Raw genomic sequence first — 55,551 nt, forward strand, 5'->3', positions numbered from 1 at the left:
GCCGCCGATCGCGACCTGGTGCTCCGGTTCGTCCAGGAACGCAATGTGATGCTCAACCTGCGTCACCCCAACATCGCCACCGTGCGCGACTTCGTCGTCGAGGGCGACCGGCTGGCGCTGGTGATGGACTTCGTCGAAGGCGGCGACCTGCGCACGCTCCTTCATGAGCGCGGCACGCTGTCGGCCGCCGAGGCCGCCCGCATGGTGGCCCGGATCGCCGGAGCGCTCGCCGCCGCGCACGACATGGGCGTGATCCACCGCGACGTCAAACCCGGCAACATCCTGATCGACGCCGCCACCGGGCAGCCCAGGCTCACCGACTTCGGCGTCGCCCGCATCGTCCACGGGCCCGGCCTCACCCAGACCTCGTCGATCATCGGCACCCCCACGTACCTGTCGCCCGAGGTGGCCGACGGCACCACGCCCACCCCCGCCGTGGACGTGTACGCGGCCGGACTGATCCTGTACGAGCTGCTCGCCGGACGGCCTCCGTTCGTCGGCGAGCATCCGATGGCGCTGCTCAGGCAGCACGCCACCGCCGCGCCCCGGCGGCTGCCCGGCATGCCCGACGTCCTGTGGACGCTCATCACCGCAGCCACGGCCAAGGACCCCGCAGCCCGCCCCACGGCGGCCGGCCTGGCCGAGGCGCTCACCTCTGCCGCACCGTCGCTGGCCGGCCTGCCCGCCCTGCCCCCGGTCGGCATGGAACACCCGCCGCCGGCCACCTCCCAGCCTCTGCCCGGCCCGTACGAGCCGCCCGTGGCAGCCGAGCCGCAGGACGCGCGCACCCGCCCGCCCGCGCCCACCGGAACGCCGGGCACAGGCGGGACGCCGGGCACAGGCGGAACACCGGGCACAGGCGGAACACCGGGCACAGGCGGAACGCCGGGCACAGGCGGAACGCCGGGCGCCGGCGGGACGGGCGCCGTGGAGACGTCGCCCGGGCGTGGGGACGGCGGGCGGCGCGAGGCCGGGAAGGGGGCGGGGCGGTCGCGGCAGCGCGTCCTGGTCGGCCTGGCCACCGCGGCGGCCCTGGTCGTGAGCGCGGGCGCGCTCGTCGTCGTCGCGCCGTGGCGGGCCCAGACCGTCGGCGCCGTGAGCGAGGCCACCGTCGAGGCCACCATCGAGGCCCAGGCCCCCGCCACCGCCTCCACGAAGCCCGAGGTCCCGGACACCCCCACGTCGAAGGTGCTGCCGATCCGCAGCCACCCCCCGAAGACCCCCACCGCCGAGCCCGCCACCACGCGCCCCGCGCCGGAACGCACGACCCGCTCCCCCAAGCCCAAGCCCAAGACCTCGCCGCCCACGTCCGCCGACCCGGAGGACCCGACGACCGCCGAGCCCGAGACCCCGCCCCCGGCCGCCGCCGTGAACTGGCGGTGCCGCGACTGGTTCTCCCCCACGCCCGGGCTGCAGATGTCGCCCTGCATGGCGCAGGTCGGGGACGAGTTCCGCCTGATGGGCCGGATCAGGGGCTCCGCCTCTCTGCGCTCCGACATCCACGTGCAGCTCTACAACACCGACGCCGAGACGAACCTGTCGCAGCCGTTCCTCTGCGCGGGCGTCGCCCCGGCCCGCGACGGCGCCATGGTGACCTGCGGCCCGTTCACCGCCACGGCGTCCCGTACCGGAGCCAAGGTCGACGTGCGTCAGCGGTGGCGCAAGTCGGGCACGGCGTCGTTCAGCGGCGGGGTGGAGAGCCCGTGGGTCGTGTGGTAGGAAGCGTTTCCTGACACCCCGCCGGGCGATGCCTCATGCTGGAGCTGGATCAGCTCCCTGAGCAGAGGAGAGGCCAGATGCGGGTGGAAGTCCGGGTGGTCCCCACAGGCGAGCTGGTCTCGCTGACGCGCTGGCTGCGCAGCCAGCGCCCGCTGCAGGGCCGGGTCGACCCGGTCGGCCGCCCGCCGGGCCGTGAGGAGCTCGGCGGCGCCGTCGAGCTGCTCAGCATCGCCGTCGGGTCGGGCGGCGCGGGCATGGTGCTGGCCAGGGCGCTGACGACGTGGCTGACCAACCGGCACGCCGACGTGTCCATCACGCTCACCACCCCGGAACGCACCGTGACGGTCGAGGCCAAGCGGGTCGGCGACGCGCTGCCCCTGCTCCAGGAGGTGCTGGACCAGGCCGACCGGGCGAGCGCGGGCGATGCCGGCTGACCGGCGCCGGAGCGGCGTCTCCCATGCCGTCCTCGTCGCGACCTCCGTGCACCGCGACGAGAGCCTGCCCGACCTGCCCGCCGCCGCCAACAGCGTCCTGGGGATGCGCGCGGCGCTGACCGACCCCGCCCTGTGCGGCTGGCCCGCCGGTGAGGTCACCGTCCTGCACAACGAGGGCGACAGCCGCGTCGTGGCGCAGCGCATCCGGCAAGTCGCCCGGGAGACGACCGGGGTGCTGCTGCTGTACTTCGTCGGGCACGGCATGCTCACCGCCGAGGGCGAGCTGTGCCTGGCCCTGGCCGACACCACCGCGGCCGACCCCGACCTGACCGGCCTGGAGTACTCCCGCATCCGCACCGCGCTGCGCGACAGCCCGGCGGCGGTGAAGATCGCCGTGCTCGACTGCTGCTACGCCGGATCGGTCATCCAGACCGAGACCCTGTCCGCCGGGCTGTCCGCCGGGCTGATCGCCGACCAGAGCGACGTCCGCGGCGTCTACACGCTGACCGCCAGCGACCTGGCGGCGCACGTCGTGCCGTTCGGGGAGCAGGTCGACGCCTGCACGTCCTTCACCGGGGAGCTGCTGCGCCTGATCAGGGGCGGCCTCCCGGGCGAGCCCGACCCGCTCACGCTCGGCGTGCTGTACGGGCACCTGCGCCACCGGCTGCGGGCCCGGGGGCTGCCCGACCCCAACCAGCGCGGCACCGACAACGCCCACGACTTCCCCTTCACGCGCAACGCCGCCCGCACCGGCGCCCGTACGCCGCCATCCCGCGAGCTTCCGATCGTCCAGGCCGGGCAGGGGCGGACGTTCGCGCCGAGCCGGGGGCTGGGCTGGATGTGGTGGCTGGTCTCGCTCCTGCCGCTCGCCCTGGCCGGCGCCTTCATCTGGCTGATCGCGGGCTCGTTGAAGGCGCCCGGCCTCCTCCTGGCCATCCTGACGGTGATCGGCATCGTCGGCTGCGCCTACTCGTTGGGGCTGTTCGTGAACATGGTCCAGCGGGGCAACCAACGCATGCGCCGCCGCCTGGCCCGGCTGCTCATCGTGAACACCGCCGGGATCGAGGTACGGGTGCGGGACCAGCGGTGGCACTACCGGTGGGCGGACGTGTCCCGGATCGCCGAGCGGCGGCGCAACTTCCGCCGCTACATCTGCATCGACCTCAAGCCCACGATCATGCTGCCGTCGGCGCAGCGCAACGGCGACTTCAGCCCCCGGTACGACCCGGGCCGCGGCGAGGTCCTGTTCACCACGCTCAGCGGCTACCGGGCCCGCCCGGAGGAGATCGTCCGCGAGATCGCCCAGTGCGCCGGCCCCAAATGGGTGCAAGATTGACGCCCACCCGGGACGCGCCGGTGGCGCGTTTCAGCCGGTGTAGTTCTTGCCCAGCGGCCTGCCGGGGATCGGCCTGGCGATGAGCGCGACGGGGATGAAGAAGCAGATCTGGCCGATCGCCAGGGTCAACGTCCACAACGCCTTGTCGTCGTAGTGCGCCGCCGCCCTGGCGTACAGCTCGTCGGGCACCCGCTCCCCCGACGGGCTCGGCGTGAGCACGGCTTCCACCAGCTCCAGCGCGACCCGTTCCGCGTCGGTGAAACAGGGGGCGTCACGCCACGTCGCCACGGCGGTGATGCGCTCCTCGCTCTCCCCCGCCTTGCGGAGCAGGCCACTCTGCCGGACCGCGTGGTAGGTGCTGCCCACGATCTGCCCGGCACGCAGCTGCATCAGGTGGACGGTCGCGTCGGGGACGGCGCCGTTCCGCACGGCCTTGGTCATGCCTCCGGCGATCGGCCCCACTTCGGGAATGAAGCGGGAGGGATCGGGCAGCCGGGACTGGAGGGCGTCGGTCATCAGGAGTCTTCCTCTCGGTGGCGGGCTTTCCGGCTCCGACGAGACAGCCGCCACCGATGTGAGCCCGAGCGGCGTCAGGCGAGGAAGCCGCCGATCAGCGCGGCCACGGCGGCAGGCTGTTCGGCGAGCATGTCGTGGCTCGCCTCCAGCTCCCTGACCTGGAGGTGGGGCGGCAGGCCGGCGAGATCGCGGCGCACGCCCCGCCGGAACGCCACCATCAGCTCTCCGCCCGGCATCCCCGGCGGGTCCTGGGTCGGGATCACGACCAGGGCGTCGCAGGTGACCTGGCGCAGCAGCGGGATCGTGTCGCGGAACTCCGGCGAATAGCGCACCGCCGCCAGGAGCTCGCCGCCGGGCCTGGCGTAGACCTCGCCGTCGCGTTCGACGCGCGCCCTGGCCGGGAACAGCGGCCCGAGCCCGTCGGGCAGCGGCCCGGCCAGGGCCGCCACCTGCGCGTCGAAGGCGGCCTTGAGCGCCGCCAGCTCCCGGTCCCGCGTCGCGGCGTCCAGGCCCGGGTAGTTGCCCGGGGCGCTCTCGGCGGATCGCAGCCCGTCGAGGTTGACAATGGCCGGGCACTCGGGGTGACGCCTGGCCCACAGCACGGCGAGCATGCCGCCCAGCGAGTGGCCGACGACCGCCGGGTTGCCCAGGTCCAGGTGTTTCACCACCGCTTCGAGGTCGTCGAGCACCCGGTCCCACTCCCACGGGCCGTCGCCGGACAGGCCGTGGCCCCGCAGGTCGAGCGCCACGGCGCGGTGGCCGGGCAGGGCGACGGCGTCCCACGCCTCCAGCGTGCCGCCGAGGCCGTGCAGGAGGAGCATGGGATCGCCGGGGCCGCCGTGGTCGCGTACGGCCAGGGGGATGTCGTGGTCAGTGATCGTGACGTCGGACGCCATGTCGCTCCAGAGATCGGTTCAGCCGGGCGCGGATGGAGCGCGTGGTCACGCCGCCGTCGGGGTGCCGGTCGAGCTTGCCGCGTTTGACGAGGTCGTGCACGCCCTGCCGGGTGATGCCGAGCATCGCCCCCGCCGTGGCGTACGGCACCGCCTCCTTGCCGGGGTGGCCCGCCCGCCTGGCCACGGCCCGGCCGAACGCCGTGCCCCACCAGGCGTCGGCGGGGTCGAACGGGCCGTCACCGGGGAAGACGGCCGCGACCAGCCGCGCCGCCGCCCGGACCGCGAGGGCGTCGTCGGGGCCGAGCAACTGGGCGGCCCACACCTCCGCCTCGATCCGCAGCCGTGCCCGTACGGGCTCCACCTGCTCGCCGGAGCCGAACAGGATCTCCAGCGGGTCGACGATCCGCCTTTCGACCAGCTCGACCAGCTCACGCACCAACGCCACGTGCTCACGCGTACTCACTTGACATACGATAGCAAGTACTTGCGCTCAAACGTCAAGTAGTGGCGGAGGCAGCAAACCGGGGCGCCGGGCGTCTCTGGAGTATGGAAGTCGAGCTGCTCTCCGGCGGAGAGCCGACGGCGCGGGAACGCGTGGACCTCGCGGAGATCTTCGCCGCGCATCATGTGGGGCTGGTCCGGCTGGCCCTGCTCATGGTGGGCGACCAGGCGAGCGCCGAGGACGTCGTCCAGGACGCCTACACGCGCATCCACGCGGGCCGGGTCACGCTGCACGACCCCGGCCGCGCCCTGGCGTACGTACGGTCGGCGGTGCTCAACGGGTGCCGGTCGACGCTGCGCCGCCGGGCCGTCAGACTGCGGCGCCCACTGCCGTCTGAAGCTGCGGGAGGGCGCGTCCTGGCGCACGATGGCCGACACGGTACGTGACCTGCGCGGCGTCGCCACCGTGGTCAACCAGCAGTGCGTCAGGGAGCAACGCGGCTCCACCCTCACCCACTGCGCCACAAGCTGACGCCCGCCTCAGGTCAGCGGTCGAACCAGTGGGCCGCCGGAGTCCTGAGCAGCGCGACGACGATCGCCAGGGGCAGGATGATGCCCGGGCTGATCGGGGTCAGCCAGCTGAATTCTCCGTCGATGGCGGTCAGGATGAGATTGCTGGCGAGCAAGACCGTTTCGAACGCGATGCCGCCCCAGCGCACCCATTTCCGCCGGGACGACCAGCGAGAGATCAGCACGCCCATGAGAACCACGGTCGCGAAGGATACGAGCAGCAGCGCCGCCACCCTCGGCTCGCTGAACATCACCGTGATCACCGGTGAGATGAGCACAAGGCCGAAGAGGCTGAAGGCCAGTTGCACGATCAGGATGACCCTGGCGGCCCGTACGAGGCCGGGCATCTGCTCGGTTTTCACGATCGCCGTCACACGATCATTCTGCCCAAGTATTCATGCACATGCACGACATAGCGGGACAACAAAAACAGCTAAGCAGCGAGAAGGGGATGGCCACGCCTCTCCACTCTTAACGTATAGCGGAGCGGGGGGCTTGCCGCAAGGCCCCGGTCATGCCGCACAATGGCACGCCGAAGCCACAGCCGGCCTGGGGAAACGGCGGACGACGCGCGTCCGCGAGCCAGGCCCCAGATCGGAGCGTTTGCCTGTGACCCCGCTGACCACCAGCGTGTTCGACCTTCCCGCCCGCCTCGCCGCCAAGGCCGACCCGAAGCTGATAGCCGGGGACGAGCGGCACTTCGCGGCCATCGCGGAGAGCCTGGACCGGTCGATCGCCGACCTGTCCGCCCGGCTCGACGCCGCGCGCAGGGCGCCGGGCGGCAAGGGGCGGCAGGCGCTCGACCGGGACCTGGAGGTGCACCGGCTGGCGGCCAGGCTGCGGGCGCTGCGCCGGTTCGGGCTGGACCTGTGCCTGGGGCACATGGTGAGCGAGGACGATCCGGAGCCGGTGTACATCGGTCGGCTCGGCCTGACGGACAGCGAGGGCCGCCGGCTGCTGCTGGACTGGCGTTCGGCGGCGGCGGAGCCGTTCTTCGGGGCGACGCACGGCAACCCGATGGGGTTGGCGAGCCGCCGCCGCTACCGGTGGACCCGGGGCCGGATCAGCGATTACTGGGACGAGGTGTTCACCGCCGACGGATTCGACGGGCATGCCGCGCTCGACGACCAGTCGGCCTTCATCGCCAGTCTGGGGAGCAACCGGTCGCCCCGGATGCGGGACGTGCTGGGCACCATCCAGGCCGACCAGGACGCCATCATCCGCGCCGGTTCGAGCGGCGCCCTGGTGGTCGACGGCGGGCCGGGCACGGGCAAGACGGTGGTGGCGCTGCACCGCTCGGCCTATCTGCTCTATTCGGACCCGCGGCTCGGTCACCGCCGGGGTGGCGTGCTGTTCGTCGGCCCGCACCAGCCGTATCTGGCGTACGTCGCGGACGTGCTGCCCAGTCTCGGGGAGGAGGGCGTGCAGACGTGCACGCTGCGCGACCTGGTCGCGGAGGGGGCCGAGGCCGGGGTGGAGGCGGACCCGGAGGTGGCCCGGCTGAAGGCGTCGGCGGAGCTGGTGCGGGCGATCGAGCCGGCCGTCAGGTTCTACGAGAACCCGCCCACGACGGGCATGACGATCACGACGCCCTGGTCGGACGTGTGGGTGAGCGCGGAGGACTGGGCGGACGCGTTCGACGCGCCGGAGCCGGGCACCCCGCACAACGAGGCGCGTGACCGCATCTGGGAGGAGCTGGTCACGATCGTCCAGGACAAGCACGAGCAGGAGGTCTCGCCGGATCTGCTCCGCAGGTCGCTGTTGCGCAACCGGGAGCTGCTGACGACGTTCAACCGCGCCTGGCCGGTGATCGAGGCGGCCGACCTGGTCGGCGACCTGTGGACGGTGCCCGCGTACCTGCGCAGGTGCGCGCCTTCGCTCAGCGTCGAGGAGATCAGGAAGCTGCAGCGCGCGGAGCCGCAGGCGTGGACGGTGTCGGACCTGCCGCTGCTGGACGCGGCGCGGCAGCGGCTGGGCGACCCGGAGGCGTCCCGGCACAGGCGCCGCCGGGAGGCGGCCGTCGCCGCCGAGCGCGCCCGCGTGTCCACGGTCGTCGACGCCCTGGTCGAGGCCGACGACGACGGCGAGGGCGCGGTGACGATGCTGCACGGCCAGGATCTCAAGGACGCTCTGGTCGACGAGAACGCGGTGCCGTCGGTCGAGCCGGACCGGCTCGCGGGCCCGTTCGCGCACGTGGTCGTGGACGAGGCCCAGGAGCTGACCGACGCCGAATGGCAGATGCTGCTGCTCCGCTGCCCGTCCAGGAGCTTCACCATCGTCGGCGACCGCGCCCAGGCCAGGCACGGGTTCACGGAGTCGTGGCAGGAGCGGCTCGAACGGATCGGGCTCGACCGGATCACCCTGGCCTCCCTGAGCATCAACTACCGGACGCCGGAGGAGATCATGACGGAGGCGGAGCCGGTCATCCGGGCTGCGCTCCCGGACGCCAACGTGCCGACGTCGATCCGCAGCAACGGCCTGCCGGTGGTCCACGGGCAGGTGCCGGAGCTGGACGCGATCCTGGACGGCTGGCTGGCCGAGCATGCCGAGGGCATGGCGTGCGTGATCGGCGATCCGGCCTTCCGGGGCACGCCGCGCGTCCGGTCGCTCACTCCGGAGCTGTCGAAGGGGCTGGAGTTCGACCTGGTCGTGCTGGTCCGGCCGGAGGAGTTCGGCGAGGGCGTCGAGGGCGCGGTGGACCGCTACGTGGCGATGACCCGGGCGACGCGGCAGCTCGTGGTCCTGACCTGAGGCGGCGCGCCGAACGGTGCGCCCCGGGGGCGCGAATCCCGACGGTTGGCGGATGATCGGGCCACAGGCCGACGCCGAGGATTATCGGCATGGATCCCGAACTCGAACCATTCGTCCCTTTGCTGCCCGCGGCCGAGTACGCCGACCCCGTCACCGAGCGCAAGGCCCTCGCCGAACTGGTCGCCTCGCTGCCGGAGCCCGACGTCTCGGCCCTGGAGATCACCGACCGCGTGGTCCCGGCGGACCCGGACGTTCCCGTACGGATCTACCGGCCGCAGGAGGCGCAGGGCGGCGTCGTCGTCTGGATGCACGGCGGCGGGTGCATCGTCGGCGACCTCGACACCGAGCACCGCTGGGCGGCCACGCTGGCCGCCGAGTCCGGCGCCGTGGTGGTCTCGGTCGGCTACCGGCTCGCCCCGGAACACCCGTTCCCCGCCCCGTTCGACGACGCCTACGCCGCGCTGGTCTGGGTCGCCGCGAACGCCGCCGAGCTGGGCGTCGACCCGGACCGGATCGCGGTCGGCGGCATGAGCGCGGGCGGCGGCCTCGCGGCCGGCGTGGCGCTGCGGGCCCGCGACGAGCAGGGGCCGCCGATCCGCTTCCAGCTCCTCACCCAGCCCAGCCTCGACGACCGGCAGCGGACCTGGTCGGCGCGGAACTTCACCGGCACCCCGAGGGCGAACGCCGCCAGCCTGACGGCCGCCTGGCGGCTCTACCTCGGCGGCGCGCCCGCCACCCCGTACGCCGCCCCGGCGCGGGCCGACGACCTGTCCGGCCTGCCGCCCGCCTACGTAGCCACCGCCGAGTTCGACCCGGTGCGCGACGAGGGCATCGACTACGCGCTGCGGCTCATGCAGGCCGGTGTCCAGGTCGAGCTGCACCAGTGGCCGGGGACGTTCCACGGCTCGTACGCGATCATGTCGGCCGGGGTGTCGCAGCGGCAGAACGGCGAGCTGTTCGCGGCGCTGCGCCGCGCCCTGGCCGGCTGACCGCGCTCACCCGCTGCGCAGCGAGTAGGCGGTCACGTCCGGGCGCAGGTCGGCGACGCGCGACAGCGCGCCGGTGGCGAGGTCCCAGCCGAGCAGCCGGTCACCGCTCTCGACGAGCACGGTGCCGTGGCGGGCCCAGCCGCGCACCGGGCAGCCGCCCTTGCCGCACCGGGCGCCGGGCAGGAGCAGCGTCCTGACCACCCGCCCGGTGGCGGCGTCGGCCACGACGACCGCGTCGGCCCGCCCCGGACGCTCGCCGGGGGCGCGTCCGGGCACCGCGACCAGCCCGTCGCGCTGCCATCCGTGACGGCCCGGGACGGCCGTGGCCGGTCCGCCGTCGACGGCCAGCTCCACCTGCGTCGCGCCCTCCCTCAGGAACGTCCGGCCGCCGATCGGCACGATCCGCAGGTCGCGGTAGCCCGCCACCCCGCCGAAGCCCCGGTTCGGCTGCCGCGTCACCTCCCCGGTGGCCAGGTCGAGCAGGTAGTCCGCCTTCTCCTGCTCGACGAGCAGCCGCTCGCCGCGCCACAGCACCACCGCGTTGCGCCCCGGCACCGGGTAGCGCCTGGTCTGGCCGATGACGAGGTCGACGACCACCACCTCGTCCTTCTGCGGGAAGGCGGCCATCGTCCCGTCGGGCGCGAGCGAGTTGGGCCGCAGCGGCGTCCCGCCGTCGCCCGCCCGGCCCAGCTTCACGTCGAGGGGGAAGCGCCCGCCGGACTTCAGCACGTGGACGCGCCCGTCGCCGAACTCGGCCAGCGCCAGGACGGGCCCGGGGACCGTGCCCACGACGGGGATGGCGGCCCAGCGTTCCGGCAGCGCGGTCGCCGCCGCGGGCAGCGCCGCCTCATCGCCGGCCGGCGGGGCGGTGTCGAGCACGGGGCCGGGCGAGGCGGCAGGCGTCGGCCGGCCCGTGACGCCGCGCTCGGCCTGCTCCGGGCCGGTCACCACGTTCGCCGCGACGACGAGCCCGGTGACGGCCGTCGCCGCCGCGAGCACCGTCCACCGGCGGCGGGCCCGGCTCCGCGTGCCCTGCCGCCACAGCTCCCCCGCCCTGGACGACCCCTCGGGCAGGGTCTCGGCGAGCTCGCCGAAGAGCTCCCGCAGCCTCTGGTCCGTCATACCAGCACCTCTTCCAGCTCGGGAGCGACCTCGCGCAGCCGTTTCAGCGCCGCGTGCGTCTGGCTCTTGACCGTCCCGGGCGAGACGCGGAGGATCGCGGCCACCTCCGTGACGGGCAGGTCCTCGTAGAAGCGCAGCACCAGCACCGCGCGCTGCTTCACCGGCAGCCTGGCCAGCGCGCGGGCGAAGAGCACCTTCAGGTCCGTCGCCGCCGCGCTGTCACCGTCGGCCCGGTCGGGCTGCTCCCCGTACGCGAACTCCCGCTGCCGCCGCCACTTGGACGCGACGTCCCGGTACAGGGTGGTGCGCACGTAGCCGACCGGGTCGGTGTGCACCTTCGGCCACCGGCGGGCCAGCTTGATCAGGGCGTCCTGGAGCACGTCCTCGGCCAGGTGCGGATCACCGCTGATGAGGACGGCGGCCCGCAGCAGCCGCCGGTACCACGCGGCGACGAAGGCCTCGAACGCCTCGGAGTCCGTCATACAGACAAGACGCCCGGGAGGGGGTGAAAGGTTGGGACGTCAGCGAAGGTCAGGTGCAGACGCGGGTGGATCCGGTCAGGCGTCCCAGGTGACGGGCAGGCTCTTGACCCCGTAGATGTCGGCGGCCTCCGGGCGCAGGGGGATCTCGCCGGCGGGCACGGCCAGGCGCAGCGTGGGGAAGCGCCCGAGCAGCGCGGGCAGGGCGACGCGCAGCTCGACGCGGGCGAGCTGCTGGCCGAGGCACTGGTGGATGCCGTGGCTGAAGGCCAGGTGGCCGCCGTCCTGGCGGCGCAGGTCCAGCTTGTGCGGGTCCGGGAAGCGCTCCGGGTCGCGGTTGGCGGTGTTGATGGACACGATGACCGTCGAGCCTGCCTTGATCGTGTGGCCGCCGAGCTCGACGTCCTCCAGAGCGACCCGCATGAACGTCTTGGCGACGCTCAGGTAGCGCAGCAGCTCCTCCACGGCCCCCTCGACGAGGGTGGGATCGGCGCGCAGCGCGGCGAGCTGATCCGGGTTCTCCAGCAGCGCGAAGGCGCCGAGCGCGATCATGTTGGCGGTGGTGTCGAACCCGGCCGACAGCAGGATCAGGGCCATGCCCTTCAGCTCCTCGTCCGTGAGGTCGCTGTCGGTCAGGTCGCTGAGCAGGTCGTCGGTGGGGTTGGCGCGCTTGGCCGCGACCAGCTCGGCGAGGTAGTTCTGGACGCCCAGGTAGGCCGCGATCAGCTCCTCGTCGCCCACCTCGCCGCCGAGGAACTTGTCGATCTGCTCCTGGAAGAAGCCCCGGTCCTCGTACGGGACGCCCAGCAGCTCGCAGATCACGATGGCGGGGATGGGCTTGGCGAACGCCGTCACCAGGTCCGCCGCCGGACCGGCCTGCTCCATCGCGTCCAGGTGCGCGGCGGTGACCTGCTCGACGCGCTCGGTCAGCAGCCGCATCCGCCGCACGGTGAACCGGCCCACCAGCGGCTTGCGGTAGCGGCTGTGCCTCGGCTCGTCCATCAGCAGGAACTCGCCGGGCGGCGCGGGCGGCACCTCGATGTCGCCGTAGTCGATCGTCGGGTGGTGCTTCATGAACTCCTTGCGTGAGCTGAACCGCGCGTCGGCCAGGACGGACCGGACCAGGTCGAAGCCGGTCACCAGCCAGCCCTGGTGTCCGTCGGGGAACGGGTAGCGGCTGATCGGGCTCTGCTCGCGCGCCTCGACGAGCTCCTTGGGCGGGTCGAAGGGGCAGCCGGCCTGACGGGCCGCGGGCATCGTGGTGACGGTGTGTTCCATGCTCTTTCCTCCCTGGCGACAGGACTTCACCTTCGCCTGCCGCGCTGACATCGGGCCGTCGCCGCCCTGACACGACCGCTGACGGCGCCCGTACGCGCTCGCCGTCGCGGCTGGTCTTCGCGATTCGGCACAATTGCTGATGTGCGAGTCGGATTGCTCGGGCCCTTCGAGGTCCGTAACCGTGACGGGGCCGTGGTCGAGGTTCCCGGGGTTCGGCTGCGCGCACTGCTGGCCGCGCTGGCCCTCGAAGCCGGCCGGATCGTCACCCGGTCGAGGCTGGTCGACTGGATCTGGGGTGAGCAGCCGCCCGCCGACGAGGTGAACGCCTTGCAGGCGCTGGTGTCCAGGCTGCGACGGGTGCTGCCCGACGGGGTGATCGAGGCGGAGTCCGGCGGCTACCGGCTGGCCGTCGACCCGGACGCGGTGGACGTGTGCCGGTTCGAGCGGCTGGTCGCCCAGGCGCGTGGCGCCGAGCCCGCGGCGCGGGCCGAGCTGCTGCGCTCGGCCCTGGAGCTGTGGCGCGGCCAGGCCCTGGCCGACATCGCGCTGCGTGACAGCGAGGCGTTCGACGCCGTGGTCACGCGGCTGGACGAGCTGCACGTGGCCGCGCTCGGCGACCGCGTCGACGCGGACCTGCGGCTCGGCCGGGGATCGGAGCTGGTCTCCGAGCTGACCGACCTGGTGGCCACGTACCCGCTGCGCGAGGGGTTCGTGGCGGGCCTGATGCGGGCGCTCGCCGAGGCGGGGCGCGCGACCGAGGCGCTGGCCGTCTACCAGCGGACGCGCGAGCGGCTGGCCGACGAGCTGGGCGCCGACCCGTCGGCCGAGCTGTCCGCGCTGCACACCGCGCTGCTCCGCGGCGAGCTGGGCGAGCGGGCGGAGAACCGCAGGACGAACCTGCGGGCCGGGCTGTCGAGCTTCGTCGGCAAGGACGCCGACGTGTCGGCGGTCGCCGGCCTGTCCGTCAGGCACCGGCTGGTCACGCTGACGGGGCCGGGCGGCTCCGGCAAGACCCGGCTGGCCACGGAGACCGCGCGGACGATGCTCGCCGAGCTGCCGGACGGCGCGTGGCTGGTGGAGCTGGCCTCGGTGCAGGCGGGCGGCGAGCTGGCGCAGGCCGCGCTCACCGCGGTCGGCCTGCGCGACCAGGCGGTGGTCGGTGACGCGCGGGGCGGCGAGCCGATGGACCGGCTCATCACGGCGCTGCGCGAGCGCACGGTCCTGCTGGTCCTGGACAACTGCGAGCACGTGATCGAGGCGGCGGCGGCGTTCGCCGAGCGGCTGCTGGGCGAGTGCCGCAGGCTGCGCATCCTGGCCACGAGCCGGGAGCCGCTCGGCATCACCGGCGAGGTGCTGTGGCAGGTCGAGCCGCTCGCGCTGCCCGCCGAGGGGGCGGACGCCGCCGGGATCGAGTCCTCGCCCGCGGTGCGGCTGCTGCGCGACCGCGCCGACCTGGTGCGCAAGGACATCGGCTCCGACGCGGACACGCTGGCGGCCCTGGCGCGGATCTGCCGGGCGCTCGACGGGATCCCGCTGGCGATCGAACTGGCCGCGGCGCGGCTGCGCACCATGTCCGTCGACCAGCTCGCCCGCCGGCTCGACGACCGCTTCCGCCTGCTGACCGGCGGCAGCCGGACGGCGCTGGCCAGGCACAAGACGCTCCGCGCGGTCGTCGACTGGAGCTGGGACCTGCTGACGGAGGCCGAACGCGCCGTGCTGCGCCGGTTCTCGGTGTTCGCGGGCGGGGCGACCCTGGAGGCGGCCGAGCAGGTCTGCGGTGACGGGGAGACGGCCGGGGAGGCGGCCGGGGAGCAGGTCTTCGACGTGCTGACCGCGTTGATCGAGAAGTCGCTGCTGCTCTCCGACGACGACGGCACCCGCTACCGGATGCTCAACACCATCAGGGAGTACGCGGCCGGCCGGCTCGACGAGGCCGGGGAGAGCGAACGGGCGCGGCGGGCGCATCTGGCCTACTTCACCGAGCTGGGCCGGAGCGCCGACCCGCACCTGCGCACGGCCGCGCAGCTCGAATGGCTGGCCACGCTGGAAGCCGAGCACGACAACATCGGCGCGGCCGCGCGCGGGGCGATCGCCGAGGGCTGGGCCGAGGAGGCGATGCGGCTGGTCGGGGCGGTGGGCTGGTTCTGGTTCCTGGCCGGGCACCGGGCCGAGGGCACCGAGCTGGCCGTCGCGGCGGCCTCGCTGCCCGGCGAGGTGGCCGACGAGACGCGGGCCGTCGCGTACACGATCGTGACCGTGTTCCTGACGTCCGGGGTCGGCGGCGACCAGTATCAGGCGCGGGAGTGGATCCAGGAGGCGCACCGGATCACCGAGCGCCACGGCCTGCGCCATTCCATCCTGGGGTTCGTCCGGCTGTGGGAGCGGATGCTGCGGGACCCGACGGGGTTCCTGCCTGCGCTGGAGCCGCTGATCAGCGACGAGGACGCCTGGGTGCGGGCGCAGGCGCGGCTCGCGCGCGGCCGGCTGCGGCTGACGCTCAGCGGCGACGAGACCGGCGTCGACGACGACGCCGAGATCGCGCTCGCCGAGTTCCGTTCGCTGGGCGAGCGGATGGGGATCTCGCTGTCGCTGACCCTGCTGGCCGACCGGCTCGCGATGCGCGGCGAGCTGGCCCGCGCGTGCGAGCTCTACGAGGAGGCGAGCACGGCGCTGACCGAGCTGGGCGTGAACGAGGAGGTCACCAGCCTGCGCTCGCGGCTGGCCCACCTCTACTGGCTGCTCGGCGACGAGCGGGCCAGCGCGTCCGCCATGGCCGAGGCCGAGCGCTACACGGGCGAGATCGCCTGGCCGGAGACGTCCGCCGAGCTGGAGCTGGCCAAGGCGCAGCTCGCCCACTGGCGCGGCGAGGCGGACGAGGCGCGCCGGCACCTGGCCACCGTGCGGGCGATGCCGGGCGTCCACGAGCTGAGCGTCATGGTGCACGCCAAGGTCAGCGACCTGTACGGCTATCTGACCGAGGACCTGGAGCAGGCCCGCGCGCACCGGGCGGAGGCGTTCCGCCTGGCGGCCGAGACCGCCTACCCGCCGCTGATCGCCCTGGTGCTGGTCGGGGTCGCGGACCAGGCGTTGCGCCAGGGCGAGTACGAGCAGGCCGTACGGCTGCTCGCGGCGAGCGACGCCGTGCGCGGCACGCCGGACCTGTCGCAGCCCGACGCCGCCAGGATCGCCGCGGACGCGCGAGGACGCCTCGGCGAGACCGCGTTCGCCGAGGCGTCAGGCGCCGGCCGGGAGGCCGACTGGCGCGAGCTGGCGGGCGTCATCCTCGCTTCGTGAAGGACGCCCGCGCCCACACGTAGCCGACCAGCATGGTGCCCGCGCACCAGGCGATCGCCGTGACGGCCGAGCTCGCCGACGGCGCGCCGGTCAGGAACCCGCGCAGGGCCTCGATGATCGAGGTGAACGGCTGGTACTCGGCGAACTGCCGCGCCCCCGCGCCCATCTTCTCGGCGGGCACGAACGCGCTGCTCAGGAAGGGCAGGAGCATGAGCGGGACGCCGATCAGGCCCGCGCTGGCCGGTGACTTCGCCGCGAGGCCGAACGCGATGGTCAGCCAGCCGATGGCCAGCACCGTCAGCACGACGATGCCGATCGCGCCGAGCCAGTGGAGGAAGCTCGCCGAGGGCCGGAACCCCATGAGGAACGAGACCCCGACGATGAGCGCGATGGCCACCAGGCTGCGCAGCATGGTCCCGATCACGTGCGCGTTGAGCACGGCGGCCCGTGACACGTGCATGACGCGGAGCCGGTTGATGAACCCGGTCGTCATGTCGGAGTTGACGGCGATCGCGGTGGGGCTGATGCCGTAGCAGATGGTGGTCATGATGAGCCCGGGGGTCGCGTAGTCCGCGTAGTCGACGCCGACGCTGAACGCCCCGCCGAGGATGTGGACCATCAGGAACATCAGCACGATCGGCATGATCACGGCGTTGAACAGCGCCAGCGGGTTCCGCAGCGTGTGCCGGAAGTTGCGCCGCAGCATGGTCGCCGAGTCCGTCAGGGTGGCCGAGAAGCCGGTCATGCCTTGATCTCCTTGTCGGTGTGGCCGGTGAGGGCCAGGAAGACGTCGTCCAGGTCGGGGGTGTGCACCGAGAGCTCCTCGGCCTCGACGGCGTGGGAGTCGAGGCGGTCGAGCAGGGCGCGCAGCGACCGGACGCCGCCGTCGCCGGGCACCCGCAGGGTCAGCTCCTCCTCGTCCGTGGCGGATCCGGCCAGGACGCGGGCCGCGGTGTCGAGCGCGCGCCGGTCGGCGAACCGCAGCCGGACGTGGCCGCCCGGGACCCGGCGCTTGAGCTGGGCGGCGGTGCCTTCGGCGACCAGCCGGCCCCGGTCGAGCACGGCGATGCGGTCGGCGAGCTGGTCGGCCTCCTCCAGGTACTGCGTGGTGAGGAAGATGGTGGTGCCGTCGGCGACCAGCTCGCGGATGATCTCCCACATGGTGCGGCGGCTGCGCGGGTCGAGTCCGGTCGTGGGCTCGTCCAGGAAGATGATCTGCGGCCCGCCGACCAGCGTCATCGCCAGGTCCAGCTTTCGGCGCATGCCGCCGGAGTAGGACGACGCCGGCTTGCCCGCCGCCTCCGCCAGGTCGAACCGGCCGAGCAGCCGCCGGGTGATCCGCCTGCCCTCCGCCTTGGGCAGGTGCAGGAGGTCCGCCATCATCAGCAGGTTCTCCTCGCCGGTGAGCAGGTCGTCCACCGAGGCGAACTGCCCGGTCACGCCGATCGCCGCCCGCACCGCCCGGGTCTGCGTGGTGACGTCGTGCCCGGCGACGAGCACCTGGCCGGCGTCGGGGCGCAGCAGGGTGGTGAGCACGTTCACCGTCGTGGTCTTGCCCGCGCCGTTGGGCCCGAGCAGCGCGAAGATCGTGCCGGCCTGGACGCGCAGGTCGACGCCGTCCAGGACGATCTTGTCCTTGTAGGCCTTCCGCAGCCCCGTGGCCGCGATCGCTGTGCCGTTCATGGGGATGACGATGGCCGGTCGGCCTGACACCCGGCCGCCGCCGGGCTGACGCGCGTCCCGTGAGTGGCGTCAGGGCGCGTTCACCAGGTGATCGGCAGCGCGGTCAGCCCGCCGGTGAGCACGTGCGGGTTGAAGGTCAGCTCGTCGACCGCGCAGCCCAGCCGCAAGGTGGGGAAGCGGGCGGCGAGCTGGGAGAAGACGGCCTTCAGCTCGATCCGGGCGAGCGGCGCGCCGATGCAGTAGCGGGCGCCGTGGCCGAACGTCAGGTGCGGCGCGGCGGGCCGGTCGAGGTCGAAGCGGTCCGGGTCGGCGAACACCGACGCGTCGTGGTTGGCGGCCCCGAGGTCCAGCAGCACCAGGTCGCCCTCCCGCACGCGCACGCCGGCGATCTCCAGGTCGGTGCGGGCGTAGCGGGGGATGCCGCCGCCGCCCAGGCCGGGCGCGCGCAGGATCTCCTCCACCGCGGCGTCGATCCGCGCCGGGTCGTCGACCAGGGCCTGCCATTGGCCGGGGGTGGCCAGCAGCCACAGCACGCCCAGGCCGATCGCCGTCACCGTCGTCTCGTGGCCGGCGAACAGCAGCGTCATGCCCATCGCCGCCGCCTCGTCGTCGCTCACCCCGTCGGTGGCGGCCAGCCGGGAGATCACGTCGCCGTCCGGGTCGCCGGCGGCGCGCTTGCGGGCCACCAGGTGCCGCCCGTAGCCGAACAGCTCGGCCAGCCCCTGCTCGGAGCGGGTCCGGTCGGTGACGTCCCCGGCGGCCTGCGTCCAGGCGCGGAAGCGGGCCCGGTCCTCGTACGGCACGCCGAGCAGCTCGCAGATGACCGCGATCGGCAGCGGCAGCGCCAGCGCGGCGTGCAGGTCGGCGGGCGGCCCGGCGGCGGTCAGCTCGTCGAGGAGCTGGGTGGTCAGGGTCTCGACCCGGCCGGTCAGGGCGCGCATCCGCTTGGGCGAGAAGTGCGGCTGGAGCAGCGAGCGCATCCTGCGGTGGTCGGCCTGCTCGGTGTCGAAGTCGCCCATCGGGCCGCCGAACAGCGCCGACTCGCCGGTGCGGGAGGCGCGTGCGGGCTCGCGGTGGGCGCGGCCGAGCCGGTCGTCGTCCAGCAGCAGGCGTACGTGCTCGTACGCGGTGACGTGCCAGCCGGGGTCGCCGACGGCGGTGCGGATGGCGTGGATCGGGCCGCGGGACTGCAGCTCGCGCAGCAGGGGCGCGGGCCGCATCGGGTCGGGCTGCTCGTACGGGAGCCGAACGGGTGTGGACGGCATGACCCCTCCAGGAGGTAGACGCAGCTTTGTATACTCCAACGTCTAAAAAGCTACATGTATACTTTGCCTTCTACAAGTGGAGGGTCGATGAGCAAGCCCGAGGCCGGGCCGGCCGAGCCGGTGCGCAGGATGCGCCGCGCGGAGCGGCGTGAGCAGATCCTGGACGCGGCCACCCGCGCCTTCGCCCGCGCCGGCTATGCCGCGACGGGCCTGGACGACATCGCCGCCGAGGCCGAGCTGACCCGGGCGATGCTCTATCGGCACTTCGACTCCAAGGCCGGCCTCTACCGGGCCGTGCTCGACCGCGCCTGCGCGCGGCTGGCCGAGGCCACGGGCGGCGACGACTACGACGACGACGCCATTCCCGCGCTGCTGCGGGCCGCCGGCGCCGACCCCGACGGGTTCCGGCTGCTGTTCCGCCACGCGGCCCGCGAGCCCGACTTCCGCGAGCTGATCGACACCATCACCGACGCCTCGCGCGAGGTCGCCCGCCGCAACCTCGCGCGCCGCATCCCGGCCGGGCCGTGGCTGGACTGGGCGGCCAACCTCGTCCCCGCCTTCACCCTGGAGGCCGTCATCGCCTGGCTGGACGCCGGCCGGCCCGACCCCGAGCAGGCCGCCGCCCGCATCGCGGCGGCCGTGCACGGCGTCATCGCCGCCGCCCAGCCCGCCGCCCAGCCTGCCGGGCTGCCCGCCGGGCTCAGCGCGCGGGAAGCCTCGTGACCCAGTCCGTGAGGCGGCTCAGGAAGGCGGCCGCCGTGGGCAGGTGCGCGTCCTCGGCGAAGAGCACGGCCGCGTGGAAGGCGTGCGGCATGCCCTCGTAGACGTCCACCTCCATCGGGACGCCCGCCCCGGCGGCGCCCTCGGCGAACCGCCGGGCGTCGTCGAGGACGATCTCGTCCCCGCCGACCGGGAGCAGCATGGGCGGCAGCCCGCGCAGATCCCCGTAGATCGGCGACTGGGGCGCCTGGTCCGGCCGGGCCCCGCCGAGATACTGCGTGGCGATCGGGCCCAGGATGGCCGGGTCGATCGAGTCACGGCCGTTGCCCGCCGGCTTCGCCGCCAGGTCGGTGATCGGGGAGACCGGGACGGCCCCCACCGGCATCGGCTCCCCCGCCGCGGCGAGCCTCAGCAGCGCCGAGAGGATCAGGGTGCCGCCGGCCGACTCCCCGACGAGCAGGATCTTCCCGGCGGGCACGCCCTGCGCCAGCAGGCCGCGGTGGACGGCCAGCACGTCCTCGACCGCCGCCGGGTACGGGTGCGCCGGGGCCAGACGGTAGTCCACGGCCAGGGCCGGGCGGCCGGTGGCCTTCGACAGGCGGCAGGCCATGATCCGCTCCATCGCCGGGTTGCTGAAGGAGAAGCCGCCGCCGTGGACGTAGACGGTCACGCCGTCCTCGATCGTCGCTCCGCCCGAGGTGACCCAGGTGGCGGGCACCCCGCCGGTCTCGGGCAGGAGCGGGCGCAGCTCGGCGTCGCCGTCGAGGACGGGCGGGTCGGAGAAGACCTGCTGCATCCTCGCCCGTACGGCGTCCGATTCGTGCTGGGAGGCGGGGACATGGGTGATGGTCAACAAAAAGAAAGCCCTTTCGGCCACGTGAGAAGGACCGCGCGCAGGCGGTGAAGAATGTGGGACGAGCAGTGCGGAAACCGGCGCGCGTCAGCGACCCGTTCGCGAACGGGAAGGGACGGGAAAGGGCTCGGCGATGACGCGCGGGCGCGACGAGATCAGGCGCGACCTGTGGTGAACGAGTCCACGGCGATCATCTCCCTGTATACGGTGCCGCCCACCCGCGGCCGTCTTCCCGGCGGCGTCACGCGACACGCCGAACATTAGAAACGCGCGCCGATCGGTTGTCAAGCCGCGGGTGGGGGTCGTCTCGTTCCGTCAGAAGTCGTCGGCGGTGCGGATCCGGTCGCGGACCCAGACGCCGGCCTCCTTGAGGTTGGCCGTCCCGGCGAACGGGCCGCCCGGGCAGGTCCCGGTCTTGAAGACGGCGCCGGTGCGGAAGTCGTCGGAGAAGTTCCAGTTCACCCAGCTGATCTTCTTCTGGGCCATCAGGTCGAGATACTGCTGCGACCTGGTGAAGTTGTTGCCGCCGTCGCCCGAGGCCGTCTGGGTGCCGAACTCGGTCACGAAGATCGGCAGCCGGTCGGCGGCCCGGGACAGCGTGCTCAGGTACTCGGACCCGTGCGAGGCCGCGTAGAAGTGGAACGTGTACATGATGTTGGCGGCGTTGACCGGGTTCGCGATGATCTCGCTCTCGTCGCCGCCGCCGGAGACGCCGAGCGACGACCAGGCGCGGGTGCCGACCAGGATCGGGGCGTCGGCGTCGTGCTGGCGGATCACCGGGATGAGCTGGTGGGCGTAGTTGCGGATGACGGACCAGGTCACGGCGTCACCGTTCGGCTCGTTGGCGATCTCGTACAGGACGTTGTCCTTGCCGTCGTGCCGCTGGGCGATCTCGGTGAAGAACGTCTTGGCCCGGCTGAGGTTGTACATCGGGTCGCCGGGGGTGAGCATGTGCCAGTCCACGATCGCGTACATGCCGCGGGCGGTGGCCATCTCGATCAGGTTGTGCACCCGGTCGGTGAACAGCCGGGGGTTGGTCTCGTAGCCGCCCTCCTGGACGTACATGGAGATGCGCAGGACGTCGGCCTTCCAGTCGGCGGCCAGGGCGTCGAGCGAGGCGCTGTTGAGGCACTGGTTGTACCACTGGATGCCGTGGCTGCTCATGCCGCGCAGCTGGATCTGCTTGCCGTTCTCGTTGCAGAGCTTGATGCCGCACACGCGCAGCTGCCCGTTGGCCTCGACCGGGGTGTCCCCGCCGCCGCCCGTGACGGGAGCGCCGTAGACCTCCAGCTCCCACAGCGAGTAGCCGTACGGGGTGCCGCGCTGGGTGCCGTGGACCCGGACGTACCGGCCGGTTCCGGTGACCGTGAGGTCGTCGGTCGCCCCGTCGCCGGAGGCCGTGGTGTAGACGTCGCTCCAGGTGGAGCCGTCGGCCGAGGTCTGCACCCGGTAGGACTTGGCGTAGGCGACCTCCCAGGTCAGCCGTACGCGGGAGATCGTGTGCGCGGAGCCGAGGTCGACGCGGATCCACTGCGGGTCCACGCCCTCGGCGCTGGCCCAGCGGGTGGCCGGGTCGCCGTCCACCGCCTTGCCCGGCTCCAGGCCGGCGGCCTCGACCGAGGAGGCCGTCACGCTCTTGCCCTGCGACACCAGCGGGTCCGCCGCCGCCGCGCTCGCGCCTGACGGCGCGAACAGTGCGGCCACGACGGCCAGAACTGTGATCACTGCACTTCGCCTCACGAACAGCTCCGATCCTTGGGGGAGGGGTCCGATTAGGAAGGTTTACTAACTTGACGCGGAGCCTAAATTGACACCGGACCTTACACAAGACCCAAAGTTCCAAAGAGGCTGTATCCCGACATCGGACGCAGTCGGCAGCCGTGAGTTGGTAAGGAATGCTTACTCAGCTGCCCGGCAAGTCCGGACAGAAATCCTGAGGCAACAGATCGTCATGCTTCGTCAGGCCCAGATCCGGCGATCATCACTCCGGGTAATCACCCAGATGCCTGGCCGCGGCTTGTCGGCCTGGACGGTGCTCCGGGGACGGCCGGCCCCTTGGCGAGCGTGCACCGACCTGACCCGGCCGAGGAGTGCCATGTCGCCCACCACCGTTGAGGTGCCCACCGTCCACGGCCCCGTCCTGGGCCTCACCGAGAACGGGATCGCCGCCTTCCGCGGCATCCCGTACGCCGCCGCGCCCGTCGGCCGGAACCGGTTCGCCGCGCCCGTGCCGCCCAGGGCGTGGAGCACGCCGCTGCCCGCCCACGCGTTCGGCCCCACCCCGCCGCAGCCGCCGCTCAAGGGCCGCCTCGGCGAGCTGTTCCGCAACCCGGTCGTCCCCGGCGACGACTACCTCAACCTGAACGTGTGGACCAGCGCGCCCAACTCCGACGCCGCCCTGCCGGTGCTCGTGTGGATTCACGGCGGCGCGTTCACCACCGGCTCCTCCGCGGTGACCACCTACGACGGCGCCACCTTCGCCCGCGACGGCGTCGTCTGCGTCACCGTCAACTACCGCCTCGGCGTGGACGGCTTCGCCTACATCGAGGACGCGCCCGCCCCGGCCAACCGCGGCCTGCTCGACCAGATCTTCGCCCTGGAATGGGTGCGCGACAACATCGCCCGCTTCGGCGGCGACCCCGGCAACGTCACCGTGGCGGGCGAGTCCGCCGGCGCCATGAGCGTGCTGACCCTGCTCTCCCTCGACCGCAACCTGTTCCAGCAGGCCATCGTCGAGAGCGGCAGCGCGCACATCGGCCAGACCGTCCAGGACGCCGCCCTGGTCACCGCCGCCGTCGCCACCCGGCTGAACGTGCAGCCCACTGCCCAGGCGCTCGCCGCCGTGGACACCGCCGCCCTGATCGCGGCCCAGGCCGAGGTCAGCGACGACGTCACCTCCAGCGCCGACCCCGAGCGCTACGGGGCCAGCACCATCGCCTCGTGCGGCATGTCGTTCATGCCGGTCATCGACGGCCAGGTCGTGCCGCGCCTGCCGATCGACGCCATCGCCGACGGCCGCGGCGCCGACGTGACCCTGCTCATCGGCACCACCGTCGAGGAGTTCAGGACCTTCGTCGTCCCCACCCCGATGGTGGGCTGGCCCGGCGACGCGGCGTTCCGGACCAGGACCGAGGCGTACGGGGCTCCGGCCGGCTTCTACGACCGCTACGCCGAGACCGACGTCGCGCCGTACCCGCGCAACGCCCCGTCCGGCATCGCCTGCGCGACGCTCACCGACCGCGTGTTCCGCATCCCGACCTACCGCATCGCCGAGGCCCGCATCGACGCGCCCGCCGACACGTACGTCTTCGAGTTCGGCTGGCGCTCACCCGTCACGCCCAACATCCTCAGCGTCAAGCTGGGCGCCTGCCACAGCCTGCCGCTGCCCTTCGCCTGGGACACGCTCGCCAACCCGGACAGCGCCGCCTTCACCGGCCCGAACCCGCCCCAGGCCCTCGCCGACGCCCTGCACGGCCGCTGGGTCGAGTTCGCCGCCACCGGCCGGCTCGGCGAGTGGGCCACCTACAACACCACCGAACGCCCGGTGATGACCTTCTACCGCGACAACAAGCCGGACAACGTCATCGTCTACGACCCGCGCCGCGACGAGCGCGAGATCTGGAAGAACGACCTCAACCCGAGCTGACCCGCCCGGCCTCGCCTGCGGCCTCTGACCGACAGCGGATCAGAGGCCGTAGGCGGTGAGGGCGCCGCCGGCGTAGGCGGCGACGGGGGCGGCGACGTGGTCGGCGTCGCGGTGGACGCCGCGCAGGGTGTTGGAGGCGAACGAGCGCTGGAACTCCAGCCCCACGTAGGCCAGTCCCGGGGTGGTGATGGAGATGCCGCCGTCGTGCAGCGGGAGCCCGCGCTCGTCCAGGGCGCCCAGGGGCCGCAGGTAGTCCAGGTGGGGCAGGTAGCCGGTGGCGTAGATGACGGTGTCGACGGGTTCGCGGCTGCCGTCGGCCCAGACGACCCGGTCGCCGTCGAACGCGGTGAACATGGGGCGCCGGTCCCAGCGACCGGCCTCCAGTGAGGCGGCGTAGTCGCCGGTGTCCATGACCAGCGTCCCGGTCGCGATGCGGGCCAGCCAGGGCGGCGGCAGGGTGTCGAAGCCCGTGGTGGTGTGCCAGTGGTGCGCGTCCCGGCCGGCGATGATCTGCGGGAAGAACCGGATGGGCGCCCGGGTGGCGAGGGTGACGGTGGCCGTCCTGGCGAGCTCGTAGCCGATCTGCACGGCGGAGTTGCCCGCGCCGACCACGACGACGCGCTGTCCGGCGTGCTGCCCGGGGTTGCGGTAGGCCGCGGCGTGGAGTGCCCGGCCGGTGAAGCCGTCCTGTCCGGGCAGGATCGGGACGTACGGGTTGCCGAACGAGCCCGACGCGGCCACGACGCTCCGCGTGTGGAGCGGGTCGCCCTTCGCGGGGTGGACCAGGAAGCCGCCTGTCCCGTCGGGGCGCACGGCGGTGACGCGGACGCCGGTGCGGATCTCCACGTCGAGGCTGTCGGCGTAGCGCCGCAGGTAGGCGGCGGCCTCGTCGCGGGTCGGGTAGTGGTCGGGGTCGCCGGGGAACTCGTGGCCCGGCATGGCGCTGTAGCGGGCGGGCGAGAACAGCGTGAGGCTGTCGTAGTAGTGCGGCCAGGAGCCTGCCGGTTCCGGGCCGGCTTCCAGGATGACGGGGGTGCGGCCACGCAGGCGCAGGGCACGGGCGGCGGCGAGACCCGACTGGCCGCCGCCGATGACGATGGTGTCCATGCCGCCGCATCGTATCGTCAAATCGGGAAATCACAATATGATGAGCCCGGGGTGATGCTATGACCATGACGACGGACGGGATGGGGCTCAGCGCCGAGGCGCGCGGCTTCCTCAAGGCGATGGCCAGCGAGACCCGCCAGCAGATCATGGGGCTGTTCGCCGGCGGCGCGGAGCTGACCGTGGGCGAGGTCGCCGAGCGGATGTCGCTGGCCCAGTCGGCCACCTCCACCCACCTGGCGACGCTGCGCGACGGCGGCGTGCTCACCTCGCGCCGGGAGTGGAAGACGGTCTACTACCGCGCCGACCCGGCACGCATCGGCAAGGCGCTGGCCGATCTCCAGGCCGCGCTGAGCACCTGCTGCCCGCCCGCTCCTTGATTTGACATTCTTCTAATCAGGGTTGCATGCTGCTGCTGGTTACTTCGACAGATTTCTAATCAGCCGATCGGAGACGACGATGAGCGGCAGCTGCTGCGGCACCACCACCTCACTCGAACTGGAGCGCCCCCTGGGCGCGGGCGACACCGGCGCCCTGCCCGTCGTGGTCATCGGGGCCGGCCCCGTCGGCCTCGCCGCCGCCGCGCACCTGGCCGCGCGCGGCATCGACTTCCTGGTCCTGGAGGCCGGCGACCGGGCCGGCGCCTCCGTCGCCCGCTGGGGGCACGTCCGGGTCTTCAGCCCGTGGCGCTACGACGTCGACGCCGCCGCCCGCCGCCTGCTCACCGCCTCCGGCTGGACCGAGCCCGACCCCGACCGGCTCCCCACCGGCGCCGAGCTGATCAACGACTACCTGGCCCCGCTCGCCGCCCTGTTCGGCGACCAGGTACGGCTCGGCGCCCGCGTTTCGGCGATCAGCCGCCTGGGCTACGACCGGGTGCGGACGAACGGCCGGGAGGACGTCCCGTTCCTGATCCGCCTCAGCGACGGCGAGGAGATCCGGGCACGCGCGATCATCGACGCGTCCGGCACGTACGCGACCCCCAACGTCCTGGGCGCGAGCGGCCTGCCCGCCCACGGCGAGGCGGAAGCGGCCGTCGATCACGCCCTGCCCGACGTCCTCGGCGCCGACCGCGACACGTACGAGGGCAGGCACACCCTGGTCGTCGGCGCGGGACACTCGGCCGCCACCACCCTCCTGGCCCTGGCCGAGCTGCCGGACACGCCGATCACCTGGACCATCCGCGCCGGGAGCGCCGCCCGCGCCTACGGCGGCGGCGACGCCGACGCGCTGCCGGCACGCGGCGCGCTCGGCACCCGGCTGCGCGCGCACGTCGACTCCGGCCGCATCCGCCTGCTGACCGGCTTCTTCACCCACCGCGTACGGGAGGGCGCCGGCGGCGTCGAGGTGATCAGCCGCGACCCGTCGGGCGCCGAGCAGTCCGTCACCGTGGACCGGATCGTCAGCGCCACCGGCTACCGCCCCGACCACGCCATCGCCGCCGAGCTGCGCCTGGACCTCGACCCGGTCCTCGGCTCCACCCGGCAGCTCGCGCCGCTGATCGACCCGAACCGGCATTCGTGCGGCACCGTCCCGCCGCACGGCGTCGACGAGCTCGCCCATCCGGAGGCCGGCTACTACGCGGTCGGCGTCAAGAGTTACGGGCGCGCGCCCACGTTCCTGATGGCGACCGGCTACGAGCAGGTCCGCTCGGTGGTCGCGGCGCTGGCCGGCGACTGGGAGGCGGCCCGGGACGTACGGCTGGACCTGCCCGAGACCGGCGTGTGCTCCTCCGACCTCGCCGAGGCCCAGGAGCAGCGGGTCGGCCTGGCCACCGGCGTCGGCGGCGGCCTGCTGCCGCTGGCGACCGTGGGCGCCTCCGCCGGATCCGGCGGCTGCTGCGACTGAGCGCCGGGCCTCGGCGTCCTGCCATCGCCTATCATTTAGACAGGTTTCAAAGCAGGAGGTGCCGTCATGACCGCCAACACGACAGCGGCGTGCTGCGCGCCGATCGCGCGGGAGCCGCTGTCCGAGAGCGACGCCGCCGAGCTGGCGGGCCTCCTCAAGGCCGTCGCCGACCCCGTACGGCTGCGGCTGCTGTCGATGATCGGCTCCCACGCGGGCGGCGAGGCGTGCGTGTGCGACCTGACCGACGCCTTCGACCTGACCGCCCCCACGATCAGCCACCACCTGAAGGTGCTGCGCACCGCCGGGCTCATCGACGGCGAGCGGCGCGGCACCTGGGTCTATTACCGGATCGTCCCCGAGGCGGTGAACAAGCTGGGCGCGCTGTTCGCCCCGCTGGCCGAGCCGGAGCTCGTCACCGTATGACCGCATTCTCATGACAGCACCGTCGGCCGAGGCTGAGGTCGTCGTCATCGGGGGCGGGCAGGCGGGGCTGGCGGCGGGCTACTACCTGCGGCGGGCGGGCGCCGACTTCGTCATCCTGGACGCGCAGGAGGCGACGGGCGGCGCCTGGCGGCACGCCTGGCCGTCGCTGCGCCTGTTCTCGCCCGCACAGTACAGCTCGCTCCCCGGCCGCATGATGCCGATCCCGGCCGACGGCGGCTATCCGGACGCCGCGCACGTCGCCGCCTATCTCACCGACTACGAGCGGCGCTATCGGCTGCCCGTGGTCCGTCCCGCCGCCGTCCGGGCCGTTCGGCGTGGGGCGGACGGCCTCGTGGTGGAGAGCAGCGCGGGCACCTGGCGGGCACGCGCCGTGGTCAGCGCGACGGGGACCTGGTGGCGGCCGTACATCCCGCACTATCGCGGCATGCGCGACTTTCGCGGCGAGCACCTGCACACCGCCGGCTATCGAGGGCCGGAGCCGTTCCGGGGCAGGCGCGTGGTGATCGTCGGCGGCGGCAACTCGGCCGCGCAGATCCTCGCGGAGGTCTCGCAGGTCGCCCACACCACCTGGGTCGCGACGCGCCCGCCCCGGCTGCTGCCCGACGAGGTCGACGGGCGCGCGCTGTTCGCGCTCGCCACGCGCCGCCACCAGGCGATCGCGCGCGGGGAGAGCGCCGCGAGCATCGGCGAGCTGGGCGACATCGTCGCCGTCCCGCCGGTACGCGAGGCGCGCGACCGTGGCGTGCTGAAGGCCGAGCCGATGTTCTCGGCGATCACCCCCGAGGGGGTCGTCTGGGCCGACGGGAGCACGGCGCCGTGCGACGTCATCGTGTGGTGCACCGGGTTCCGGCCCGCGCTCGGCCATCTGGCGCCGCTGCGGCTGCGCGGCTCCGACGGGCTGATCGCCACCGACGGCACCCGCGCGCATGGCGAGCCTCGGCTGCACCTGCTCGGGTACGGCGACTGGACCGGCCCGGCGTCGGCCACGCTCATCGGCGCCGGCCGGACCGCGCGGCAGCTGGTGGCCGAGATCACCGGCTGATTCGATCCTCGTCTATCTTGACGTTTTTCTAATCAGTGTGAGAGTGTGGCCGCTGTTTAGATGTCCATCTAACTAGGAGATCATCATGACCACTCAGCTCAGCGGCGGTTTCATCGGCGACCTGAACGACGCCTTCGCCCCGGCCGCCGCCGGAGGCTGTTGCGGCAGTACGGCCGCCGCGACCGAGACGGCCGCGTGCTGCGGCAACGCCCCCGCCGACGCGCAGGACGGCCCCAGCGACAGCTCGACCGGCTGCTGCGGATGACCTCCACAGCCAGGCGCGCCGTCGACCGGGTGTCGGCGGCGCGCATGCGGGCCACCGTGCACGAGCTGGCCGCCGACCGGTACGCCGGGCGGCGCGTCGGCACCCCCGGCGGCCGGGCCGCCGCCGCCTGGCTGGCCGCCCGGCTGCGCGAGCTGGGCGGCGACGTCCGGCTCGACGGCTTTCCCGTCGCGGACGTGCGTGACCTGTACGCCACGCCGGTCCTCGAATGGCACGACGGCGGGACGACCCGGCTGCGGCATCGCCGGGACTTCGCCGAACACCTCGCCTCCGCCGATCTGCCCACCCCGCGCACCGCATCCCTGGCGCCCTCCGCCGACGGTGACCTGCGCGGCCGGTGGGTGTCGGCCGAGCCCGGTGACTGGGCCCGCGCCTGCGACCTCGCCGAGGCGCAGGGGGCCGCCGGGGTGCTGATCGCGCGCGGCGTCGACGCCGAGGGGTGGATGCCCAAGATGATCGCCGGGCCGCCCACGCGCGGCGTGCCGATCCTCGCCGTACGCGCCGACCTGCACCGGCGGCTGGCCGACACCGCGGCCGATCGCCCCGTCCAGGTGACGGCATCGGCCCCACTCCGCCGCCTCGACACCCACGGCCTGAACGTCCACGCCCACTTCCCCCGGGACGGCAAGCCGGGACCGCACGCCGGCTTCCTGCGCACCCTCGGCCCGGAGTTTGACGCCGACTTCCCCCGGGCCCCCGGCCCCGACGGCGAGCCGGGGGCACACGTCGGCTCCCCGTGGGCCACGGGCGGCGAGCCGGGACCGCACGCCGACTCCCCGCGCACCCTGGACGGCGAGTCGGGAGCGCACGTCGTCGGTCCGGGCGGCGGGGCGGGGGTTCGGGTGCTGTTGACGGCGCACTATGACGGCGTCGGCGATGACCCCGCCGTCCGGCTGCCCGCCGCCGCCGACAACGCCTCGGGCGTGGCCGCGGTCCTGGAGGCCGCCCGCGTCCTCTCGACGAGCCCGGCCGCCTCCCGCGTCGAGCTGTCGGTGGCGTTCCTGGACGGCGAGGAGGCCGGCGCCCGGGGCTCGGCGCACCACGCCGCCACGCTGCCGGAGGACACGCTGGTGATCAACCTGGACGGGGCCGCCGAGCTGCACCAGGCCGCCTCCGTCGAGGCGGGCGGCCCCGCCCACGCCCTGCTCGCCACCCTCGACCAGGCGGGCCGGCTGACCGGGGTGCCGCTGCGCGCCGGCGCCATGGCCTCCGACAACCGCCGCTACGCCGCCGCCGGGCTGCCCGCCGTCGGCATCGGCATGGGCATGCCCGGCTACCAGACCCCCGCCGAGACGCCCGACCGCGTCCGGAACGACACCCTGCTGGCCGCCGCCCGGCTCCTGGTGGCCACCGTGGAGCTGCTGGCCCGCCGTGGGTGACGCTCAGTCGGGCAGCAGCTCGCCGACGAGCTTTTCGACCCGGGTACGGATCTCGTCGCGGATGGCGCGTACGGCCTCGATGCCCTGACCGGCAGGATCGTCGAGCTGCCAGTCCTCGTAACGCTTGCCGGGGAAGACGGGGCAGGCGTCGCCGCAGCCCATCGTGATCACCACGTCGGAGGCCCGCACCGTGTCGGCGGTGAGGATACGCGGCCGGGCGGCGCGGATGTCGATGCCGGCCTCGGCCATGGCCTCGACGGCGACCGGGTTGAGCTGCTCGGCCGGCGCGGACCCGGCAGAACGGACCTCGATCCGGTCACCGGCCAGGTGGGCGAGCCAGCCGGCGGCCATCTGGGACCGTCCGGCGTTGTGCACGCAGACGAACAGGACACTAGGCATGGACGATCTCCTCGCTGCGGAACAGGCGGCGCCCGGCCAGGCTGACGTAGACCAGGGCGACCAGGACGGGCACCTCGATGAGCGGGCCGACGACCCCGGCCAGCGCCTGGCCGGAGGTGACGCCGAAGACGCCGACCGCGACCGCGATGGCCAGCTCGAAGTTGTTGCCCGCCGCGGTGAAGGCCAGCGTGGTGGCGCGCTCGTACCCCAGGCCGATCGCCTTCCCGGCCAGGAACGAGCCGCCCCACATGAGCGCGAAGTACGCCAGCAGCGGCAGCGCGATGCGGGCCACGTCGCCGGGCCGCGCGGTGATCGTGCCGCCTTGCAGGGCGAACAGGATGACGACGGTGAACAGCAGGCCGTACAGCGCCATCGGGCCCACCCGGGGCAGGAAGCGGCTCTCGTACCAGTCGCGGCCCTTGACGTGCTCGCCGAGCCGGCGGGACAGGTAGCCCGCGACGAGCGGGACGCCGAGGAAGACGAGCACGTACTGGGCGATGTCCCAGGTCGACACGTCGAGCCCGGTCTGCGCCAGGCCGAGCCAACCGGGCAGCACGTCCAGGTAGAACCAGCCGAGCGCGCCGAACGCGACGACCTGGAAGAGCGAGTTGAGCGCGACCAGGACGGCGGCGGCCTCGCGGTCACCGCAGGCGAGGTCGTTCCAGATGAGCACCATCGCGATGCACCGGGCCAGGCCGACGATGACGAGCCCGGTGCGGTATTCGGGCAGGTCGGGAAGGAAGGTCCAGGCCAGCGCGAACATCAACGCCGGGCCGAGCACCCAGTTGAGCACCAGCGAGGCCACGAGCATGCGCCGGTCGCCGGTGACGGTCCCGACGCGGTCGTAGCGGACCTTGGCCAGCACCGGGTACATCATCAGCAGCAGGCCGAGCGCGATCGGCAGCGAGATCCCGCCGATCCGCACGGCCTCCAGGGCGGTGTCCAGCCCCGGGACCAGCCTGCCGAGCAGCAGTCCGGCCGTCATCGCCGCGATGATCCACACGGGCAGGAGCCGGTCGAGGACCGGCAGCGCGCCGATCACGCCCGGCGGGGACGAGGCGGGCCTCATGCGACGACCGGCACGTCGAGCAGGGCCGACAGCTCGCCGAGCGCCTCGGGGACCAGCCGGTAGTAGACCCAGGAGGCGCGCCGCTCGCTGGTGAGCAGGCCGACCTCCTTGAGCACCTTCAGGTGGTGGCTGATGGTCGGCTGCGACAGCTCGAACGCGCCGGTGATGTCGCACACGCACACCTCGCCGCCGTCGTGGCTGGCCACGATCGACACGATCCGCAGCCGTACGGGATCGCCCAGCGCCTTGAACACCTGGGCCAGCGCTGCCGCCCGTTCGGCGTCCAGCGGCTCACGGGCCAGCTGCGGACTGCACCTCACCGGCACCCCTTCGTATAGATGGTTATCGAAGTCGACTGTTGTCTATATTGACACACATCTATCAATGCTGGACAGGGGGGTCGGCGCTGCTGCGGCGTTCCAGCATCAGCACGTCCCGCCACACGCCGCGATGGCAGCCGAGGCGTTCGCGGGTGCCGACCACGCGGAAGCCGAGCGCCTGGTGCAGCGACAGGCTCGCGGCGTTCTCCGGGAAGATCGCCGACTGGATCGTCCACACGCCCGCGTCCTCGGTCGCGGCGACGAACGCCGACAGCAGCGCCCGGCCGATGCCGTGTGCCTGGCAGCCCGGATGGACGTAGACGCTGTGCTCCACGACGCCCGAATACACCTGCCGTGAGGAGACCGGCGAAGCGGCCACCCAGCCCACGACCTCCCCGGAGTCGACGTCCACCGCCACGTAGCGCAGGTGCCGCAACCTGCCGGCGTTGAAGCCCTCCCAGCTCGGCGCGACCGTCTCGAAGCTGGCCTCCCCGGTGTCGAGGCCCATCTGGTAGATCGCCAGCACCTGCGGGGCGTCGGCGTCCCGCATCGGCCGGATCTCCAGACCGGGGCCCACGGGCGGCTTGACCGCCTGGATGATCGGGGTGGGCATGCCCTGGCCGTGATCGGTCGCGGGTGCGATCCGGATGCTGACGAACCCGGCCGCCGCCAGGAGGGTGACCGCGTCGGTGACCGCATCGGCGGTCGTGGCGGCGGTCGTGGCGGCGGTCGTGGCGGCGGTCGCGGCGGCGGTCGTGGCGGTCACCCCGAAGCGGCCGCCCGGCCGCAGCACCCGGAACGCCTCAGCCACCGCCTTCGCCCCGCCGCCGGACAGACCGCCACAGACGACGACGTCGACCGACTGGCCGGGGAGCGGGATCCCTTCGACGCTGCCCCGCAGGAACCGCATGTTGGCCAGCCCCGCCCGCGCCGCCTCCCGCCGCGCCCGCTCCATCCCGTCCGCGCCGCCGTCCAGCCCGTACGGGGGGTCGTCCGCCATCACGTACGCCGTCCCGTACGGACCGACCCGCTGGGCCACCGGCAGCACGTCGAAGCCGTCACCGGAACCGAGAACACCGCCACCGGAGCCGAGAACGAGCACCCTCTCCCCCGCCCGCGGCAGCACGCCTCCCTGCCCGTCCGCGCTCTCCTCACCCATGACCGGCGTCCCTTCACTCACAGGCGGGCGCGGCGGGCACGGGATTGCCCATGACCACGTCGGCCGCCGTAGGGAAACAGCTCACGCAGGCTTCGTTGATCCGGTAGAGGCTGGACGTGCCCTGCTTGTCGACCAGCACGAACCGCACGTCGGCCAGGATCTTCAGGTGGTGCGAGACGGTGGACTGGCCCACCCCGGAGGCCAGCACGATCTCTCCCACGCTCATCGGCGCCCGCCTGCGGGCCAGCAGGGAGACGAGTTGGATGCGCGTCGCGTCCGCGAGAGCCTTGAACCAGCTCGCGTACTCCTCGGCCTCGGCGCGCGGCAGGGACTCATCGTTCGTGTTCATCGAACATCGACGATAGACGATGAAGCACGGGAAGGGAAGACCGGCTCAGTGCTTCTTGCGGCGCAGTTCTTCGACCAGTTGGGCGTACTCCGCTTCGGAGGTGGCGAACTTCGTGATTCGGTTCTTCGGGTCGGTGGTCACGTAATAGAGCCAGGATCCGGAAGCCGGCTTCAGTGCGGCCCGGATGGCCTTCTCCCCCGGGTTGCCGATGGGACCGGGCGGCAGTCCGGCACGCCTGTAGGTGTTGTACGGCGACCGGCTCCTGAGATCCTCGCGCCCGGCGCGGGCGCCGTACTTGCCCAGGCCGTACAGGACCGTGCTGTCCATCTGCAGAAACATCTTCCGGTTCAGCCGATTGTGGATGACCCGGGCGATCTTGGGCATGTCCTCGTCCCGGCCCGCCTCGGCCTGGACGATGCTGGCGATGGTCACGATCTCCAGCGGCGTCCTGCCGGCACGCCTGGCGCCCTCGACCAGGCCGGCGCCCTCGGCGGCCGCCCCGAACCCGGCCACCATCGCCCCGAGGATCTCACCCGCGCTCGCGGTGGGCGCGAACGTGTAGCGCCCGGGGAAGGCGAACCCTTCGAGCCTCCCTCGCGCGTAGGACGGCAGCCCGAGCGCGCTGCCGTCCTCGGCGGCCTTCTCGAACTCCGCCACCGGCCTGCCCGTGCGCGACGACAGCGTCTCGAAAAGCCGCGCGACCCGTACCCCCTCCACCACCGTCACGGTGACGGCCCGCGGGCCCTCGGACGCCGCGTTCAGCGGCCCGGCGACGGCCTCACCGGGGGGCCGCGACGACATCCCCTGCACCACGACCACCGATCCGACGGCCAGCGCGGCGACGGCCGACGCCGCCACCAGGGCGACGCCGCGGCGACGAGGCCGGGAGCGGTCGTGGGGCACCAGGAACCGGCCGGGCGCGGGCGGCCGCTCCTCGTCGGCCATGTCGGAGAGCGTTTCACGCAGCAGGTTCTCGAGGTTCATCGGAGCTCCCTCACGGTGGTCAGTTCAGGCGCCGTCTTCTTCAGGCGTTCCAGCGAGCGGTAGATCTGGCTGCGTACCGACCCCACCCTGACGCCGAGCAACCGCGCGATCTCGGTCTCGGACAGATCCTCGAAGTAACGCAGCACGAGCATCGTCCGCTGCCGGGGCGTGAGCCTGGACAGGGCCGCGCGCATCACCAGGCGAAGATCCACGACGTCGGCGTGCCCGTCGCCGCCCTGGTCAGGCAGCCGGCCGGTGGACACCTCCGCGACACGTGAGCGCCGCCGCCACCAGCTCACCTGCTCGTGGTACATGGCCCGGCGCACGTATCCCTCGATGGCGCCCGGATCACGCAGACTGCGCCACTTCGCGGCCGTTTTGACCAGGGCCGACTGCACCAGGTCCTCGGCGGCGTGCCGGTCACCGGTCAGCAGGTACGCCGTACGGAACAGCGCCCCCGACCGGTCGGCCACGAACTGCCGGAAGTCCGCCTCAAAGCCTGGATCCACCCGTCCTCCTCGCGACATTCACCGGCAAGGACGCGGGCGGCGCCTCGATCTATGCCTGAACCGCCAAGATCTCCGCCGACCGGACCCTCACCCTTCCCGGCTCCTGTACGTGGCCCGCAGCTCGACCAGCTTCTCCCTGGCCACCTCGTCCAGGGCCCGGCGCTGCTCCGGGTCCTCCTCCCAGGTGGCCTCCGCGCACAGGACCCTCGCCGCCTCGTGCGGCTCGGCGTCGCGCACCACGTACCAGACGGTGTCGCCGGTGCCGAGCCTGTCGTGATCGCGGCGCAGAACCGTGACGATGCCGGAGACGAGGATCTGCCTGGTCCACGGGTTCCTGGCCAGAACCTGCCGGTCCACGGTCAGCCCGCCGTCCATGAGCTCGCCACCGAGCAGGTCGTCCTCCCACCGCCACACGCGACGGCTCACACCCGGTGACACGTACGGGGCGCCACGACCTTCGACGGGCACCGAGAACGTACGGGCGCCGCCGCGGCACAGCTCCTTGGCGATGCGCTCGCCGTCGGCGTACTCGCGCAGCCGATCCTCATCCGGGTCCTGTCCGGACAGCGGGCCGAGCCGCGCCTGCTCGGCGTAGTAGCGGTCGACCAGCGGATCCGTGAACCGCCCCGCCCGCGCCCGCGGCGGGGTGCAGGAGGCCACGGTGAGGTCCGCGCCGTCCTCGATGTCGAGCCCTCCCCCGCGCAGCAGCTCATGAACGGTGACGCCCGCCTCCTCGGCCTTGCGGCTCACCCTGCGCAGCCATCCGTCGAACGTGTCCAGATCCGGATCCAGTCGCAGCGACGCCCAGTCCGCCGCCGCCGAGACCGGCACCGGCGCCTCCCGCCGCGCCGGCGGCTGCACGAGCTGCTCGGGTTCAAGGTCGATCGAGTAGTACAGCACTCCGCGAGCGATATAGGAGAACGGCGCCGCATGCGTGATCGGGTCGAAGACATCCCGGATCGGCCAGATCCTCAGCAGCCACGCCTCCTCGCACTCCCCCGTGCCATGCCCGTCGCCCGGCCGAGGCTCCCGCAGGTACATGCGCACGCCGTACTCGAAATGCGGCGGCCCGATCAGGAAGTCGTGCCCCCTGCCGTCCATCATCGTGACGATCGAGACCACGCCGCTCTCCGCGACGAACGTCGTCGAACTGACCGGCGTCCACGAGTCGTCCGCGGGCCCCGGCTCGGCGTCCCACGACTCCAGCCGCACCCCGGCGATGAAGTGGTACATCTCATCGGTGGGCGAACCCCACGACGGCAGGTCGGTGCCATCCAGCCCGAACGTGTCGTACTCGACGTAGACCTCGTCGTCGAGCGCCCGCAGCAACTGTGCCATGCCTACGCCTTCGCGGTTGTCGGTGATCACCCTGGCTCGGCGGAGTATGACCCACGACACCGACAATCCCCGGCCGCGCTGCACCGTTGCATACACTCGGCCTCTTCCGCCGGGCACCCGAGGAGCGTGACCGCATGAGGCATTACAGGAACGGCCGTGCCGCGTCGGTCGTCGCCGGTGCGTACGCCGGCCTGGTGCTGCTTCTCGGCGTGGCTTCCGCGGTGATCCTGCTGACCGTCCAGGACCCGATCCTGCTGTCCGGCGTCGCGCTCATGCTCGTCACCTTCCCTCTCGGGCCGATCGTCTGGTGGGGATGGGACCTCGTCCCGCCGCAGATGGCGGACCCCGTACTGCTCATAGCGATCCTCACCGGAGCGGGCCTGCTGCAGGCCTACCTGATCTGGCGCCTCATGCGCGGCCCCGCCCGCCCCCGCCTGCCGGGGCTTCGGAACGGGTCGGGCCGGCCATGAAACGCAGGCCCTTGCTGGCCAGACGCTCAGGCAGCTCCTCCGGACCTCGCGGCGCGGTGTCGGGCAGCAGGTAGTACTCCTCCAGGATGGCGCGGGCGGTGTCGTCGTCGCTCACCGCGCAGTCCCACACCACCTGCTCGCCGTCGAGCGTGACGTCGAAGGCGAAGAACCCGCAGCACGCCTTCTCCCGCGCCGCCAGATCCCGCACCCACGCCGCCACGCCGGGCTCGGCACGCAGACGGAAGCGGATGCCCCGGCCGGTCCTCTCGCGGCCGACGAGGTGCCGGCCGAACAGCAGGCCGTACTCCTCCAACCGCTGCTGGACGGTGTCGGGGGCATTGGTCATGTCGCAGACGATGGGGGTGGATGCGGACGGGATGTCCATGGCAGCCTCCTCGAGGTTCCTCGGCGTCTTGTCGCGCCCGTTCCTGAACCGTAAAGTCTGGACCTCAGTCCAGAGTCAAGAGGTGAAGCCGCATGAGGATCGGCCAGGTCGCGCAGGAGGCCGGGGTCAGCGTCGACACCGTCCGCTTCTACGAGCGACGCGGCGTCCTGCCCGCCGCGGAACGCAGACCCTCGGGCTATCGCGTCTTCAGCGCCACGACGGTGGAACGCATCCGGACGGCGAAGACCCTGCAGGAACTGGGATTCACCCTCGACGAGGTCGTCGACGCCCTGACCGCACACGACCAGGGCGGGGCCACCTGCGACAGCGAGCGATGGCGCTTGCAGGCGGTGGTGGACCGGCTCGACGCAAGAATCGCCGAGCTGACCCGGGCCCGGCAGGCCGCCGCGGAGACCCTGAGTGACTGCCGGGCCGGCCACTGCCGCCTCACGTTCACCCCGACCAGCCCCTTGCCTGGGTGAAGGTCCTACGACGCTGACCGGGGCCTGGAAGAGGTCGTCACGGTCAACCAGGTGAGAGGCCCAGCCGGGGATTTCGTCGAAGTCGGCCTCGTCCAGGTCGATCCGTTCGAGCGGGGAAGGTCCTTCCGGCGGAGGGCCCACAACCAGGGAGCTTCGATCGCCGCGGGCGCCGGGTGGGGTCGGCGGGAAGCTCATGGCACGAAGCGGGCGCGACCGGTCGGCCTGGCAGTGCGTCATGGGCGAGCTTCCTGTTCCTGGGCAGCGGGCGTGGCGGCAGGGCGGCGGCGCTCGTGCCGCAACGCGTACAGGGCGATGAGCAGGCCAGTGACCGTGAGGGCCGCGGCCACCGGATAGAGGGAACGCGGCCCCGGCCCGTCGATGAGCCGCCCGCCGAGCCATCCGGCGATCGCGGCGGCGAGCTGGAAACCGGAGGCGTTGACGGCGACCGCCAGGGTGGGCGCAGCCTGCGCGGTGGCCACCACCCGGGTCTGCATGCCCGGGATGATGGCGAACGCCAGGACGCCGAGCAGGAACCACAGCACGGCGGCCGCCCCTTGATGCCCGCTGACCAGCCAGCCCAGGGCCAGGGCGCCCGCCAGGACGGCCAGCAGAGCGGCGAGCGAGGGCAGGAGCGCCCGGTCGGCCAGCCATCCGCCCAGGAAGTTGCCCAGGACGGCGCCGGTCCCGTACACCAGCAGCAGCGCGGGCAGTGCCGTGCCGGGGAAGCCGCTGACGTCGGTTGCCAGGGGCGCCATGAAGGTGAAGACGGTGACGACGCCCAGGTTACCGGCGGCGGTCAGCGCGATGGCCAGGATCACCTCCCGGCTGGTGAAGACACGCAGCTCGCCGAGGAGCGAGCCGACCTGCGGCGCGGGCCCGCCGGGGAAGGACCGCAGGACCATCATCAGGGCAGTGGCGCTGAAGACGGCGATCGCGGCGAAGGTCGCCCGCCAGCCGAGGCTCTGACCGATGAAGGTGCCCACCGGAGTCCCGGCGATCATGCCCAGGTTCATGCCGAACGTCAGCCGGGCCACGGTCGAGGCCTGCCTGCCCGCCGGAGCGGTGGACACGGCGGTGGCGACCGCGACGGCGAAGAAGGTGGCCACCACCAGTCCGGCGACGAAACGCCCGGCCAGCAGGATCGGATAGCTCGGGGCGACGGCTGACATGGCGTTGCCGGCGATGGAGGTGACGATGAGCCCGACGACGAGCGGCCGGCGGGGCAGCCGTGCGGTCAGCGTCGTGATCACCGGTCCGCCCACGATCATGCCGATGGCGTAGGCGGTGACCAGCAGCCCGGCGGCCGGAACGGAAACCGACAGGTCGCGTGCCACGTCGGGCAGGATCCCGGCGATGACGAACTCCCCGGTGGTCAGGCTGAAGACCACGAGCATGAGTGAGAAGACCAGAAGCGACATGGAGTTCATCCCTGTACAGGAAGGAGGCGCATCAGCGTTTCCGCGCCGCCTCATCGCCGTGATCCGCCCCGCCGGTCGGTTCGACGCGTGCCGGCCAGAAGGGGCTCGTCGGCGAGGTAGGGCGGGGCGGGCTCGTACTGGATCTCGCGGCGGACGGCACGCGCGTGGTCTCGACCATGGAGGCGGCCGATGAGCCACAGCGCGGCGTCGATGCCGGCGGAGACGCCCTGGGTGGTGAGCAGGTTGCCGTCCACGACGTAGCGGGCGTCGCGGACGACGGTGACGTCCCCGCGCGCCTGGAGGGTGTCCTCGTAGTTCCAGTGGGTGGCCACCCGGCGCCCGCGGGCGGGACCGGCGGCGTGGAGCAGGAAGGCGCCGGTGCAGACGCTCATGACCCAGGAGGCCTGCTCGGCGGTCTTGGCGATCCAGCCGGTGACGGCCGGGTTGTGCGGCTGGATTTCCCGGGCGCCGCGCCCGCCCGGGACGAGCAGCACGTCCAGCGGCGGGTGGTCGCCCAGGGTGCGATCGGGCCCCACATGCATGCCCTTGCTGCAGCGGACCGGGTCGGGGTGTTCGGCGATGAGCAGCGCGGTGTCGACGCCGCCGCGCAGGATGGCCGAGGTGGTGAAGACCTCCCAGGGGCCGGCGAAGTCGAGTTCTTCGACGGCGTCGAAGATCAGCAGTCCGTACGTGGTCACAGGTGTTCTCCCGTCGTGGTTCGGAATCAGTCGCGTAGTCGGAGGGCGTGACGCCCAGGCAGCGGTGAAAGCCGCGCCGCAGGGTCACGACGGTGCCGAAGCCGTAGCGGCGGGCGATGACATCGAGGGGTCCGCCGCCGTACTTCAGCGCCCGCTTGGTCCTCCTCCGCCCAGGCCGCCTCGAGGTCCATGCCCGTGGTCGCCCCCGCTGCGGATCACGGGTGACCGTGGCGGACGAAGGCGGCGGGGTCTCCCGCGCGAGCCGTTCGGCCCCGGCCCTGTGGGTGGTGACGCGGCGGCCGTCCAGCAGACCGACCTTGGCCGGTGGAAAGGCTCCGCTGCACGCGGAGGCGATCCGCCACCCGCTCCGGGCGGCGGCGGTGATCCAGCCGGTCAGGCGCAAGCCGTGCCGGGCGGTGGACACGCCCGGACCGCCCACGACGATCAGTGTGTCGAAGCCGGTCGCCGGCAGGTCCGTCACCCCGTGCCCGGCGCACCGACGAGCCGCATCCGGTACGCACCGGCCCGGGGGCGTGAGTCCTGTGGGTCCGCATGAACACCTCATGCGGACCAGCGAGGTCGAGCGGCTGGAAGCCTTCGTCAATCACGAAGGCGATGCGGTGTGGGTGCACGGCACCACGTTCCGACCCGAGGATCGATGGCGTCAACGACACGTACCCCACAAATCACGCCATCCGCCTCCCGCGTCGACGCCCACCAAGGCCGAATGACCTGGGCGAACGCCCACAAGACGGCTGCGGTCCGCGGCTTTCAGAATGACTGAAGGCCCTCTAAGCTTCAGCCTGCAGGGCCCCGCGCCCCACCGCCGCATAGCCCATTCGCCCATGATTCATGCGCCTCGACCTGGAAATCTGCCGCTCAGAGCTGTATCTGACTGCACACCCCGGAAACGCAGAAGAGGCCCCGAAGGGCCTCTGAACTGCTGTTACTGCTAGCGACAGATCACCTCGTACGTGACCCAGATCGAACCGGTAAGACTGCTTGACATGTGAGCTTGCCTAGGCGATCACGCCGGTCCACATGCTCGCGGCGTTCCTGTAGACCATGTACAGCTCACTGTCGAAGTACGGCGATATGCCACTGTCATACCGGTTGTCGCCATCGGTGTCGGAGACGCTGACAGTGATGCCGTTGAGATGGCCGGTGCGGCTGCCGCTCGCATAACCGGTCAGCCACGAGGACCCGAGCGAGCCTTCCGCGGTGAACGGGGAGTTCGCGCCGATGGGACGGTCGGCCCGGAAGAGCGTGGTATTCATCGCGAAGGTCGAGCCTGTTGACCGTTCGAGCGTCTCACCCGTGTAAGGCAGGCTCCCGTCGGGATGGGGACCGGCGGGGTAGCCGAAGACGTCGACCGTCGGTGCGAGCGGCTGGTTGATCGTAATCCCCTGGGCGCCGACGTTTTCGGCCAGCCTGCCGACGTTGCTCAGCACGCCTGGAGAGGCGAGGACGACACCGCTGTACACGTTGGCGAAGGCGTAATCGCGGTCGAAATCCCGAAGGCCCTCGAAGTCAGAGTGAACAGAGGCCCGCTTCCCGACGTACAGGCCGAACGGGATCTGACCATCGGAGTAACCGGGCACGAAGACCCACTTGCCGAGCGAGCCCATCGGAGCCTCGATGTCCAGCAGGCAGTGACCTGCGGTCGCGACGAGGTTCCGATACAGAGAGTTCACCACTGTGCCGGTGCACCAGTGCGGCTCGCCGTCGCTGCCGATGAAGAACACCCGACCGGAGGCAGCGGGCGCCGACCCGTCGGGCAAGGTCGGCCCTTCCAACGGCGGGATGGAAGCCGGAGGACCACCCGGAACGATGTCCGTGGTCAGGCGTTCCCCGCCGGCCGTGGCCTGCACGGCGTACGGCGTGGCGTTCCTCAGGTTGGCGCCCCCGTCGTCGAGCCAGAACTTCGCAACGTCCTGAGCTTCCGCCGTCGTCTGAGCCAGCGGTTCCGCCCACACACTTGCTGCCTGTACCGGCCCAGGAGCGACTGCGGAGCCCAGCACGCCCAAGCCAATGCCTAACGCGACCAGTGCACGCCGCAATGTGAATCTCCGTTCGGTCAGGGGCGTCATCGCGCCCCGCCAGGATGGAGCGCCGACCGATCGACCTGGCCGGCGCGGATACCAAGATCGTAAGAACGATTCTGGCCGCTTCCTAGAAGTTTTAGATCACATGTTCGATACAATGGCGCTCGGCTTGCAAGACGTCTATCTACAGCCCGGCGCGACGACCTGCCTCGGCCACCCCGACGCCATCCAGGACGACACGGAGACGAAACCCACGCCCACGGAGGCAGAACACCGAACGTCGGGAGACCCAGCGGCAGAGCATGTCAGGCCATGGACAGCCACACGGACGGCCTAGGAGGCTTGCGGGCCAGACGAACCGCGCAGCGCAGGGATCGCCGTCCATCCCAAGCACGGCGAGTACGGCACACGCGCCCGTCACGGCGGCGACCATCCCCCACGACATCGGCCCCCTACGAACCCCGGAATCTGGACCAGGGCGTCCACAGTCCGAGCAGGATGCGTGAACGCGGACACGACGAGAAAGCCCGTCCCCGCGTTTCCGCTGCCACCAGGCCCCTTCCTGCTGTTGTGGCGGGAGCAAAGTTCGAACTTGCGCCCTTCGACCCGCCCGATGGTGTGCTCAGCTTTGCCCGGGTCGTCGGGCGTCAAGTTGATCAGGTCCCGCCTCAGCCTCCTATGGTCGATACGACGGGCAGGGCTTCGCGATCAACCTGGAGCCCCGAGGCACCAGAAAATCTAGCCGGGCCGTCCTCGCACTGGCCGAAAACCTGACGGGGATCAAGCTGACAGCACAGCTACTGGAGGAGTCGACCTATCTGTGTGCGGTCACGTCGAGCAGGGGCTGAGCAGATCATGGCCTCCGGCCAGGAGAAACGCCCCAAGATCCATACCGGCCATATTCCGGGACCTGCGACAACAGCCCGCTCACGGCAGCATCTGGCTGCATGACCCCTGAAACGCAGAAGAGGCCCCGAAGGGCCTCTGACCTGCAGCTACTGCTGGGGCAGGTGCAAGGTTCGAACTTGCGTAGGCTGAGCCGACGGTTTATAGCTCGTGACCTGTCGGGCAGCAAAACGGTCTTCCACCAGTGATGCAAGCGTGCGTCTCGGTCGCGTAGCCCGTGATCATTGCACGTGTATGGCACGGCGGTCCGGGTGATGATCCCTAACAGGCCCGCCTTCCGAGGAGCAGCTACTCAGGGGTTCGGGCTTACTGGTCTTCGAACCCTACGCACAGTTCAGACGCCGCCCAGACTCCGGAGCATCCTGTGCCTGACGACGTGACAAGTCATGAGACGCCATACCTGCGACTGCAGGCCGACTACGTCGGTCGTTTGGGGGTCGAGGTTGGCATCTTCGTCGCCGTCGACCACCTGCGACGCAAGAACTTGCTCACACCGGAGGAAGAAGGACTCTACTTCGACATCGACGACTGGTTCCGCGAGCACCTGCCCGAGCCGCCGTTCTATGCCGATGGGAACTCCATCGGCGCGATCACGTGGTTCAAGAGCGCCCCCACGGGCGCGATGCTCGCCCGTCTCGAGCCGTTGCGAGATCTATTGACGGTGCATGGAGTGCGATGCGACCTCGTACGCGCGAGCGACCCCGGCGAATTGATCTACGAGGACGAGTACCAGGTCGGTGTGATTCCCAGGATCAGAAAGCCGGTATCACCACTGCCAGCTGGTGTCACGCTTGGACCGACCACCTCGGGTTCCAAGCGGCACCTTGCCCGCCAGGCACCGGAAACCAGATGACCCGATGGACTTGCCTCGGTTCGGAAGCGGACCGTAACCACGTTGTCCGGTAAGCCGTGCCGAGGAACGAAGCACGGATCGACGATCGCCCCCAGCTTTGTGCGGTGGCCCGCCATGCAGAGGCCATCGTGAGGGCTGTGTCTGCGCGGCGGCGTGGCAACCCCGGCCGAGGCGTTCGGTCAGTACGGTGGGACCGGCGTGCGGCGCCCGGCCCGCAGACCCGCGCCGTCCGGAACCGGCCTCCAGGCCGCACTCCCGGACGGCGGGCGGGCGGAGGGCCGGGGGTACGGCGGCGCGCCGCGCCGCCGCTTGACGCACTCGGCGGCATCTCGCGCCGGACGTTCTACCGCTGGCGTAAGATCGGCAAGCCACCCCAGGGCGTCAAGTTGCCCAACGGAGAGATCCGTATCTATCGCAGCGAACCCACAGCTTGGCTGGAAGACCTCCGGGAGGCGGCGTGAACACCTGCTACGACGTGAAGTTCTGGACGATCACCCGGAACGAGTCCAGCAAGACGCTGTCCTTCGTCGTTCGCTGGAAGGTCGGCGCCGGCAGAAGTCGAAGACTCTCAGGACCAAGGCGCTCGCGGAAAACCTCCTGTCGGACCTCCGTCAGGCGGCCAAGCGTGGCGAGCCGTTCGACATCGAGACGGGACTCCCCCTGTCCATGTTGCAGGCCAAGAGCGCCGAACGATCTTCGACTTCGTCCGTGCGTACATAGAGATGAAGTGGCCTCACGCGGCGGCCAAGACCCGGGACAGCATCTCGGACGCCCTCTCCACGGGGCTTCCCGCCCTCGTGAAGGACCGGCCCGGACGCCCCGACGTCGAGTCGTTGCGGACGGCCCTGCGCAAGTACGCGCTCCTTCCCGAGAGCAAGCGGCCTGCTGCTCCTCGGGACGCGGCACGGGTGATCCGCTGGCTCGAAGGCGCCTCGCTCGATCTGGCCATCCTCGGCCAGGCCAAGACAGTCCGGCTGGCGCTCGACGCCATCGCGCTCCGCCTCGACGGCAAGGCCGCCAGCGCCAACACGATCCGGCGCAAGCGGGCTGTCCTGCATGCGCTGCTGGAGTACGCCGTAGAGCTGGAGCACTCCACCGGACGCACGACCTTGTCCCGTGGCCCTTCCAACTCAGCCGTCGAAGGGCCTCACCCGTTCCCGGCACTCGGGCGGCGGTCATCCTGGAGCCGGAGCGCCCTCGCCGGAGGCGTGGAAGCCTCGGGCGCAATCCGGGGGCTTGGTGGTCATGTTCCCGGCGTGCGATCATCTGGCTCGTGACTTCAAACAGAAAGGGCCATGCCGCGTAGGCGCCCTTCCGAGGTCCGTACGCGAGGATCGGCGTGCGGGACCCACCGAGCGTTGATCCATCACGTCCCCGGCCTTGGCCGTCGCCCCATGACCGCGGTGATCCTTGTGGAGCACACCCGGATGTGGCCGGGTGCGATAGCGGCCGCCTTGGCGGCCTGGCAGGAGGCGGCCCTTGTCGGGACTGCGGACCGCCTCTGCGGTCGGTGCGAGTGCGAGGAGTGCACTGGAGATGCGCCCCGCCGGCGGCTCGAACAGGCTCTCGTCGCCTTACCGTCGTGGGCCAGACCGTATCTGTACGCCTTGGTCCTTCCCGTCGACCAGCATTACCTCCGTCGAACCTCCCCAGCTCCGCCTGTCTCGCCCGATTCCGATTGGGCATGGTGGCAACGACGGCGTCCCCGTAGGGATGGGAGCATGTAGAGGCGAACCCTGGGGAGCCGTCCTCAAGCGGCGCGGCGCCCCCGGCCTGAGCGTTAGGTCAGTACGGCGCGGCAGACGTACGGCGACCGGCCTGCACATCCATGCCGGCCGGGACCGGCCATGAACCACACCCCCACGGTGAGCGGGGGCAAGGTGTGGCGGCGCGCCACGGGTCCGTCTTGATCTCGCTGCTCTGGACGAAGCCAAGACCGTCCGGCTGGCGCTCGACGCGATCGCGCAACGCGTGGGGCTAGGGGTAGCTGTCCACCTGCAGCGCATGGACGTCCATCACTCGTTGGCCAGCCGTGCTTGAAGTACCGCAGATTACCTCCTGGCACTATTCGCAGGGCTTCGATGCGCTTGGTAGCTGTCGGACGAGGGACTTCAATCCATTCAGTCCCACCGAAGTCGGTGAAGCAGCCTGGAAGACTCCTGAGATACCTCAGCTGGAATCCCGCGAAGTACGGCGTCTCCTCCGCTTGGACGTCACGCCATGCAGATGAGCGGTCGCGGGATCGATGCCGCGGCCCCTCCAGTGCGCTACGACCGCTCTGGCGGTTCGGCGGAGTGGGCTGCCATCCTTCCACCGAAATCGTATATGGCGCTCAACGTGGGGATCCAGGTCGGGTCCAGCATCATTGAGCGTGATGCGCTCGATGGAGATCGCGCCGGCATTCACGGCGGCCAATAGGCGCTCACGTTGATAGAGCGGTATGTGATCGTCCAGGCCCTCGAACTCAGGCAACATTGCTTCCCGTGGTGCACGTCCAGCGAGGGGGTCTGCTTTGATGGCCCGCAGCCGCTCCAAAGCGATATCCAGCCCCTCACCTCGCTGCCAGAGAAGGATCGCATCACTGTCCGCGTGGATGTCGTAGTCGATGACCAACTGGCAGCCACGCTTGCTGCCAAGCAAGCCTTGACGGATGATCGAGTAGGGGTTCCTTCCGTTGGACATCGCCCTGACGAAGTGGCCTGCCCATCTTTGGTTTCCCCGTACGCGATCGATGAAGAGGTCGACATCGCCCGGTTCCAGGGCTCCACGAGCGTAAGAGCCGAACACGTATATCTTGTCGACAACTTCCAACGGCCATGAGTTCTGGCCAGCGACCTGGCTGGTCAAGGCAACTTCGATCAGCCTCGTCCCTCTATCCCTCTTCACGTCAGTCAGTTTGGCAGACACGAACGCAACGTGTTTATTTCCTGCCGAAGCTATTTCACGGGGCGAGAGCGCCGGGGCAAGCACGCTGAGCGCTCCCAAGAAACGGGCGGCCTCAACTTCGACGAAATCTTCGCCGTGCTCGGCATCATCTGCCCCGCCATGCGCCTGGCTCCACCATGAGGCCAGTCCCACCGCTTCGCGCTCCACGTCCGTAGGCACCGATGCTTCTGGATCCTCGAAGTAAGTGCAAGGTGTGTAGCCGAGGTAGGCGACGCCAGTGCCCGGCCCTGCCGGCCGGTAGATGACAGTGGCGATGTCGCTGTCGTAAATGCTCACCATGAGCCAGGCTTCACGAGCATCCTTTCTTGATCAGGTTCGCACTCCACCCAGCGCACTCCGTCATAGCGGTGCCCCTTTGGCTGAACGTAGGCGTGCCCGCTCCGGATGTGGCCGAGCGAGCCGGGCACGGCGTGGACGTGCTCCTCAGGGTCTATGCCAATGCCTCGACGGCCAAGAAGATCACCAACAGGCGGATCGAGGACGCCCTCCCGCATGATCAACCGGCACCACCCAGAAGCGTCCCGGAACTCCGCCGGAGCCCTCTCCGTTCCCACTGGTTCGCTTCATCCCGCGTGTATCCCGGATCATGCTCCAGCTTCACACATTCGTTGCGCACACAACTCCAGCCACCGGGGCCGGCGGTTGTACTGGCCAACATGCGACCGCACTGCTCGGTCAATCAATCGGACTTGCGGATCTAAAGCGTGTTCGTAGAGCTCAACCTCAAACGGATCGCTGTCGTACCCGATCAGTGGGCAAGAGCTTCGCTGTCCTGCTCAACCGAACCACGTTCGCGGACATGCTTGCGCCACTCATCAGCGCTCGCCCGGCCGTGTCCACCCTGTCAATGCCTCTCACGTTAAACCAAACAGTCGCTCGACAGGCACCACGTGAGCTCGCACCACGGCGCGCATCCCCCTGTTGACCTTCAGCGCCTCGGGGCCTCAAGGATCGCGTTGGCTTACTGCCTCGCCGCCGGCCTTCCGCCGGTGTGACAGGTGGTCATTTCGAGCTCGAATTACTCAGCGTCGATCTTGACGCAAGGGGAGCAGTATGGGTATATCTTGTCGCTTCTCGTACTGGTGAGCGATAAAGGGGAGATCATGTTGTCACTCAGGCGATCCAGCAGCGATACGTTACGGACCCGCCCTCCACACCTCCGATTAACCCGTCGGCTGTTGACTTGCGCCGCCGCCGTGGTCACAGTGGCGGGTTTGTTCGTCGCGCCCGCCACCGCCGCCGACTCCTTCACAGCCCTCGGGGTCTACCCCCAGAGCATCACCCCTGACGTGGCCACCGGGGCAGGCAAGGTGTTCGTCTCGGTCGGCGATCAAATCACTGTCTCAGACACCCAGGGCTCGCTCACCGGCGCCGTCACCGGCCTGCCGGGGGTCAAGGGCCTCGTCACGACACCCGACGGCACACGTCTGTACGCGGCGCTGAGCGGCTCCAACCAGGTCGCCGAGATCGACACTGGTTCCCTTGCCGAAATCCGGCGGATCGACCTGGCAGCGTACCTGTGCCCCTCGAATCTCTCCATGGCCGGCGGTCGGCTCTATGTCGGGTACGGCTGCAGTTACCAGAGCAATGGCGGTGTCCTCAGCCTCGACGTGGCCGCGGCCTCGCCCGAGCCCATCCCCATAGAGGCGCAGCTGTTCAACACGCCGCTGGTGGCTGCGGCAGGGCAGACGCTGGTGGTCGGCATCACTGGGCTCTCTCCCGGCGCCCTCCGCATTTATGACATATCCGGTGCCGACGCCACCTTCCGCGGAGTCGTCAGCGGCCACACGTATGGCCTGAGCAATTTGCAGGACATCTCCATCTCCACAGACGGCTCGACGGTGTACTCCGCCTTCGGCGCTCCGGCGAGATACGACGCTTGGAACACCGCTGACATGACCCTGATCCGGAGCTACCAGCTGGATGTGGGGAGCCGCGGCGGTGCCGAAGCGGTCGCGGTCAGCCCGGACGGCGATCACCTCCTGGGTGTGACATCGTCCGATCTGGACGTAGCCGTGTACGACACGACCACGGCCGAGAAGACGTTCACGTACAAGGACCGTCTCTTCGAGATATTCGCGGGAAGCCTCGTATTCACCGGCAGGGACGTCTTCGGTGTCGTGCGCGAATCTGGCAACGCCTCCGGCAGGATTCACCTGCTGCGACTGCCCGACGTGACCCTCGCGGCTTCGACCCTGACCCTGACGGCTCCTGCCGCTGGGACCATACTGCAGCCGCTCACCCTGGAGGGCCGGCTCTCCTTCGCCGGAGGCGCAACCCCGGGTGAGCGATCCGTAGTGGTGACGCGCCGTCTGCCGGACGGTACCCGCCAGCCCCTTCCCGAGATCACGACCGACGCGGACGGCACCTTCAGCATCACTGACACCCCGCAGGTCAGCGGCACCATCACGTACGACGCGCTCTTCGACGGCAGTCCCGATTTCCGGTGGAGCAGGGCGTCGGCCACCATCGCGATCGCCAAGGTCAGGTCCTCCGTCGGCTGGGCTCCCGCTCCCACGTCGACCCTCTTCGAACCGTTCACCTGGGACCTCCGCCTCTCTCTGGCGGATGGCTCGACTCCCGGCGCACAACGCGTGGTGGTTACCCGTCAACTCCCGGATGGGACCATCGAGCCCCTCCCCGAGATCACGACCGACGCGGACGGCACCTTCAGCATCACTGACACCCCACAGACCACCGGGATGATCTGGTACGAGGTGAGATGGGCCGGTGATTCCGTGTACGACGCAGTGAGGAGCTCACACGGCTTGAGGGTGGCCAAACTTCCGGCCACTCTCCAGCTCACGGGGCCGGAGACAACGGTCGTCGACAGGCGCATCGAACTGAGCGGCACACTGGACACCGGCGACAGGCTTCCATCGTCGGGGACCACCATCACGGTGCACCGCACTGTGATGAATCGCAACGGCACCGTCACGACCACGCTGCCATCGCTGCCGCTCGAGGGCGATGGGTCGTTCGGCTTCACTGACACACCGGAAACCAGCGGCGAATACTCCTACACCGTGGAGTGGGCCGGAGACGCCTTCTTCCTGCCCGCAGAGCACAGCCACGTGGTGGTGGTCCGAGGCCCGCTGAGCTAGGGCCTGGGCCAGTACGGAATCCTCCTCAGGCCGGAGAGTAAGCCGTGAGAGGCCGTAGAGCACCGGGGATCGCTGTAGATGGCTGGATACAAAGAGAGGCCGTCACCGCGTTCCCCCTGGTGACGGCCTCTTGCTGCTGGTGGGGCAGCAGCAAGGTTAGAACTTGCTTATTACAGCTCGTGACCTCGAATCAGCCTCCCCAACCTTCCCCCCTTCCCCGGATGGCCGACGCCCGCCACAGTCGGGAAGCCATGAAACATTTCCCCATCCGCTCGTCGTCCTCCATGAGAGGTGACGGAAGGATGGTCGAGAGATCCTCATCTACCTCGATCTTGTATTGAGTGGCTATGGCGGCAACGTAGAAGCCCATCGAGATCGTAGATCGCCGAGTGCCAGACCGAAGCGATTGGACCCGGCGAGTCCCATCCGATACCCGAAGTATCCGCCTTGCCGATCGCTTGGTGATTACAGCATCAAGCATATCGTCCCCGCGTGAATGCGTGAGGACATCCTCCCGGCGGCAAATGCGGACTATGCCGAACCTGCGCTCGATGAGGGCTGCTCTGGAGACTTCGGCGTTTGTGAGGGCGCTGCTCCAAAGGGAAGCGACACGGAGCTTCGCCAGGCAGGTGTTCGTGTTGTCTCGACGAAGTTCTCGCCTCCGTATAGGGACTCGTAACGAATCTCCAAGTCGAAACGCTGCTCCACGAGGTCTCGAAACGTCTTGTGCTTGGATGCCTCGTAGGATTCCACACTGAGCAGGAAAGTCGTGTATCCGCTCGGAAGCCCGGCCCCCTGCACTACTGTGGAGGCGCGGGCATAAGTCGCCATCTCCCCGCGTACCAGGCGCGAAGTCTCCTTGGTCCACGCCCCCATGAGTTGACCATCCAACCAGATTCAAGTACCGGTGATGATCGCTGGGCCAAGGCCCCCATTGACAACCATGAGACCTGCTGTGTGGCCTGGAGAAAAGCTGACACGTAATTGGAGAAGTGGTCGAATCATGTGCTTGTTATGCAGCCTGGTGGATCTCAACTGATATATCGAAACCACTAGAGATGCAACGGCGATGACGACAGCACTGATTGCGGTAACGGTCTCCGCTCCCATACGACCCCCGTCGCGGTTCGGTCTGTAGTGCAAACGTAAAGCGGTCGCGAGAACAGGGCAACCCTCTGGCCTATTGGCCAATGCCGTCTAGATAGCGATCTTGCTGATACGTAGGCGCGATCCGCTAGTCACGTAGCAAGGGCCGACACGGCTACTCGGTGAGCCAGGGTGAGGAACGAACCTGGGTCTTCGATCGCGCCCGACCACGTATGGCGACCGGCCATGCAGTGGCGATCGTAGGGCCGCATCTGTGCGGCGGTGCGGCAACCCTGGCCAGGGCGTTCGGTCGGTACGGCAGGTCGGGCGGGCGGTGCCCGGCCAGGTGTCCCGCCGTCGTCCGGGACCGGCCTCCAGACCGCACTCCCGGACGGCAGGCAGGCGGAAGGCCGGGGTACGGCGACGCGCCGCGCCGCCGCTTGGGTACGCAGTAGAGCTGGGGGAGCTTTCGGCAAATCCGCTGCACAAGATCAAGTGGAGGCCGCCCAAGACCACTGAGACCGTAGACCCTCGGGTCGTCGTCAACCCACGTCAGGCGCAAGAACTGCTGACTGCCGTGACGTACGTAGGCCGACGCGGCAGAGGCCGGCGACTGATGGCCCTCTTCGCCTGCATGTACTACGCCGCCCTACGCCCGGCCGAAGCGGTCGGCCTTCGACTTCAGGACTGCCATCTCCCCGCCTCCGGCTGGGGACGCCTCACCATCGACGTCTCCCGGCCGGAGGTGAACACCCAATGGACCGACACCGGCAACGCACATGAGGAACGCGGCCTCAAGCACCGCGGCAGACAGGACGTCCGCCCCGTGCCCATCCCGCCCGAACTGGTCAGGATTCACCGCGCCCACATCGCCGAGTACGGAACGGCCAAAGACGGCCGCATCTTCCGCCGTGAACGGGGAGGCGTCGTGGCTTCAACGGCCTACACCGAGGTCTGGCAGGCCGCCCGCCTCTTGGCCTTCACTCCCGCGCAGGTCGCCTCCCCGCTCGCCAAACGCCCGTACGACCTTCGGCACGCAGCAGTGTCTCTCTGGCTCAACGTGGGCGTCTCAGCCCCGGACGTGGCCGAAAGAGCCGGCCACAGCGTCGATGTCCTCCTGCGGGTCTACGCCAAGTGCATCGACGGACAGCAGGACATCGCCAACCAGCGGATCGGCGACGCCTTCGCATGACGCACTGCCAACCCCACCCCCGAGCCCCGGCCACCACCGGGGCTCTTGTTCTTGGCCACGTACTGACCAAAACCAAGGGCCGACCTGCGGGAACGTGCTCAAGATCATTGCACGTATATTGGTGGACCAGCGACAACGGGCCGCTCAGAGCGGCATCTGGTTGCACACCCCTGAAACGCAGAAGAGGCCCCGTAGGGCGTCTGACCTGCAGCTACTGCTGGTGGCAGGTGCAAGGTTCGAACTTGCGTAGGCTGAGCCGACGGTTGTACAGCGGCTGACGTTCCTGACCGCATCAGGCCTCTGACCTCGGCGTACGATTCCCGCTTTTTCCTTGCCCGGGAAGATCATCCCACGTATATCCCGCGGGGCAGAGCCAACCAACGAGCTCGCTGGAACCTGCTTCCAGATCGGTTCAATGCAAGTCAGTGGCTGTGTACGGTCTTCCCTTCAGCAGTACACCTGCCATTCCTCATCAGGGACACAGCCCTCTGTGACGTCACAGACACGATCAGCCCACTCGCGGGCAACGAAAACCGGACGCGTCAGGAGGATGTCACCAGCGCGTTGCGCACGCAGCACGAGCCCAAGCTCGTCAGCTCCAAAATCTCCGTACTGCGAGTAGCGGACCGCTTCCGGCAGTCCCCGTGACCGCATGTGATCAATGAACAGATCAACCAACTCGGACGGCACACGTCCAACCAGCCGGAGGCCGTCCATCGTCACCTGAGGACCATGAAGCGCATCAACCGCGATGCAGGACAGGCGACCAGACTCGCCGTAGTACGTCGTCAGAGCATCCCCGTAAGAGGTGGGCAGACGGAACCACGCCAAGCGCCCTCCCCACCCGCAAGGACCTGTGGAAGGGGGATCCGCATCCAGCGCAGCAATCACCTCGTCATGACTCATCCCGAACCGTAGCGGTCCAACGCCGACGAGCGGCGTGAAATCCCACTGCAGACGTTCCCTATCGCCTAAAACAGCGCCTACAGGTTTCATGGATTGCAGCCTTTCGATGCCCAGTCAGCTCATCGCAGCCGCACCCTACCGTGCAAGCAGAAACACATGTTCGGGGTACGCCCTCCAGATGACTGAGCAGTGCGTCATGGGCTTCAGCCACATCATTCCTCTCAATGTCGATCGTCCTCACCAGCCCGGCGACGAAAGGTCACCCCGCTACCTCGGTGAGCCAGGGTGAGGAACGAACCCTGGATCGTCGATCGCCCCCAGCCATCTACGGCGACCGGCCATGCTGTGGCGATCGTCGGGCTGCATCTGTGTGGCGGCGTGGCAACCCCGGTCGGTGCGTTCGGTCCGTACGGCGGGGACGGCGTGCGGTGGCCGGCCCGGTGTCCCGCCGCCGGCCGGGACCGGCCCCCAGGCCGCACGCCCGGACGGCGGGCGGGCGGAGGGCCGGCGGTACGGCGGCGCGCCGCGCCGCCGCTTGATCTCTATGAGCACAATTCGGCAGCGCTCTAACTCCAAGACCCTCATGAGCCTGGTTCGGCGAGACCGTCCGCTTTCCAGGCGAACCGACTGCCCTGGTTCCGACGTTCCAGGCTGCAGTCAGACGTCGTGTGATGCTCGCGACGTGCGCTCGTGTTGGCCAAAGTTGTCGTCATCGTTGCCGTCAACAAAGCTCGCTACCTCGCTTGGGCATTCGGTCGAAGAGCCCCAACGGTGGGCGCGACCATCAAAGCAAATGTGAGTGTCTTAACAGTAAGCATGCCGCTTCTAACGCGCTGTCGGCGCGTGCCTCTTGCGTGCGGTAGGTACTTGTTGACTCGACGGAGTCACCGTCTCCAGGGCTTGTCGTCGTCGATCGCTACGCTGCCCCGCATGAACCAAACGGCCACGATCGAGACTTGGCGTCGTCTGCTGGGCCCTGCCAAGTCTTGGGTGCTGTTCGCCCACGGAACCTGCGTGATCTTGATGGAGCCAGCGGAGGATCTCGCGGAGCAGGCGACCTCCCTCCTGAGGGAGTACGGTCCCGTTCGCGCTGGCACACCGGCCGGAGACTTCAACACCGTTGACCTGGACGATGCACCCGGCTGGGCCGTAACCGGCCACCACCCTGACATCCTCACCTACGTCGATCCCGGTGAATTGGAGAACCACGACGACCTCACGGTCGGCCTCTTCGGCCGTAGCAAGCGGGGCCAAGACGGGCACGATCTAACCGTCATCCATGTCGAAGACAAACGCGCCTTCTGAGGCCAATCCCTTGTTTACAAGTGAGAACTTGATCGTCCACGGACGTCCATCCTGCTCGCGAATGCCTGCTCGGACCGGAGGTATTGGCGCAGCCAGTCCACCGCCGTCCAATGTCATCCGAGGCCGTCGTTAGCACTCCCGTTAGCAAGATCGGCGCCTAGCCCGCGTACCTTCGATGGCGAGTGGACCCGTACTGCAGGGCCGCCAGGCCCGAGGAACGGAAGCCGCGCGGCAGCTCTCACCCAACCTCAACAAAACAGTCGGCGACACCCAACAACCGGGCAGTTGCAGGGGCCACGTCATCCCGCACGTACTCCGGATCATGGGCCTCGACCTGGGGAAACGCCTCCAGATTCATCCCGCGTATATCCCGTGACCACTGGCAAACGGGCGCTCAGAGCGGCCTTCGGCTGCACACCCCTGAAACGCAGAAGAGGCCCCGAAGGGCCTCTGACCTGCAGCTACTGCTGGTGGCAGGTGCAAGGTTCGAACTTGCGTAGGCTGAGCCGACGGTTTTACAGGGCGTCACTCGTTCTGATGTCCGACAGTCTCTGACCTGCGGTTCAGCCCTGCCTAGGAGAACCTAGTTCAGAGATCATTCCGCGCATTCTCCGGATCATGGAAGGCGGCATCTCTCCCGCTGGTTCAGGCCTCAGCATGGAGCTGGACCGCAACAATCCGGCTCAGTGAGCCGTGCTGAGGAACGAAGCACGGATCGTCGATCGCCCCCAGCGCTGTACGGCGGCCAACCATGCAGTGGCGATCGTAGGACTGCATCTGTGCGGCGGCGTGGCAACCCCCGGTCGGCGCGTTCGGCAACTACGGCGGGGCCGGCGTGCGGTGCCCGGCCCGGTGTCCCGCCGCCGTCCGGGACCGGCCCCCAGGCCGCACGCCCGGACGGCGGCGGGCATAGGGCCGGGGTACGGCGGCGCGCCGCGCCGCCGCTTGATCTCTATAAGCAGAATTCGGCAACACGAAGAAGTCAACGGTGGCCATACCGCTGCGGCTTAAATTGACTAAGACTAACGCTATCTCGCGGCATTCTAAGGCCTTGTTGCGCAAGCAGGGTAAGTACGCTTCTTCCGGTACCCAGAGGAAGAGATGAAGCCGAATGAGCCAAAGCAACGGGGATGACCGCATTGGGGTACAAACGCGTCTGCAGGAGATCAAGCGTCTCCAGTGTCACGCGAAGAGTGGGGTACGACGTAAATTCTTCGGCGGCTGTCCGCTGAAACGAGCCATCCAAGAGCTGCCGGGGCTTCTCATACGGATGCCCTCCTGGCACCCGCGGCACGGTCACTACAAGAATCTCCCCCGTCGTAGTCTTGTAGAAGAATCTACGACCGTAGAACTCATCTTTTCCGTAGAAGTGATCGGGACGCTCGTTGTTGATGTACTCATTCACGTACGGCGTATCCAGCATCATCACATACCCATTCGGAATGTGCTTCTGGATAGCGCGTGCGTGATCGCAGAAGTTGCCCTTCTTTTCGATTCCGACGAGTAGCGGTGGCGCAATGTCGCGCTTTTCTAGTT

General features: G+C 70.5%; 52 protein-coding genes and 1 pseudogene (2 of these 53 running past the window's edge). 25 read left to right on the plus strand and 28 right to left on the minus strand.

Features of this window, described 5'->3' with window-relative positions; translation table 11 throughout:
- The 3 genes from AB0J53_RS00925 to AB0J53_RS00935 form a co-directional block, all read left to right on the plus strand.
- Positions 1-1,719: the 3' portion of a protein kinase gene (locus AB0J53_RS00925; RefSeq protein ID WP_364167641.1), read on the plus strand. 138 nt of this gene lie to the left of the window's left edge; only the last 1,719 of its 1,857 coding nucleotides appear in the window; the start codon falls outside the window, past its left edge; the stop codon is at positions 1,717-1,719.
- Positions 1,720-1,796: 77 nt separating this feature from the next.
- Positions 1,797-2,153, plus strand: coding sequence for a hypothetical protein (locus AB0J53_RS00930; protein ID WP_357584525.1), 357 nt, complete (start codon positions 1,797-1,799; stop codon positions 2,151-2,153).
- The gene (locus tag AB0J53_RS00935) at positions 2,143-3,489 is read left to right on the plus strand and encodes a hypothetical protein (protein WP_364167643.1); all 1,347 of its coding nucleotides are present in this window, start codon (positions 2,143-2,145) and stop codon (positions 3,487-3,489) included. The genes AB0J53_RS00930 and AB0J53_RS00935 overlap by 11 nt, the downstream gene beginning before the upstream one ends.
- Before the next feature lie 30 nt (positions 3,490-3,519).
- On the opposite strand, the gene AB0J53_RS00940 is transcribed toward AB0J53_RS00935, so the two are convergent.
- The 3 genes from AB0J53_RS00940 to AB0J53_RS00950 form a co-directional block, all read right to left on the minus strand.
- Positions 3,520-4,005, minus strand: a complete 486-nt coding sequence (locus tag AB0J53_RS00940) for a carboxymuconolactone decarboxylase family protein (protein ID WP_364167645.1) — start codon at positions 4,003-4,005, stop codon at positions 3,520-3,522.
- A 74-nt stretch (positions 4,006-4,079) separates the two neighbouring features.
- Positions 4,080-4,901 carry an alpha/beta fold hydrolase gene (locus AB0J53_RS00945; protein WP_364167647.1) on the minus strand — a complete coding sequence of 274 codons (822 nt, stop codon included), beginning with the start codon at positions 4,899-4,901 and terminating at the stop codon, positions 4,080-4,082.
- Positions 4,876-5,364, minus strand: coding sequence for a hypothetical protein (locus AB0J53_RS00950; RefSeq protein WP_219518195.1), 489 nt, complete (start codon positions 5,362-5,364; stop codon positions 4,876-4,878). Before AB0J53_RS00950 ends, AB0J53_RS00945 begins: the two co-directional genes overlap by 26 nt.
- Positions 5,365-5,447: 83 nt before the next feature.
- Between AB0J53_RS00950 and AB0J53_RS00955 the strand changes: the two genes are divergently transcribed.
- Positions 5,448-5,789: a sigma factor gene (locus AB0J53_RS00955; protein WP_364167649.1), complete on the plus strand. Its 342-nt coding sequence runs from the start codon at positions 5,448-5,450 to the stop codon at positions 5,787-5,789.
- A 98-nt stretch (positions 5,790-5,887) separates the two neighbouring features.
- Here AB0J53_RS00955 and AB0J53_RS00960 read toward each other — a convergent pair whose 3' ends face one another.
- Complete coding sequence (locus AB0J53_RS00960; protein ID WP_364167651.1) at positions 5,888-6,286, minus strand: hypothetical protein; 399 nt, start codon at positions 6,284-6,286, stop codon at positions 5,888-5,890.
- 235 nt (positions 6,287-6,521) lie between these two features.
- On the opposite strand from AB0J53_RS00960, the gene helR reads away from it, so the two are divergent.
- Both helR and AB0J53_RS00970 read left to right on the plus strand, forming a co-directional pair.
- Complete coding sequence (gene helR / locus AB0J53_RS00965) at positions 6,522-8,663, plus strand: RNA polymerase recycling motor ATPase HelR (protein WP_364167653.1); 2,142 nt, start codon at positions 6,522-6,524, stop codon at positions 8,661-8,663.
- Positions 8,664-8,752: 89 nt separating this feature from the next.
- Entirely contained in the window at positions 8,753-9,652 is a 900-nt protein-coding gene (locus tag AB0J53_RS00970) for an alpha/beta hydrolase (RefSeq protein ID WP_364167655.1), read from the plus strand.
- Positions 9,653-9,658: 6 nt separating this feature from the next.
- Here AB0J53_RS00970 and AB0J53_RS00975 read toward each other — a convergent pair whose 3' ends face one another.
- From AB0J53_RS00975 to AB0J53_RS00985, 3 genes are all read right to left on the minus strand, one after another.
- On the minus strand, positions 9,659-10,774 hold the full coding sequence (locus AB0J53_RS00975; RefSeq protein WP_364167657.1) for a hypothetical protein: 1,116 nt from the start codon (positions 10,772-10,774) through the stop codon (positions 9,659-9,661).
- Positions 10,771-11,256: a SigE family RNA polymerase sigma factor gene (locus AB0J53_RS00980; protein WP_364167659.1), complete on the minus strand. Its 486-nt coding sequence runs from the start codon at positions 11,254-11,256 to the stop codon at positions 10,771-10,773. Before AB0J53_RS00980 ends, AB0J53_RS00975 begins: the two co-directional genes overlap by 4 nt.
- A 75-nt stretch (positions 11,257-11,331) precedes the next feature.
- Positions 11,332-12,531: a cytochrome P450 gene (locus AB0J53_RS00985; protein WP_364167661.1), complete on the minus strand. Its 1,200-nt coding sequence runs from the start codon at positions 12,529-12,531 to the stop codon at positions 11,332-11,334.
- Between the two features lie 141 nt (positions 12,532-12,672).
- Between AB0J53_RS00985 and AB0J53_RS00990 the strand changes: the two genes are divergently transcribed.
- On the plus strand, positions 12,673-15,825 hold the full coding sequence (locus AB0J53_RS00990; RefSeq protein WP_364167662.1) for a BTAD domain-containing putative transcriptional regulator: 3,153 nt from the start codon (positions 12,673-12,675) through the stop codon (positions 15,823-15,825).
- On the opposite strand, the gene AB0J53_RS00995 is transcribed toward AB0J53_RS00990, so the two are convergent.
- The 3 genes from AB0J53_RS00995 to AB0J53_RS01005 all read right to left on the minus strand — a co-directional run bounded on the left by AB0J53_RS00995 (position 15,809) and on the right by AB0J53_RS01005 (position 18,773).
- Positions 15,809-16,570: an ABC transporter permease gene (locus AB0J53_RS00995; protein WP_219509225.1), complete on the minus strand. Its 762-nt coding sequence runs from the start codon at positions 16,568-16,570 to the stop codon at positions 15,809-15,811. The two genes, AB0J53_RS00990 and AB0J53_RS00995, sit on opposite strands and share 17 nt — an antisense overlap.
- A complete protein-coding gene (locus AB0J53_RS01000; RefSeq protein ID WP_219509226.1) occupies positions 16,567-17,508 on the minus strand; it encodes an ATP-binding cassette domain-containing protein in 942 nt (313 codons plus the stop codon). The genes AB0J53_RS00995 and AB0J53_RS01000 overlap by 4 nt, the downstream gene beginning before the upstream one ends.
- A gap of 80 nt (positions 17,509-17,588) precedes the next feature.
- Positions 17,589-18,773 (minus strand): cytochrome P450, encoded by a 1,185-nt coding sequence (locus AB0J53_RS01005; RefSeq protein WP_364167665.1) that lies wholly within the window; start codon positions 18,771-18,773, stop codon positions 17,589-17,591.
- Positions 18,774-18,860: 87 nt separating this feature from the next.
- Here AB0J53_RS01005 and AB0J53_RS01010 point away from each other — a divergent pair, with 87 nt between their 5' ends.
- Complete coding sequence (locus AB0J53_RS01010; protein WP_364167667.1) at positions 18,861-19,496, plus strand: helix-turn-helix domain-containing protein; 636 nt, start codon at positions 18,861-18,863, stop codon at positions 19,494-19,496.
- On the opposite strand, the gene AB0J53_RS01015 is transcribed toward AB0J53_RS01010, so the two are convergent.
- Positions 19,474-20,346, minus strand: a complete 873-nt coding sequence (locus AB0J53_RS01015) for an alpha/beta hydrolase (protein WP_364167669.1) — start codon at positions 20,344-20,346, stop codon at positions 19,474-19,476. The two genes, AB0J53_RS01010 and AB0J53_RS01015, sit on opposite strands and share 23 nt — an antisense overlap.
- A gap of 315 nt (positions 20,347-20,661) precedes the next feature.
- A complete protein-coding gene (locus AB0J53_RS01020; protein ID WP_364167671.1) occupies positions 20,662-22,071 on the minus strand; it encodes a cellulase family glycosylhydrolase in 1,410 nt (469 codons plus the stop codon).
- A gap of 370 nt (positions 22,072-22,441) precedes the next feature.
- On the opposite strand from AB0J53_RS01020, the gene AB0J53_RS01025 reads away from it, so the two are divergent.
- Entirely contained in the window at positions 22,442-23,992 is a 1,551-nt protein-coding gene (locus AB0J53_RS01025; protein ID WP_364167672.1) for a carboxylesterase family protein, read from the plus strand.
- 39 nt (positions 23,993-24,031) lie between these two features.
- Here the strand turns inward: AB0J53_RS01025 and AB0J53_RS01030 are convergent, their stop codons facing one another.
- Positions 24,032-25,099: an NAD(P)-binding domain-containing protein gene (locus tag AB0J53_RS01030; RefSeq protein WP_364167674.1), complete on the minus strand. Its 1,068-nt coding sequence runs from the start codon at positions 25,097-25,099 to the stop codon at positions 24,032-24,034.
- Between the two features lie 59 nt (positions 25,100-25,158).
- Here AB0J53_RS01030 and AB0J53_RS01035 point away from each other — a divergent pair, with 59 nt between their 5' ends.
- The 6 genes from AB0J53_RS01035 (at position 25,159) to AB0J53_RS01060 (ending at position 30,092) form a co-directional block, all read left to right on the plus strand.
- Positions 25,159-25,476, plus strand: a complete 318-nt coding sequence (locus tag AB0J53_RS01035; protein ID WP_246645880.1) for a metalloregulator ArsR/SmtB family transcription factor — start codon at positions 25,159-25,161, stop codon at positions 25,474-25,476.
- Between the two features lie 79 nt (positions 25,477-25,555).
- Complete coding sequence (locus AB0J53_RS01040) at positions 25,556-26,944, plus strand: FAD-dependent oxidoreductase (protein ID WP_364167676.1); 1,389 nt, start codon at positions 25,556-25,558, stop codon at positions 26,942-26,944.
- Between the two features lie 66 nt (positions 26,945-27,010).
- Positions 27,011-27,367 (plus strand): metalloregulator ArsR/SmtB family transcription factor, encoded by a 357-nt coding sequence (locus tag AB0J53_RS01045; RefSeq protein WP_364167678.1) that lies wholly within the window; start codon positions 27,011-27,013, stop codon positions 27,365-27,367.
- A 10-nt stretch (positions 27,368-27,377) separates the two neighbouring features.
- Positions 27,378-28,430, plus strand: a complete 1,053-nt coding sequence (locus tag AB0J53_RS01050; RefSeq protein WP_364167680.1) for an ArsO family NAD(P)H-dependent flavin-containing monooxygenase — start codon at positions 27,378-27,380, stop codon at positions 28,428-28,430.
- Between the two features lie 85 nt (positions 28,431-28,515).
- The gene (locus AB0J53_RS01055) at positions 28,516-28,695 is read left to right on the plus strand and encodes a hypothetical protein (RefSeq protein WP_364167681.1); all 180 of its coding nucleotides are present in this window, start codon (positions 28,516-28,518) and stop codon (positions 28,693-28,695) included.
- Positions 28,692-30,092 (plus strand): M28 family peptidase, encoded by a 1,401-nt coding sequence (locus tag AB0J53_RS01060; RefSeq protein ID WP_364167683.1) that lies wholly within the window; start codon positions 28,692-28,694, stop codon positions 30,090-30,092. Before AB0J53_RS01055 ends, AB0J53_RS01060 begins: the two co-directional genes overlap by 4 nt.
- A 3-nt stretch (positions 30,093-30,095) precedes the next feature.
- Here the strand turns inward: AB0J53_RS01060 and AB0J53_RS01065 are convergent, their stop codons facing one another.
- The 8 genes from AB0J53_RS01065 to AB0J53_RS01100 form a co-directional block, all read right to left on the minus strand.
- Entirely contained in the window at positions 30,096-30,491 is a 396-nt protein-coding gene (locus AB0J53_RS01065; RefSeq protein ID WP_364167685.1) for an arsenate reductase ArsC, read from the minus strand.
- Positions 30,484-31,560: an ACR3 family arsenite efflux transporter gene (gene arsB, locus AB0J53_RS01070; RefSeq protein ID WP_364167687.1), complete on the minus strand. Its 1,077-nt coding sequence runs from the start codon at positions 31,558-31,560 to the stop codon at positions 30,484-30,486. The genes AB0J53_RS01065 and arsB overlap by 8 nt, the downstream gene beginning before the upstream one ends.
- Positions 31,557-31,880, minus strand: coding sequence for a metalloregulator ArsR/SmtB family transcription factor (locus tag AB0J53_RS01075; RefSeq protein ID WP_308125950.1), 324 nt, complete (start codon positions 31,878-31,880; stop codon positions 31,557-31,559). Before AB0J53_RS01075 ends, arsB begins: the two co-directional genes overlap by 4 nt.
- Before the next feature lie 61 nt (positions 31,881-31,941).
- Complete coding sequence (locus AB0J53_RS01080; RefSeq protein ID WP_364167689.1) at positions 31,942-33,039, minus strand: GNAT family N-acetyltransferase; 1,098 nt, start codon at positions 33,037-33,039, stop codon at positions 31,942-31,944.
- Between the two features lie 13 nt (positions 33,040-33,052).
- Positions 33,053-33,388, minus strand: coding sequence for a metalloregulator ArsR/SmtB family transcription factor (locus AB0J53_RS01085; protein WP_219509257.1), 336 nt, complete (start codon positions 33,386-33,388; stop codon positions 33,053-33,055).
- Positions 33,389-33,433: 45 nt separating this feature from the next.
- Entirely contained in the window at positions 33,434-34,372 is a 939-nt protein-coding gene (mltG, locus tag AB0J53_RS01090; RefSeq protein ID WP_364167691.1) for an endolytic transglycosylase MltG, read from the minus strand.
- Positions 34,369-34,881, minus strand: a complete 513-nt coding sequence (locus AB0J53_RS01095) for a SigE family RNA polymerase sigma factor (protein WP_364167693.1) — start codon at positions 34,879-34,881, stop codon at positions 34,369-34,371. The genes mltG and AB0J53_RS01095 overlap by 4 nt, the downstream gene beginning before the upstream one ends.
- 87 nt (positions 34,882-34,968) lie before the next feature.
- Positions 34,969-36,219, minus strand: coding sequence for a hypothetical protein (locus tag AB0J53_RS01100; protein WP_364167695.1), 1,251 nt, complete (start codon positions 36,217-36,219; stop codon positions 34,969-34,971).
- Positions 36,220-36,353: 134 nt separating this feature from the next.
- On the opposite strand from AB0J53_RS01100, the gene AB0J53_RS01105 reads away from it, so the two are divergent.
- Positions 36,354-36,689, plus strand: a complete 336-nt coding sequence (locus AB0J53_RS01105) for a hypothetical protein (protein ID WP_364167697.1) — start codon at positions 36,354-36,356, stop codon at positions 36,687-36,689.
- Here AB0J53_RS01105 and AB0J53_RS01110 read toward each other — a convergent pair.
- The gene (locus AB0J53_RS01110; RefSeq protein WP_364167699.1) at positions 36,628-37,074 is read right to left on the minus strand and encodes a hypothetical protein; all 447 of its coding nucleotides are present in this window, start codon (positions 37,072-37,074) and stop codon (positions 36,628-36,630) included. The genes AB0J53_RS01105 and AB0J53_RS01110 overlap by 62 nt on opposite strands.
- A gap of 92 nt (positions 37,075-37,166) precedes the next feature.
- On the opposite strand from AB0J53_RS01110, the gene AB0J53_RS01115 reads away from it, so the two are divergent.
- Positions 37,167-37,556, plus strand: a complete 390-nt coding sequence (locus tag AB0J53_RS01115; protein WP_364167701.1) for a MerR family transcriptional regulator — start codon at positions 37,167-37,169, stop codon at positions 37,554-37,556.
- Between the two features lie 233 nt (positions 37,557-37,789).
- Here AB0J53_RS01115 and AB0J53_RS01120 read toward each other — a convergent pair whose 3' ends face one another.
- Entirely contained in the window at positions 37,790-38,974 is a 1,185-nt protein-coding gene (locus AB0J53_RS01120; protein WP_364167703.1) for an MFS transporter, read from the minus strand.
- Positions 38,975-39,024: 50 nt separating this feature from the next.
- Positions 39,025-39,672 (minus strand): DJ-1/PfpI family protein, encoded by a 648-nt coding sequence (locus AB0J53_RS01125; protein ID WP_364167704.1) that lies wholly within the window; start codon positions 39,670-39,672, stop codon positions 39,025-39,027.
- Positions 39,673-40,235: 563 nt separating this feature from the next.
- Between AB0J53_RS01125 and AB0J53_RS01130 the strand changes: the two genes are divergently transcribed.
- Positions 40,236-40,403 (plus strand): hypothetical protein, encoded by a 168-nt coding sequence (locus AB0J53_RS01130; protein WP_364167706.1) that lies wholly within the window; start codon positions 40,236-40,238, stop codon positions 40,401-40,403.
- A gap of 288 nt (positions 40,404-40,691) precedes the next feature.
- On the opposite strand, the gene AB0J53_RS01135 is transcribed toward AB0J53_RS01130, so the two are convergent.
- On the minus strand, positions 40,692-41,648 hold the full coding sequence (locus AB0J53_RS01135) for a hypothetical protein (RefSeq protein ID WP_364167708.1): 957 nt from the start codon (positions 41,646-41,648) through the stop codon (positions 40,692-40,694).
- Between the two features lie 782 nt (positions 41,649-42,430).
- On the opposite strand from AB0J53_RS01135, the gene AB0J53_RS01140 reads away from it, so the two are divergent.
- From AB0J53_RS01140 to AB0J53_RS01155, 4 genes and pseudogenes are all read left to right on the plus strand, one after another.
- Positions 42,431-42,565: a DUF6461 domain-containing protein gene (locus AB0J53_RS01140; protein ID WP_364168527.1), complete on the plus strand. Its 135-nt coding sequence runs from the start codon at positions 42,431-42,433 to the stop codon at positions 42,563-42,565.
- 422 nt (positions 42,566-42,987) lie between these two features.
- Positions 42,988-43,476 (plus strand): hypothetical protein, encoded by a 489-nt coding sequence (locus tag AB0J53_RS01145; protein WP_364167710.1) that lies wholly within the window; start codon positions 42,988-42,990, stop codon positions 43,474-43,476.
- A 308-nt stretch (positions 43,477-43,784) separates the two neighbouring features.
- Positions 43,785-43,937, plus strand: a pseudogene (locus AB0J53_RS01150) (excisionase); the annotation flags it as partial.
- A 261-nt stretch (positions 43,938-44,198) separates the two neighbouring features.
- Entirely contained in the window at positions 44,199-44,753 is a 555-nt protein-coding gene (locus tag AB0J53_RS01155) for a hypothetical protein (protein ID WP_364167712.1), read from the plus strand.
- Positions 44,754-45,645: 892 nt separating this feature from the next.
- Here AB0J53_RS01155 and AB0J53_RS01160 read toward each other — a convergent pair.
- The gene (locus AB0J53_RS01160) at positions 45,646-46,701 is read right to left on the minus strand and encodes a nucleotidyltransferase domain-containing protein (protein WP_364167714.1); all 1,056 of its coding nucleotides are present in this window, start codon (positions 46,699-46,701) and stop codon (positions 45,646-45,648) included.
- A 935-nt stretch (positions 46,702-47,636) separates the two neighbouring features.
- Between AB0J53_RS01160 and AB0J53_RS01165 the strand changes: the two genes are divergently transcribed.
- Both AB0J53_RS01165 and AB0J53_RS01170 read left to right on the plus strand, forming a co-directional pair.
- Positions 47,637-49,526: a hypothetical protein gene (locus AB0J53_RS01165; protein ID WP_364167716.1), complete on the plus strand. Its 1,890-nt coding sequence runs from the start codon at positions 47,637-47,639 to the stop codon at positions 49,524-49,526.
- Between the two features lie 1,702 nt (positions 49,527-51,228).
- Positions 51,229-51,804, plus strand: a complete 576-nt coding sequence (locus AB0J53_RS01170; protein ID WP_364167718.1) for a hypothetical protein — start codon at positions 51,229-51,231, stop codon at positions 51,802-51,804.
- Positions 51,805-52,251: 447 nt separating this feature from the next.
- On the opposite strand, the gene AB0J53_RS01175 is transcribed toward AB0J53_RS01170, so the two are convergent.
- Positions 52,252-52,800 carry a hypothetical protein gene (locus AB0J53_RS01175; protein WP_364167719.1) on the minus strand — a complete coding sequence of 183 codons (549 nt, stop codon included), beginning with the start codon at positions 52,798-52,800 and terminating at the stop codon, positions 52,252-52,254.
- 840 nt (positions 52,801-53,640) lie between these two features.
- On the opposite strand from AB0J53_RS01175, the gene AB0J53_RS01180 reads away from it, so the two are divergent.
- Positions 53,641-54,015, plus strand: coding sequence for a hypothetical protein (locus AB0J53_RS01180; RefSeq protein WP_364167721.1), 375 nt, complete (start codon positions 53,641-53,643; stop codon positions 54,013-54,015).
- Positions 54,016-54,997: 982 nt separating this feature from the next.
- On the opposite strand, the gene AB0J53_RS01185 is transcribed toward AB0J53_RS01180, so the two are convergent.
- A protein-coding gene (locus AB0J53_RS01185; protein ID WP_364167723.1) for a hypothetical protein crosses the window boundary here: on the minus strand, positions 54,998-55,551 show its 3' end. 637 nt of this gene lie beyond the right edge of the window; 554 of the gene's 1,191 nt are visible here — the last part of the coding sequence; the start codon falls outside the window, past its right edge; it ends in the stop codon at positions 54,998-55,000.

This window comes from Nonomuraea sp. NPDC049725 (assembly GCF_040674795.1).
Classification (GTDB): Bacteria; Actinomycetota; Actinomycetes; order Streptosporangiales; family Streptosporangiaceae; genus Nonomuraea; species Nonomuraea ceibae.

Excerpts from the sequence above, each read along its gene's own strand:
- AB0J53_RS00975 (WP_364167657.1), bottom strand. The coding sequence starts at position 10,774 with ATGACGGACCAGAGGCTGCGGGAGCTCTTCGGCGAGCTCGCCGAGACC.
- mltG (WP_364167691.1), bottom strand. The coding sequence starts at position 34,372 with ATGAACCTCGAGAACCTGCTGCGTGAAACGCTCTCCGACATGGCCGAC.
- AB0J53_RS01055 (WP_364167681.1), top strand. The coding sequence starts at position 28,516 with ATGACCACTCAGCTCAGCGGCGGTTTCATCGGCGACCTGAACGACGCC.
- AB0J53_RS01110 (WP_364167699.1), bottom strand. The coding sequence starts at position 37,074 with ATGGACATCCCGTCCGCATCCACCCCCATCGTCTGCGACATGACCAAT.
- AB0J53_RS00985 (WP_364167661.1), bottom strand. The coding sequence starts at position 12,531 with ATGGAACACACCGTCACCACGATGCCCGCGGCCCGTCAGGCCGGCTGC.
- AB0J53_RS01000 (WP_219509226.1), bottom strand. The coding sequence starts at position 17,508 with ATGAACGGCACAGCGATCGCGGCCACGGGGCTGCGGAAGGCCTACAAG.
- AB0J53_RS01040 (WP_364167676.1), top strand. The coding sequence starts at position 25,556 with ATGAGCGGCAGCTGCTGCGGCACCACCACCTCACTCGAACTGGAGCGC.
- AB0J53_RS01025 (WP_364167672.1), top strand. The coding sequence starts at position 22,442 with ATGTCGCCCACCACCGTTGAGGTGCCCACCGTCCACGGCCCCGTCCTG.
- AB0J53_RS01045 (WP_364167678.1), top strand. The coding sequence starts at position 27,011 with ATGACCGCCAACACGACAGCGGCGTGCTGCGCGCCGATCGCGCGGGAG.
- AB0J53_RS01180 (WP_364167721.1), top strand. The coding sequence starts at position 53,641 with ATGAACCAAACGGCCACGATCGAGACTTGGCGTCGTCTGCTGGGCCCT.
- AB0J53_RS00945 (WP_364167647.1), bottom strand. The coding sequence starts at position 4,901 with ATGGCGTCCGACGTCACGATCACTGACCACGACATCCCCCTGGCCGTA.
- AB0J53_RS00940 (WP_364167645.1), bottom strand. The coding sequence starts at position 4,005 with ATGACCGACGCCCTCCAGTCCCGGCTGCCCGATCCCTCCCGCTTCATT.
- AB0J53_RS00980 (WP_364167659.1), bottom strand. The coding sequence starts at position 11,256 with ATGACGGACTCCGAGGCGTTCGAGGCCTTCGTCGCCGCGTGGTACCGG.
- AB0J53_RS01060 (WP_364167683.1), top strand. The coding sequence starts at position 28,692 with ATGACCTCCACAGCCAGGCGCGCCGTCGACCGGGTGTCGGCGGCGCGC.
- AB0J53_RS01175 (WP_364167719.1), bottom strand. The coding sequence starts at position 52,800 with ATGAAACCTGTAGGCGCTGTTTTAGGCGATAGGGAACGTCTGCAGTGG.
- AB0J53_RS01030 (WP_364167674.1), bottom strand. The coding sequence starts at position 25,099 with ATGGACACCATCGTCATCGGCGGCGGCCAGTCGGGTCTCGCCGCCGCC.
- AB0J53_RS00955 (WP_364167649.1), top strand. The coding sequence starts at position 5,448 with ATGGAAGTCGAGCTGCTCTCCGGCGGAGAGCCGACGGCGCGGGAACGC.
- AB0J53_RS01065 (WP_364167685.1), bottom strand. The coding sequence starts at position 30,491 with ATGCCTAGTGTCCTGTTCGTCTGCGTGCACAACGCCGGACGGTCCCAG.
- AB0J53_RS01100 (WP_364167695.1), bottom strand. The coding sequence starts at position 36,219 with ATGGCACAGTTGCTGCGGGCGCTCGACGACGAGGTCTACGTCGAGTAC.
- AB0J53_RS01085 (WP_219509257.1), bottom strand. The coding sequence starts at position 33,388 with ATGAACACGAACGATGAGTCCCTGCCGCGCGCCGAGGCCGAGGAGTAC.
- AB0J53_RS01160 (WP_364167714.1), bottom strand. The coding sequence starts at position 46,701 with ATGGTGAGCATTTACGACAGCGACATCGCCACTGTCATCTACCGGCCG.
- AB0J53_RS00930 (WP_357584525.1), top strand. The coding sequence starts at position 1,797 with ATGCGGGTGGAAGTCCGGGTGGTCCCCACAGGCGAGCTGGTCTCGCTG.
- AB0J53_RS01080 (WP_364167689.1), bottom strand. The coding sequence starts at position 33,039 with ATGGGTGAGGAGAGCGCGGACGGGCAGGGAGGCGTGCTGCCGCGGGCG.
- AB0J53_RS01010 (WP_364167667.1), top strand. The coding sequence starts at position 18,861 with ATGAGCAAGCCCGAGGCCGGGCCGGCCGAGCCGGTGCGCAGGATGCGC.
- AB0J53_RS01050 (WP_364167680.1), top strand. The coding sequence starts at position 27,378 with ATGACAGCACCGTCGGCCGAGGCTGAGGTCGTCGTCATCGGGGGCGGG.
- AB0J53_RS01130 (WP_364167706.1), top strand. The coding sequence starts at position 40,236 with ATGCGGACCAGCGAGGTCGAGCGGCTGGAAGCCTTCGTCAATCACGAA.
- arsB (WP_364167687.1), bottom strand. The coding sequence starts at position 31,560 with ATGAGGCCCGCCTCGTCCCCGCCGGGCGTGATCGGCGCGCTGCCGGTC.
- AB0J53_RS01105 (WP_364167697.1), top strand. The coding sequence starts at position 36,354 with ATGAGGCATTACAGGAACGGCCGTGCCGCGTCGGTCGTCGCCGGTGCG.
- AB0J53_RS01115 (WP_364167701.1), top strand. The coding sequence starts at position 37,167 with ATGAGGATCGGCCAGGTCGCGCAGGAGGCCGGGGTCAGCGTCGACACC.
- AB0J53_RS01005 (WP_364167665.1), bottom strand. The coding sequence starts at position 18,773 with ATGCCGTCCACACCCGTTCGGCTCCCGTACGAGCAGCCCGACCCGATG.
- AB0J53_RS00970 (WP_364167655.1), top strand. The coding sequence starts at position 8,753 with ATGGATCCCGAACTCGAACCATTCGTCCCTTTGCTGCCCGCGGCCGAG.
- AB0J53_RS00995 (WP_219509225.1), bottom strand. The coding sequence starts at position 16,570 with ATGACCGGCTTCTCGGCCACCCTGACGGACTCGGCGACCATGCTGCGG.
- AB0J53_RS01120 (WP_364167703.1), bottom strand. The coding sequence starts at position 38,974 with ATGTCGCTTCTGGTCTTCTCACTCATGCTCGTGGTCTTCAGCCTGACC.
- AB0J53_RS01170 (WP_364167718.1), top strand. The coding sequence starts at position 51,229 with ATGGCCCTCTTCGCCTGCATGTACTACGCCGCCCTACGCCCGGCCGAA.
- AB0J53_RS00935 (WP_364167643.1), top strand. The coding sequence starts at position 2,143 with ATGCCGGCTGACCGGCGCCGGAGCGGCGTCTCCCATGCCGTCCTCGTC.
- AB0J53_RS01155 (WP_364167712.1), top strand. The coding sequence starts at position 44,199 with ATGAAGTGGCCTCACGCGGCGGCCAAGACCCGGGACAGCATCTCGGAC.
- AB0J53_RS01035 (WP_246645880.1), top strand. The coding sequence starts at position 25,159 with ATGACCATGACGACGGACGGGATGGGGCTCAGCGCCGAGGCGCGCGGC.